A 55,756-nucleotide genomic window follows, 5' to 3' on the forward strand; every position below is an offset into this window, starting at 1 on the left:
GCCACTCTGGCTGGCGTGGGCGCCGATCGGCCCGCCGAGCCGGCGGGTGAGGTCAGCCCTGGCCGGTGCTGGTGCCGTCACCGGTGCCACCCTGTTCGGCATTGCCCCTGCCGTTGCCACCACCGCCATTGGCACCGCCACCGCCATTGGCACCGCCAGCATTGCCATTGCCACCGCCAGCATTGCCATTGCCACCGCCAGCATTGCCATTGCCACCGCCGGCATTCCCGCCGCCATTGCCATTGCCACCGGCCTGCTGGGTCACCTGCTGCGTCGGCTGGGTGGCGGGGCGGGTCTGCACGGGCTGCTGCGTGGCCGGTTGCTGCGCCTGGGTCTCCTGCTGCGTCGGCCCGCCGGTGGACTCCTGCGTCGGCTGCCCGGTGCCCTCGGCACTGGAACCGTCGCCCTGGCCGTCCTGGCTGCCACCGTCCTGGCTGCCACCGTCCTGGCTGCCATCGTCCTGGCTGGCACCGCCCTGCCGCTCGCCACCCTGGGTCGGCTGGGTGGCGGGCCGGGTGGTGCGCACCGGTGACGGCTGCTGCACCGGGCCCTGCTCCTGGCCATAGTTCACGTTGTCGCCCTCGGGGAAGGACTTGTACTCGCGGTCCTCCATCGCCACCTTCATGAAGTCGCGCCAGGCCATCGCCGGATAGCTGCCGCCGAAGAAGGCGAAGTCGCCGGGACGCTTGTACTCGTCGAGCGAACCATTGCCGTCGTCACCGGCCACGAACATCACCGACGTGGAGATCTGCGGGGTGGTGGCCACGAACCAGGCAGAGTTGATGATGTCCTCGCCGTCGCGGGTGATGCCATTGGTGCCGGTCTTGCCGGCCACCTGGAAGCCCATCCCCGCCACACGCGCGCCGGTGCCCTCGCTGACCACCGAGCGCAGGGCGGAGGTGACATCGCGGGCCACGCCCGGCTCGATCGCCTGCTCGCCCTTGGTGTCGGCCTCGTAGATGACCTTGCCATTGGCATCGGTCACCTTCTCCACCACGTGATTGTCCACCCGCATGCCCTCATTGGCGAAGGTCGCATAGCCGCCGGCATTCTCCACCGGGCTCACCTCGGCCATGCCCAGCGAGACGCGGCCATTGGGCTCCCAGCCGGCACCCTTGGGCAGGCCGGCATCATTGGCCGCCTTGATGACCTCCTCGGGACCGTTGTCGATACGATGGGTCATGTCCACGAAGGCCGTGTTGATCGACTTGGCCAGGGCGGTGCGCAGGCTCACCGGGCCGTACTGGTGCCGCTGCTCATTGCGCACCGGCACCGACTCGCCCTCGGGGGTGTAGGTGTTGCCGCGCAGGATCGTGCGCAGGCTCATCCCGTTGCGCAGGCCCGCCACCGTCGCATAGGCCTTGAAGGTGGAGGCCGACGGACGGTCGGTGGTGGCCCAGTTGCGGGTGTTCTTGATGTAGTCGGCGCCGCCGTAGACGGCCAGCACCTTGCCGGTGCCCACCTCCACCGAGGCGATCGCCGGGTGCACCGCGCCGATGCCGCCGGGGCCGTTGTCGCCGACGATGCGCCGGTAGTAGTTGCCCACCTCGACGGCGCGCTCCTGCAGGCGCTTGTCGAAGGTGGTGGTGATGTGCAGGCCCCCGCCCTCAATCTGGCCCTGCGACATGCCCTTGGCGACCAGCTCGTCCTGCACCATCTTGAGCAGGTAGCCATTGGTGCCTGCCCAGCGCTGGTTCAGCGGGATGTCGGGGAAGTCCGGCAGGCTCTTGGCCCACTGGTCGTGCTGCGCCTGGGTGATCTTGCCCCCCTCGAGCATCCCGCCCAGCACGTAGCGGTAGCGGTTCAGCAGCCGCTCGCTGTTGCCCTTGGCCGCCGACGGGTCGTAGATCGACGGGTTGTTCAGCACGCTGGCCAGCACCGCGGCCTGCGGCACCGTCAGGTCCTTCGCGTCGGTGTTGAAGTAGCTGCGCGAGGCGGCCTGGATGCCGTAGGCACCGCGGCCGTAGTAGACGGTGTTCAGGTAGCCCTGAAGGATCTCCTCCTTGGGCATCTCCTGGCCCATCTTGGCCGCCAGCACCAGCTCGCGCAGCTTGCGCGCCATGGTGCGGTCCTGGCTCAGGTAGAGCACCTTGATGTACTGCTGGGTGATCGTCGAACCGCCCTGCACCTCGCCGCCGCGCGCGATCGTCCACGCCGAGCGGACGATGCCCGAGGGCGAGATGCCGCTGTCGCTCCAGAAGTCGCGGTTCTCGGCCGCCACCACGGCGTCCTTGATGCTTGGGTTCATCTGGTCATAGGGCAGGCTCTGGCGGTTCTGCACCGCGAAGCTGCCCAGCTTGGTCTTCCCGTCGCCGTAGTACAGGAAGGTCGTGTTGGTGGTGAACTCCTCATTGGGGTCGGGCAGCGTCGTGCGGTTGTAGAAGACCAGGCCGGCCAGTCCAGCCAGCAGCGCCGCCAGCAGGAGGCCGAACAGGGCCAGCGAACCGACCCGCTTCCACGTCCAGCCGCGGCGCCCGGCCGCAGCCGCACCCTTGGTGCGGGGGCCCTTGGCGTGGGAGCCCTTGCCGGATGTCGAGCTGCCGGACGCGCCCTTGACGCCGGTACGGGCCGCGGAGGCCTTGGCCCGGCCCGACGGCTTCGGGCCCTGGGGAGTCTTGTCAGCCATAGATGTCCTCGACAGTCTCTTGGTGGCGCGGCGCCCGGCGCTTGCGGCCGTCGCCCAGCTTGTAGGTGGTGACCAGGTGGTTCCAGAAGCAGTCCGGGCAGACCTCGACCACGCGGACGGTGAACTCGCCGAACTGGTCCTGCATCTCGATCAGCTCCTCGGTGGACTTGATCCGTCCGCTGAACTGCCCCAGCTGGTCACCGAAGGTGTAGTTCAGGTTCGTGAGCCGGTCACCGCCGCAGACCGGGCAGTCTGCCTCGCTCGGCTCACCATGGTGCAGTGCGGCCCGCACCAGCATCGGGTCGGCATCGCATGGGCCGTTCTCGGCCAGGGCGCACTCGGGCCGCTGCAGCGACACCAGGGCACGACGACGCTGCAGCGCATGACTCATCACCTCGCGCTGCGACCACATGGGCACCAGAGTATGCGTTCGCGCTGTCAGCTCTCTGAGACGAGGCGTGGGCGGTGGGCCTAACCTTGGGGGATGAAGACCTCTGGCAAGAAGACCCGTCCGGCCCAGCTCGTCGCCGTCCACGGCCGGGGCGTCATCGCCGCCACCAAGGACGTCGTCACCGCCGACGACCTCGGCCTCACCCGAGGCGACGGGGTCTTCGACGCCACCCGCGTCGTGACCGGAAGCGACGGCGAGAGCCGCGTCGACAATCTCGACGAGCACCTGGCCCGCCTCGACCGCTCCCTGTTCGCGCTGGCCGGCGAGCACACCGACGCCAATGCCTGGCGCGAGCTGGTGGCCGAGGCCGTCAGCAGCTGGCGACGCCCCGGCGAGGCCGTGCTCAAGCTGGTGCACACCCGCGGCCCCGAGAGCGCGCCGGGCAATCCCGTGCTGCTGCTCACCATCACCGCCCTCAGCGAGGCCGCACTGGCCGCCCGCTCGGGCATCCGCGTGGTCACCCTGTGCCGCGGCACCGCCAGCGACGCCCACCGCGACGCCCCCTGGCTGCTGGGCGGGGTGAAGACACTCAGCTATGCCACCAACATGGCCGCCAGCCGGGAGGCCAGCCTGCGCGGCGCCGACGACGTGCTGTTCACCAGCACCGACGGCTACTGCCTGGAGGGGCCCACCTCCTCGCTGCTGGTGCTGCGCAAGGACGTGCTCAGCACCACCCCGATCCAGGGCACCGGCGTGCTGGCCTCGATCACCCAGGCCCAGGTCTTCCGCGAGGCTGCCACGGCCGGCTGGACCACCCGGGAGCGCCTCCTGCGGCCGGCCAAGCTGCTGGATGCGCAGGGTGTGTGGCTGGCCAGCTCGGCCCGGGGCGTCGTCCCGGTGCTGGAGCTCGACGGGCAGGCACTGCGCCATGACGCCGAGCTCACCCGCCAGGTCAACGAGTTCGCGGACTTTGGCCACTGAGGCCGCTGCCCCAGCCCTGGATCAGGGCTGTTCGACGCTGATGCCGGTGCCCTCGGCGGTGAGCGTCATGCCCTCGTCGGCGCTGGTCAGGCCGGTGTAGCGCAGCTCGGGGAGTTCGGGCAGCGCCACCTCGCCCAAGACCTCGGGCACCAGCCGGTCGACCAGTTCGGAGGGCAGGTCGATGCCCTCGACGCTGACCTTCTCGCGGGTCAGACGCACCGTGTGGCCGTCCTGCAGGCTGGGGGCCGCGGTCACTCGCACCGGAACGGTGCGGCCAGCCAGCGGAATCTCCACCTCGCGCGTGGCCAGCACCTTGCCGTCGGGGGCCGGGCCCAGCTGCGCATCCGCGAGGGTGCTGAGCTGCTTCCAGTCGAGCCGGCCACTGCCGTCCACCCGGCCGACGGTGACCGTCCGGCCCCGGGTCAGGCCGGTGACGTCGGCGGCGGTGGCGTCGATGCTCGCCGGGACGCTGCGTCCCTGCACCGGGATGACCGCGTCGGGGGCGATGACGTGGATGCTGGACCAGTCGTCGCGGGCCAGCTGCCACAGCGCGGAGGCGCCGCCCACCTCCACCTGCGGAGTGGTGCCGATCCTCGGGGCCAGGGTCGTGGCCACCCGGCGCTCCACCTCGTCGCGGGCCGCGGCCTCGGCGCGCACCAGCGCGAAGGCTCCCGCAACCAGCAGCAGGAGCAGCACGACCATTGTCACCAGGGCGCATCCGCCGCGTCGTCTCTGCATGGCTTCCTCCTGGTGGTGGCCCGGTCATTGAATGACGAGGGGGCCCGGCAGATGCCGGGCCCCCTCGCGGTGGTGGAGCGTACGGGGTTCGAACCCGTGACCTATTGCTTGCAAAGCAATCGCGCTACCAACTGCGCCAACGCCCCGTGCTTCAGCCCTTGCGGACTGTGGAGCATCCTACGGCAGCCGGGCATCGACCCGCAAAAGGTGCAGCCACGCGAGGCTTCGGTCCCTTGGCAGGATGGAAGCATGAACAGCGCCCACACCGAAGCCATCGCCCGTCGCGGCGAGGACCATGCCATCGTCTACTGGCGTCCGGGCTGCCCCTACTGCGCCGAGCTGCTGGGCGGGATCGACCCGGACGACGAGCGCATCAGCCTGGTCAACATCTGGGAGGACCAGGAGGCAGCCGCCTTCGTCCGCACCCTGCAGGACGGCAACGAGACCGTCCCCACCGTGGTCGTCGGCCAGAAGGTGATGACCGCACCCAGCGCCGGCGAGCTGCTGGACGCCCTGGCCTGAGTGCTCCGTCCCCGGTGGGCACCGGGCGGCGCCCACCGGGGTGCAGGATCAGAAGGGCAGCGGGGCGGGCGCGTCGATGGGCTGGTCGCCCGCGTCCTTGACGTCCACGCCCAGGTTCTTGGCGTAGACATTGCGCGTCTGGAACTCGCCGGGGCGGCGCTCGTCAAGGATGAAGACGCGGCAGCCGCGCAGCTCGTGCTTGGCGGCACCCTCGAGGCCGTAGGTGCCGTAGCCGGTGCCCGGTCCATAGCCCAGCCGAACCCCGAAGTAGTCGCCCTCGTAGGTGTTGACGTGGTCGTGGCCGAAGTAGATGCCCATCACGTCGCCCCGCTCGCGCACCGTGTTGTAGATGCCCGAGTTGAACTGGCTGACGTACTCGCGCTCGTTGCGCTGCGGGTCGGTGATGCGGTGCTTTTTGAGCGCCTTGGCGTGGCTCTCGTCGGTCCACTCGGTGGGCGAGCCGAACCACATGAAGCCGGTCTCCCAGACCGGGATGTGTATCCACATCAGGCCGGGAACCGGGCCGCCATTGGCCTTCTCCAGTTCGAGGCTGCGCTCGCGGTACCAGGCCACCTGGTCGGAGTGCAGGGTCTCGTAGGTGTACTCCTCCACCTCCTGGCCGTTGAGGGTCTCGTGCTCGTAGCGTCCCGAGTCGAGCAGCCACAGGGCCGCTGCGGTGCCCCGGCCCTGACGGGCACCGACCGGCAGCACCACATTGGAGTGTCCGCTGGTGGCGTCGTCGCGCTCGTTCATGTTGTGCTCGTAGCCGCGCAGGAAGTTGATGATCCGGGTCTCGGTCATGCCGCTCTTCTTGAGCGAGTCCTCGTCGTGGTTGCCGAAGGTGAGCGCCCACGGCACCTTGGCCGCCTCGATGGGGGCGATCACGTTGTTGTAGGCCTGCCGCACCTGCTCGGTGGTCTCGGGATCGCCGTTGATGATGTCGCCGTTGAGCACGACGAAGTCCGGGCGCTCCTGCTTGATGGCCCGGGTGATCAGCTCGATCGTGCGGCGATCGGTGAGGTGGCCGTCCTGGGTGTCGTTGAACTGCAGGACGGTGAAGCGACCGTCCGCGTCGAAGCGCAGGCGATGCTTGGGCCCCTTGCTCCTGCCCTTGCCCTTGCCCTTGCCCTTGCCAGGGGCTGCCTGGGCGTGGCTGCCGACTGCTGCGGCAGCGGTGACCCCGGCGCCGAGGCCGAGGACCCCGCGACGTCCGATGCTGGAAGTGGTCATCTTCTCTCCTGTGGGGGGATGCGACGGTTGGCCCGCCAAGCCTCCCGTCCATGGACGACGAGCAGCTGATCCCTGGATGACCACCAGACGAACGTCAGTGCTGGTCAGGTGACCATTGGAGGACCCGGAAACAGAGACCCGGGCCCCCCGACGGTCTGCCTCAGACGGCGGCAGGCACCTCGGTCCCAGGCGAGATCCGCGAACCGTGCGCGACGACGGCGCCGTCCCCGATCACCGATTGCATCCCCACCAGGGTGACCTCTTCCGGCTTGAGCCGCGAGTCCTCGTCCTGGGTCTCGTCCGAGCCGATGCTGCAACCGCGACCCACCTCCACCTCGGAGTCGACGATGCTCCAGCCGATGCGTGCGTCGGCCTTCACGTGGACCCCGCGCATCAGCACGGCGTCGTGCACGACGGCCCCGGCCTCGATGACCACGTCGGGCCCGATGGTGCAGCGCTCGACGCGTCCGTGCACCTCGGAACCATTGCCCAGCATGGAGTCCACCACGACGGCGCCCTCGTGGATGCGGGCGGCGGCGCGGGCGGGAGAGGCGGTGCGGATGGGCCAGTCGCGCTGGTGCAGCAGGTCGACGTCGCAGCTGAGCAGGTCCTGGTGGGCACGGAAGTAGGCCGACGGACGGCCCAGGTCGCGCCAGTAGCCGTCCAGCCCGTGGGCAATGACCTTGCCCCGATCCACCAGGCGCGGCAGCAGGTGGTGGCTGAAGTCGCCCAGGCCGGTGTCGCCGTCGGCGGCCTCGGCGGACAGCTCCTGCTCCAGCTCGGTGAGGGTGTCCAGCAGCACCTTCGCGTCGTAGAGGAAGACCTCGGAGGCGATGGTGGTGGTGTGCGGCTCGTCGGGCTTGTGGTGGACGGCGGTGACGCGGCCCTGGTCGTCGATGTCGACCAGGGTGTGGTGCTTGGCCTCGCCGATGCCGATGCCGGCCGTGACGACGGTGGCCTCGGCCCCGGCCTCGCGGTGGGCGCGCACCACCTCGCGGTGGTCGAGGGTGTAGACGTGGTCGGCCGAGAGCACCAGCACCAGGTCGGGGTCGTGCCGCTCGATCAGGGAGTGGATGCGGAACAGGGCGTCGGCATTGCCGGTGGCCATGCCCTCCTCGTCGGCGCCGATCCCTTCCTGGGGAGGGATCACCCGTAGCCCACCATGGTTGCGGTCGAGGTCCCAGGGGCGGCCGTGGGCCAGGACGGGATCGAAGCTGGAGGCCTGGTACTGCACCACCACCCAGACGTCGTCGATGTGGCTGTTGACCAGGTTCGACAGGCAGATGTCGAGCAGGGAGTAGATGCCGCCGAAGGGCAGGGTGGGCTTGGCCCGTCGCTCGGTGAGCACGTCCATCCGGCTCCCCTTGCCACCGGCGAGGACGATCGCGAGGATCTTGTCGTTCTGCATGGGGAAATCCTAGGGGCCGAGCAAAGGCGCCCCGCATCACCCGAACGGCTACTGCTGAATGGTCGGGGCACCCCAGCAGCGCCTCACTCGGAGCGCACCAGGCCCTGCGCCAGCACCTGCCGCAGGCTGGCGCGACTGGCCAGCAGCGCCAGCCGTACGGAGGCCAGGCCCGCCACCAGCACCGCCAGCACAGTGACCGGGGCCGACGGCTCCATGGCCGCCTCCACCAGCCCCAGCGGCAGCACCAGCGCCATCGCCGCCCCGCCCGAGAGCAGCACCACCGCCAGCACCGGGCGCAGCACGGCCCGTCGGCGGGCGGCGTCGATCATCTGCTCCGGCATGCCCAGCATGTCGAGCCCGACGAAGAGCTGGCGACGGTCCAGCACCGCCGCGGTCTGGTTGATTCCGACGCTGCAGGCCACCGTGACGAAGCTGATGGCCAGGGTGAGCAGCACGCCGGTGCGGATGTCGTGCATCACCACCAGGTCCTCCGGCCGCTGGGTGGGCGTGGCGGCCAGCCCCATGCCCACCCCCATCAGCACCCCGACGAAGGTGGTCGCCCCCAGCGCCCCCACCTGGCGCCAGGTCTGCTTGGAGTCTTCCAGCACCTGCCGGGCCGCGAGCAGCTGCACCGGTGTGCGGGCACGACGCAGGTCGGCCTTGGCGACCGTCGAGACCAGCCAGGGCCCGGCCAGGTTCACCGCCAGCAGCGGCATGGCGAACATCACCACCATGAAAGCCACCGCGACGGCGGCGCTGGCGGCGGCCCCCAGCAGCTTGGCCAGCAGGGAACTGGCGACGATCGCAGCCATGCCGAGGATGATCCGCCAGAGCGAGGCCACCGGTGCCTGCTGCCGGGTGCGCACCCCCAGCGGGGTCACCTCCACCCTGCGCAGCCCGACCACCGAGCTGAGCAGTGCCAGCACGACGATGGCGAGCACGGCGCCGAGCACCGGCAGCACCCCGATCCACAGGTTCCCGGCGCCGATCGGGGCGCCACCGAAGCGCAGCAGTCCGAGCAGGGGCATCAGGGCCGCATGGCCGAGCACTCCCACCAGGGCCCCTGCCAGGGCGGTGGCGCCGGTCTCCGCCAGGGTCAGCAGCCTCAGGGTCGACGCGCTGGCCCCCCGCAGCCGCAGCGAACTGAGCCGGGTGTCGCGGCGCCGGGCCGACAGCCGCGCCGCCGCCCCCGCCAGCGTCGCCAGCGGCACGACCAGCAGCACCAGCGCGACGGTGGACATGAAGCGGTAGAAGCCGGCCATCTCGCCGGGGACCGACCAGAAGTGGTGCACCCCGCCCGCCACGGACAGGCCCAAGGTGCTGGCGACGGCCATCGCCGTCACCGGCAGGCCCCAGCTGGAGCGGTCGGCCATCGTCGGGCGGGCCAGCAGCCACACCAGTTCCGTTGTGGCGCTCATGCCAGGCTCCCTGCGGGCAGGCTGGGCGCGGAGTCGCTGATGACCTGGCCGTCCTGCAGCCGCACGATGCGCGAGCAGCGGGCCGCGACGTGCTCGTCGTGGGTGACCATCACCAGGGTTCGGCCCCGCCCGACGGTGGCCTGCAGCAGCGCGTCGAGCACCTCGCTGGAGGTCTGCTGATCGAGGGCTCCGGTGGGCTCGTCGGCGAAGGTGACCACGGCATTGGTCGCCTGGCTACGGGCGATGGCGACGCGCTGGACCTGCCCGCCCGACAGCTGGCCGAGCCTACGGTCCTCCAGGCCGGCCAGGCCGAGCTGCGCCAGCCAGCCGGCGGCCTGGGCCTCGGCCTCGCGCCGAGCCAGGCCGGCGAGCATCAGCGGCAGCGCGGCATTCTCCAGGGCGGTGAGCTCGGGCAGCAGCAGCCCTGCTGGAAGACGAAGCCGAAACGTTCGCGTCGTAACCGGGAGCGCCGCTCGGCGCCGAGTGCATCGACGCGCACCGTATCGCCGTCCTGCAGCAGCACCTCGCCCCGGTCGGGGGTGAGGATGCCGGCCAGACAGTGCAACAGGGTGGTCTTGCCCGATCCAGACGGGCCCATGACGGCCACCGACTCGCGGGCACCGATGGCGATGCTGACCCCGCCGAGGGCGACGGTGGGGCCGTAGGTCTTGGTGAGGCCAGTGGCGGCCAGGACGTGGTGGTTCATGGCACCCAGACTTCCCGCAGGTGGCCTCATCGCGCGTCGGCCCGGCGAGTGGTCTGCCAACCACCCGCCTCCACCCGTGGGATGAGAGGCGCGCCATTCCGTGGGGGCACGTTCTCGTCGCTGCCGGATCCTAGGGTGGTTCCATGCCCTCACGCCCCGTCGCGGCCCGGCCCGTCGCGGCCGGGGTCGAGCCGTCCCGCAGCTGGCAGCAGCGCCTGCTGCGGCCGCGCCGCGGCGACGTGCTGCTGATGCTCTTCGTCTGGTTCAGCACCTACGGCGGCCTGTCGAGCCTGGGCTGGCAGCCGCCGCGGATGGGCGATCCGGCGCGGGTGGCGTGGAGCCTGGCCTTCACGCTGCCGCTGCTGTGGCGGCGCACCTTCCCGGCAGCAGCCGCGCTGGCCATCATCCCCGCGCACCTGGTGCAGCTGGTCACGATGGGCAACTTCATGCCGGCCAACATGACCGCCCCGATCATGGTCTACGCGGTCGCCCGCCATGCCGAGCCACGATGGGCGCGGCTGTGCCTGTGGCTGGCCTTGGCGGGCTGTGCGCTGGCGGGCCTCGACTGGGGGTGGGGCCCCGTCTACAACCCGAACGGGAGCCTGGCGGATGCCCTGGTGCCGGTCGTCGCCAATGCCGCCTTCTGCCTGGCCTTCGTGCTGAGCTGCTGGTTCGCCGGCCAGTGGGGCCGCCAGAAGGACCTCACCCACCAGTCCTGGCGGGAGCGCGCCGAGGCACTGGAACGCGAACGGGCACAGGGAATGGCCCTGGTGGCGCAGGAGGAGCGCAATCGGCTGGCGCGCGAGATGCACGACATCGTCGCCCACTCGCTGAGCGTGATCGTCGTCCAGTCCGACGGGGCGGGCTATCTGGCCAGCCACGACGAGATCGGCGATGCCGAGGCGCGGCTGGCGCAGGTCTCGCGGGCCATCGAGACGATCGGGCAGACGGCCCGCGAGGCGCTCGGGGAGACCCGGCGGCTGGTGGGGGTGTTGCGCCAGGAGGGCGACGAGCTGGAGCTGGCGCCGGCGGCCACGCTCGACCAGGTGGGCAGCCTGGTGGAGCAGCTGCGCGTCGCCGGGGTGCCCGCGAACTTCGTCGTCGAGGGTTCGGACCAGCTGCACGCCCCGCTCGGGGAGGGCGCCCAGATGGCCGTCTACCGGGTGGTGCAGGAGTCGCTCACCAATGTGATGAAGCATGCCGGGCCGGGGGCGACGGTGCGGGTGGTGCTCACCCACCTCGACGACGGCCTCCTGGTGCGGGTCAGCGACACCGGCACCGGTCCGGCCGTCGACGACGGCCGCGGCCACGGCCTGGTGGGTATGCGGGAACGGATGACCGCCTGGGGAGGGCAGCTCACTGCCGGCCCACGACGAGGCGGCGGCTTCGAGGTGCTGGCCCACCTGCCCGCCGAACCGCGCCCCGATGCCACGCCACGACAGGAGCCCGTCACGGGCAGTGGCCCGCCACCATCCACAGGGGGCCCCTCGTCCACAGGGCTGCTCCCAGCCCCCGGACCGTCGTCCAGCCCGGCCACCACCAGCTCAGCCCCGACCACCACCGAGGAGACCCGATGACCCCGATCCGACTGCTGCTCGTCGACGACCAGGCGATGGTGCGCGCCGGTTTCCGCATGGTGCTCGACGCCCAGCCCGACATGAGCGTCGTGGGCGAGGCGGGCACCGGCGCCGAGGCCGTCGAGCGGGTGGCGCAGCTGGGCCCCGACGTGGTGCTGATGGACGTGCGGATGCCCGTCATGGACGGGGTGGAGGCCACCCGCCGGATCATCGAGGCCCGCGACGCAGGCGCCCACGATCCTGCGGCCCAGCCCGCCCCGATGGTGCTGGTACTGACCACCTTCGACCTCGACGAGTACGTCTACGCCGCGCTCAAGGCCGGCGCCTCGGGCTTCCTGCTCAAGGACGCCGGGCCGGCCGAGCTGCTGGCCGCCATCCGGGCGGTGCACCGGGGCGAGTCGGTGGTGGCGCCGACGGCCACCCGCCGGCTGCTGGAACGCTTCCTGCCCTCCTTGCCGTCGGGGCCGCGCGAGCAGCTCGGGGCGCAGGAGCAGCTTGCCCCGCTGACCGAGCGGGAGCGCGAGGTGCTGGTGGAGGTGGGGCGGGGGCTGACCAATGCCGAGATCGCCGCGAAGCTCTTCCTGGCCGAGGCGACGGTGAAGACCCACATCGGCCACATCCTGGCCAAGATGCAGCTGCGTGACCGGATCCAGATGGTGGTGCTGGCCTATGACACGGGGCTGGTGCGGCCTCGGCCCTGACACCTTCCCGACGGCGGGTAGGGCAAACCTCAACCACAGCCTCAGGTTGGATGCACAATACAAGCAATCAGGCATAGATTCTTGGCCATGACCAACTCCCCCAAGAAGTCAGTCCTTGTCCTCGTCGCCGCCGCCAGTGCGATCCTCTGCCTCGGCGCCACCCCCGCCCAGGCCTCCCCCGCCCCGGCCGGACACCACAGCACCTCCCACACGCACGCAGTGCAGGCCACCTCCAGCCTGACGAGCTTCCAGATCGGCCAGCTCGGTCGAAGCCGCATCCTGTGGTGCCTGTGAGCTGAGGGGACTCCCACCCCCAGCCACGCTGATCCCCCGACGACCATCTCCCCGACAAGCACATCCCACGAACGCGACGCGGGGCGTCCGGCACCACGTGGTGCCGGACGCCCCGCGTCGCTGTCTCCGGTGCGGCCCACGGGCCGCGCATCGTCACTTGCCGGCGCGATGCTCCTGCACGGCCTGGTGGGCCAGGTCGGGCTGGTCGCTGAAGACGTGGTCCATGCCGGCGGCGAGGAAGGCCTTGACCTCCCCCTTCATGTCACCGGTTTCGGCGGGATCCCCAGAGCTGCGGAAGTCCTTCGGCAGGAAGGAGTTCTCGGCGCGGAAGGTCCAGCCGGTCACCTCGAGGCCCGCGGCGTGGGCATTGTCGATGGCGCCGGTGGGCTTGCCCAGCGAGCCGTCCTTCTCGCGCGCGATCATCAGGTTCTTGCACAGGCCGACACTGTCGGCATACTTCGCCACCTTCTTCATGCCGGCGGGGGTGAGCATGTCGGCGTAGGTGGTGGTGCTGCCCTTGGCGGCCAGATCGGCCGGGGCACCCGAGCAGTCCATCAGCTGCACCAGTTGCACCTTGGTCATCTGGTTGAGCTGCTGCAGGTTGCCCATCTCGAAGCTCTGGATCACCACCGGCGAGTTCTTCTTGCCCAGGCCATTGGCTTCCAGCGTGGCGACGGTGCCCTCCTCCTGGCTCAGGCCAATGGAATCGAAGTAGCTGCCGTGCTTGATCTCGGGGATCACGCCCACCGGCTTGCCGTCGCAGGTCTTCGAACGACGGGCCAGGTCGAGCACCTCGTCGAAGGTCGGCACCTGGTACAGGCCGTCGAACTTCGTGTTCTCCGGACGCAGCTCGGGCAGGCGCTCCTTGGCGCGCAGCATGCGCAGCTCGGCCAGGGTGAAGTCCTCGGTGAACCAGCCGGTCAGCTCGGCGCCGTCGATGGTCTTGGTGGCCTTGCGGTCGGCGAACTCGGGGCGGTCGGCCACGTCGGTGGTGCCGCTGATCTCGTTCTCGTGACGGTCGACCAGCACACCGTCCTTGGTGCTCACCAGGTCCGGCTCGATGTAGTCGGCGCACTGGTTGATCGCCTCCTGGTAGGCGGCCAGGGTGTGCTCGGGACGGTGGCCGGAGGCGCCGCGGTGGGCGAAGACGATGTGCTCCGGATCGCTGGCCGTCACCCGCTTCTTCGGCAGGCTGATGACAGCCATCTCGGTGTCGTCGGGGGTGCCGGGGACGCGCGCGTCATTGCCGGGGTAGTTGTTGTCATTGGCGACCAGCAGGCGACCGTCCTTGAGCCGCACGACGGTCTCGAAGCTCTGCACGGGCAGCTGGAAGGTCTCGCCGATGCCGTAGCCGGGGTGGGTGCTGGTGCCGATGCCGGCGGGATTGTCCACGCGCAGCAGGTCGACGACGAGCTTCTTGCGCAGGTGGCCGTCGGCCTCGGCCTTGGTCAGGTCCACCTCGTAGATGCGCTTGGTGACGCTCTTGGGACCCCAGAAGTCGTCGCGCTCCACCACCAGCATCTTCTTGCCGTCGGTCATGAAGGCGTCGCCGACCAGGTTGTCGTCGGTGTCGGCCTGGTAGTTCCAGGTGCGTCCGGTGTAGCGGTTGGTGCGGGTGTCGAACTGGCTGATGACGCGGGTGCGCTTGTCGGCACCGTCCAGATAGCCCTCGAGGATCGGGTACAGGTAGCGGCCATTCTTGCTGGCGGCCATCGCCTCGAAGCCCTTGGAATTGCGCAGGGTGGGCTTCTCGCCCTGGGCCAGGTGCGGGTTGCTGGGGCTCTTGACCTGCTCGACGCCGGCGCCGGAGGCCTTGCCGGGCGCGGGCATCGGCACCGGGGCCTGCAGCAGCACGCCGTCGGCGCTGAAGTGCAGCAGGTAGGGGCCGAACTCCTCGCCGATCCAGAAGGAGCCGTCACGGGCCACCACCAGCGACTCGATGTCGAAGTCGGCGCCGGTCAGGTGGCGCTTCTTGGTGTGCTCGTTGAGGATCTCGAAGCCGGCATTGTGGTTGGGGTCACGCAGCTGGATGTGCTTGACCACCTTGATCTGGCCCTTGCCGCCCTTGGCGGTCTCCCACTGCGGGTCCACCTGGTAGATGCGCAGCAGGAAGTCGTCGGAATTGGCCTTGGCGCCGAAGCCGTTGTCAGGCATCGCCCAGAAGGTGCCGTCGCCGATCTCTGCCATGGCAGAGAAACCGGGGATCACTTGGCCGGGGAAGGGGCCCTTGCGGCCATTGGCCTCCTTCACCTTGGCGCCCGAGGCGGGACCCTTGGCCATGAAGTCGGCGCTCAGCTGGGCGCGGGCGTCGAGGGTGGGGACGGTGGTGCGGGTGGTGGCTGCGGCCCGCTTCTGGGAGGGGGCGGGCTGCTCGGCCGGGGCCGCCTGGGCGGGCGCCAGGGGGAGCAGCAGGGCGGCGGAACCGATCGCAGCGACCGCGAGTCGGACGGTGTGAAGGATAGGCATGGGCGTCATCCCATCACATTCAGCCGACGTTCAGGTTTCGCACAGGTGTGGTGCAGGTGAACAGGCCCGCGCTCGGCTTCCTGGCCCCACGTAGCGCGTCAGCCCCCAGCCCCCAGCCCGTCACCTCCAGGCCACCAGACCCAATCCGGCATCACTGCCCCAACGGCACCGTGGGATGACTGTCCTCCACGTGCACCAGCGCATCCCAGGCCTCGGCGGGCACCAGTTGCACCTCGTGCAGGAAGGGGATCCAGGCCTGGTAGGCGGCGAAGGGGGAACCGGCCGAGGCCATCGGCTGGCGACGCCCCAGCACCCGACGGTTCACCGGCGTCGCCTCAGCCAGGTCCAGGAAGCCGATCCGGGTCCCGGTGAAGATCCTGCGTGACGGCGAGGAGACGTCGAAGGAGAAGTCGCTGCCGTCATCGTCGAGCCGGGTCCGGTGGGACTGCGTCCCGATCACCCGGTAGTCCTGGCCCCAGGTCTTGGCATTCCAGACACCCAGCTTCGATCCCGCAGCCATGCTGGCCAGCCCTGCCCGGTCGACGTGACCGTTGTGGGCCAGCAGCAGGGTGTGCTTGCCCCCAACCCGTGCTCGCTCCTCCACCAGGAAGCGCAGGTTCTGGTGCAGTGCCCGGTCCCGGTCATAGGAGCCGATGCCCTGCGCCCCGCGCTGCATGCCCTGCACCAGGGCCCGGGCCGACAGGCGGGCCCGCAGCGTCGCGTCGTCGGTGCGCCCCGCGGCCGCCCGCTCGACGGCCTCGGCCAGCTGCTTGGCCGCAGGCTCCGCCGCCGTGGCCCGGTCCTGTTCCCAGGCCGTGTCCCGGGTGATCCGGGCCAGGGCAGGGGCGAGCTTCGCCGCCGCGGCGGGATCGGTCGAGCGCAGCCAGGCCAGGGCCAGGTCGCGGTCCTCGCCGGCGCGCTGGATGTCGAGCCCGTAGAGCCGCACCGGATCCTTGGGATGCTTGGCATTCCACTCCCGCAGGCGGGTGAGCATGGCGGCGCTCTGCTCGGTGCGGTTGAGCGCGAAACCCATCCGCTGCGCGGCCTGTTCGGCGGTGCCGGGCCCGCCCTGCAGCCAGGCGTCCACCTGGCTCACCGAGCCGGCATTGTCCTCCAGCGCGATCGTCGTGAAGCCCTTGTCGGCGGACTTCAGGGCCACCAGCGTCCACGCCTCGCGGAACTCCGCGGTGCCATGGGTCGCCTCCCCCACGGCCAGCACGGTGGCATCGGTGAACCGGCTGGGCAGCTCGGCATCGGCCAGCTCGACGGCCTGCGCCTCGCCCGCCGGGGCGGTGTACCAGTGCCAGGCCCCGAAGCCCAGCAGCACCAGGGCCAACAGTCCCGACCCGAGTGCCAGCAGCACGGTCCTCGTCCGTCCCGTCACAGGTCCCCCTTGACGAGCCGCCAGGCACCCAGGCCGGCGGGAAGGACAATCCACACGAGCATCGAGCTTGCCAGCCTCGCCCACGCCCCGGGCGTCGGGTCGGCCAGCACCCAGACGGCATCCAGGTTCACCCAGCCGAGCACCGCCGCTACCTGCGACGAGACCGCAGAGAGCAACAGGGCGATCGTCGGCCACAGCAGCAGCACCATGATCGGGGCCGGGGCACTGCGCGAGACCAGGGCCCAGGCCAGTGCCGCGAGGCTCGTGAAGACCAGACTCCCAGCCGCCAGGGCCAGCTGGCCGGCATCCCAGCGCCAGAGAACCGGAGCTCCGGTCAGCAGCGGGGCCACCAGGGCAGCCCCCGCCCCCATCAGCACCGCCACCAGGAAGGCGACAGCGTCGGCGGCCAGCACCGCCAGCGCCTTGGCCAGCACCAGGCGCGAGCGGTCGGGGTCGGCCAGCAGCGACTGCTCGATCGTGCCGTGGCTGAACTCCTGGCTGACCAGCAGCACCGCCAGCACCAGCATCATCCAGCCCGCCGGGCCGCAGGCCATCGCCACCAGCTGGCTCGTGGTGGTCTCGGCCAGCGGCTGCAGGGCCCGGCCACCGGCGAAGGCCGCCATGGCGAACAGACCCCCCGCCGCCACGGCCCGCTGGCTGCGGGTGCCGGTCAGGGTGCGCGCCTCGACGAGCACGGCCCGTCCCAGGCTGGGGCCGGCCTGGTGGACGGCGGGATCGGTGTATGGGCGGGATTCCATGATGGTCATCGGACTGCTCCCATGGTCGGGGCGGGCTGCTGGGGGTTGTTGGGCGCACGATCTGCACCCGAGGTGAGGCGGAAGTACTGCTCCTCCAGGTCGGGCACGTCGGCGACGGCCGAGGTGGCCAGCACCTGCCCGTCGCCGATCATCACGACGGTCTGGGCCAGGCGGGAGACGTCGTGCAGCTGGTGGCTGCTCAGCAGCACCGCACAACCCCGCTGTGCCCGGGAGCGCAAGAGTTCGGCGAGCCAACGCTGGCCCTGCGGGTCGAGCCCATTGGTGGGCTCGTCGAGCACCAGGGCCGACGGGTCGGCCAGCAGCGCCCGGGCGATGCCGAGGCGCTGGCGCATGCCCAGCGAGTACTGCCCGACGCGGCGACGGGCCTCTGCCGTCGTCAGCCCCACCTCGTCGAGCACCTGCGCGACGCGATCCCCGGAAAGCCCCTGGGCCAGGGCGGACAGCCGCAGCGTCTCCAGGCCGGTGCGGCCGGGGTGGAAGGACTCGGTGCCCAGCAGCACGCCGAGCGTGGCTCCGGGGCAGGGCAGGTCACGGTAGGGGTGGCCGGTGACGGTGGCCGTCCCGGCATCGGCGTGCACCAGCCCGGCCAGGATGCGCAGGCAGGTGGACTTGCCGGCCCCGTTGGGGCCGAGGAAGCCGACGATGCGGCCCGCGGGGACGTCGAAGGACACCCCCTGCAGCGCCTGTACTGCGCCGAAGCGCTTGGTGAGGTTCTCGATCTCGATCATGGGTCCAGCCCACGCCAGCCGGCCGGGTCGCCGCCTCGGGCAGAAGGCCGCCGTCGCATAGTCCTTCGGGGACCGGCAGCTGGCCCATCGGCTGCCCGGCTGGCCCATCGGCCATCTGGGCAGTGCACCCGGTGGCTGTGAGACTGGAGGGGTGCCCGACGACTCCTCCCCCGCCACCGCACCCGCTCGACGACTGACCGGGCTGCAGTGGCTGGTGGCCCTGCTGGGTACCGCCTACTACCTGTCACCGCTGCTGGCCCCCCGGGCGCGCGGGCACCTGGATCCGTGGTTGGTCACCCCGCTGATGGGCGGGGCGCTGGCCTCGCTGCTGCTGGTGGCCCTCCCGATGCGCCGGCACCCACTCGTCCTGGCAGCGATGGCGGCGCTCTGGCCCGTCAGCGCCGCCGTCTTCGGCGCCGCGCTGGTGGCGCAGGAGGAGCTGGCCCGCACCCGCCGCCGCCCCGTCGGACTGGCCACCGCCGCCCTGCTGTGCGCTGCCAAGGTGCTGGGGGTGCCGCTGTGGGCGGCACTGGGCCAGCCACCCGGTCAGGCGGCCTGGGTGGAGGTGACCATCTCGTGCATCGGCATCGGGGTGGCGACCTTGGTCGGCTGGCTGCGCCAGGCCACCCGCCAGGCCGAGGCCGCCCGGGCCGTCGCCAGCACCGCCCGGCAGGAGAGCTTCGAGGCACGCCTGGAGCAGGCACGCCTGGCCGAGCGGGAACGCATCGCCCGCGAGATGCACGACGTGGTGGCCCACCGCATCTCGCTCGTCGCCCTGCACTCCGGCGCGCTCTCCCACCGGCTGCGCGAGTCCGACGCCGAGAGCGCCGAACTCGCCGGCCTGATCCAGACCAATGCCAAGGCCTCGCTGGTGGAGCTGCGCAGCATGCTCGCCACCCTGCGGGGCAGCCAGGACTCCCCCGAACCGCCCCAGCCCACCCTCACCGGGCTCCGGTGCCTCGTCGCCGAGGCCGCCGAGGCCGGGCAGCAGGTGCACCTCGAGGTGGACGCTCCCCTCGTGGAGATCCCCGAACCCGTTTCCCGCAACGCCTTTCGCATCATCCAGGAGGGCATCACCAATGCCCGACGTCATGCCCCCGGCGCCCCCACCGTCGTGCAGGTGCAACAGCGTGACGGCTGGCTGCGGCTGCGCGTGGCCAACCCGCTGGCCGACCTCGCCGCCCCCGACCGCTCAGGTTCCGGCCTCGGCCTGGTGGGGGTGGCCGAACGCGTCGAACAGCTCGGTGGTGAGCTGGTCCACGGCAGCGACGGGGCACAATTCGTGCTGGAAGCCAGGGTGCCACTGGCCACACCCCACCAGGAGACCGCATGAGACAGCAGGAGCAGCGCCTGAGGATCGCACTGGTCGACGACGACCCGATGGTCCGCACCGGGTTGGGCTACATCTTGCGCGGCGAGCCCGACATGGAGGTGGCCTGGCAGGCGGGCGACGGCGGCGAGGCCCTGCGCCTGCTGGCCGACGAGCCGGTCGACGTCATCCTGCTCGACATCCGGATGGCCGGGACCGACGGCCTGGCGACCATGGAGGCGCTGGCCCACCTGCCCGGGCGCCCGCGGGTGCTGATGCTGACCACTTTCAACACCGACGACTACGTGGTGCGGGCCCTGCGGCTGGGGGCCGACGGCTTCCTGCTCAAGGACGCCGACCCTGCCGAGCTGCTCGAGGCCATCCGTCGCGTCCAGCAGGGCCAGACGGTGCTCTCGCCCGAGGTCACCCGCACCCTGGTCACGGTGGCCACTGAGTCCAGCGGTCCGGGTGCCGCGACGGTGGCCGCCCAGCAGGCGATGGCCCGGCTCACCAGCCGTGAGCGCGAGGTGGCGGCGCTGGTGGCCGAGGGCCTGACCAACAGCCAGATCTCGACGCGGATGAACCTCAGCCTGGCCTCCGTGAAGGCCCACCTGACCAGCACCTTCACCAAGCTGGGAGTTGACAACCGGGTCTCGGTGGCGATGATCGTGCGCGACGCCGGGTGAGGTTCAGACCAACGGCTGGCACCTGGGGCACCACCAGCTCAGGCGTTCCTGGGTGAGCGGACCGTATTCCTCGCACTGGATCCGGCTGCGGCAGCGGGGGCAGGGCTTGCCGGCGCGGTTGTAGACCCAGCGGCCGTCCCGGTTCGAGGCGGTGGGGACGCGAGTGACCTTGCTGGCCTCCAGCAGCCGCTGCGCGGTGCGCACCACACCCAGCAGGTCGCCCACCTGACCGACCGGGGTGCGTGGGTTCACCCGCTGGTGGAAGAGGCTCTCGGCCCGGTAGATGGTGCCGATGCCGGCCAGGTTGCGCTGGTCGAGCAATGCCTCGCCGATGGTGCGGCCGGGCTCGCGCAGCAGGTTGGCGACGGCCAGCTCCTCGTCCCAGTCGGGGCCGAGCAGGTCTGGGCCCAGGTGGCCAATCACCTCGTGCTCGTGGTCGGTGCGCACCAGTTCCACCAGCCCGAGCCGCAGGCCCGCCGCTTGGTGGGTCTCGGTGACCAGCAGGGCCCGCACCTGGTGGGCGGGGCCGGGGGTGCGGTCATCGGCCCCCACGATGCGCCAGGTGCCGTCCATCCTGAGGTGGGTGTGGATGGTCCAGCCACCCTCGATGCGGGTGAGCTGGTGCTTGCCGCGGGGCACCACCTCGAGCACGCTCCGGCCGGCGAGGTCTGCGGTGGCCGCGGCGGGGACCCGCAGCTCGGCACGCGTCAGGACCTGGCCGGCCAGCGCGGTGTGCAACTTGGCGCAGGAGCGGGCGACGGAATCACCTTCGGGCATGGTCCCATCCTGCCCTGCGCCGCGCTCCCGCTGCTGAGAATGCGGCTGTCACGGCGCACGACACGTTCAAATGTCATCCGTGGCCGTATGTGCTGCAATCTCTGCACGCCGTGGCCTATCTCAGTGCGCCGCGGCGCCGAAGAAGGCCAGCATCCGATCCTGGGCCGCCTCCAGCGCCGGGTCCACGGCCACACCCTCGGCGAGCGTGAACTCCACGGTCACCCGACGGCTCCCGGCGCGGGTCACCACCCGCCGACGGAAGCTGCCGATGTCCAGCCCGTCACGGATCAGCAGGCCCCAGCCGGCCTCTGCCGCGCTCAGGTGCAGCTCACCCAACCGGTGCCCCGGAAGCCGGGGGAAGCGAGGGTGGTCATGGCAGAGCCACGCCTCGTCGAAGGTGGGCAGCAGGTGAACCCCGTCCAGCCCTGGCATCGGGGCATCCGGCTGCCGCCACAGCTCCACGCCGTCCACGGTGCCGGTCTCGAAGCCGCCGCTGGCCAGGCCGCGCGCGCCTCGGTGCGGGTGATGTTGCTCCAGCGCTGCAGGTCGCGCAGGCTCGTGGGGCCGTGGCCAGCGACGAAGCGGTGCACCAGGCGGGTGGCGGCCTCCTGGCGGGGCAGGGGCGGTGAGGGAGGAACCACGTCATCGAGCAGCACATAGGTGTGCTCGTCACCGGCCAGCGGGCCCGAGCAGACCAGGGCGCTGGCCTCGGCCATCATCAGCTGGTGGGCGACGGTCTGGTTCGGCTGCGGTGACGAGGCGGGCACCGGCAGCACGGGCTGCACCTGGCGCCGGGTCAGGGGTCCGTCGGCCAGCGCTCGGCGCAGCACCTCCTGGGTCTGGGCCCAGAGCTCCTCGTCGATGCCCAGCTGCCGCTGGCGTGCCCGGTTGCCGGTGATGATCCTGGGACCGGTGAGCTCGAGCAGCCAGCGGATGTCCTCGCGGTGCACGTAATGCCAGGTGGGGCGCAGCACATGGGTGCGCAGCACCTGGCCGGAGTCGATCGCTGCCCGCACCGCAGACTCGTCCGCCCCGGCACGCACCCCCAGCGACCAGCGCGACAGCGGCGGGTCCTGCGCCTGGACGGCGAGCGAGTCGCGCACCACGGTGGCGACGTCAGGGGCGGGACGGTCGAGGTGCTGGGCGGCCAGGCGGAGCCCCAGGACGGCACACAGGTCCTCGGGGATGGCCGGGATGGGAGTCATGGTCTGCCAGAATCCCATCGCCGGCGCGCGTGGCGTCAGGTTTCACGTGCAACGGTGCCTACTGGGCGCGCCCGGCCCCTCGGCGGTAGCGGGCGGGGGTGAGGCGGCGGCGGCGCACGACGGCCAGCAGGCCCACGCACACGGCCACCATCCACAGCAGCAGCAGGCTTCCGACGGGTCCGACGCCGACCGGGGCGTCGGCCACCACGGCCCGCACCCCGTCGAGGGCCGGGGCCAGGGGGCTGGCGCCGTGCACCGCCGAGAACCAGCCCGGCACGGCGGAGACCATGCCGACGGCGCCGGTGACGGTGGCCAGGACGATCGCGATGCCGCGGCCGATCCCGCCGAGCCAGGCGGCCAGCGCATGGTTCACGGCGGTGAAGGTCAGGCCGATCAGTACCAGGAAGCCGGTCAGGGCCAGGCCCCGGCCGAGCCCGAGGTCGAGCACCACGGCGCCGAGCACGCCGAGCAGCACGCCCTGGGCCAGGGCGACGATCGCGCCGGGCAGCATGGTGGCGGCGGCGAGCTGCCAGCTGGGCCGCGAGCTGGTCAGCACGCGGGAGGCGACGGGCCGCACGAGCAGCCAGGTGGCGATCGAGCCGAGCCAGGCGGCGAGCACCAGCAGCAGGCTGGTGAGCTGGCTGAGCGGGGTGGCGACGATCCCTGAATCGCTGGCCACCGGGGTGGCGACGACCTTCGACAGCGTCTCGCGCTGCTTCTGGGAGTAGCTGGGCACCTGGCTGGCACCGTCGCTCACCTTCTGCGCGAAGGTGCGGGTGCCGGTGGCGAGCTGGTCGGTGCCGGCGGCGAGCTGTCCGAGCCCTCCGGCGAGGCTCTGCACGCCTTGGTTGGCCTGGCTGACGCCGTCGGTGTACTTGGCGACTCCGGAGGTGTACTCGTCGAGTCCGCTGGCGAGCGTCCAGGCGCCCGACGACAGTTCGGCACCGCCGCTCTTGAGTTGCTGTGACTGGCTGGCCAAGGTGTCGGCGCCGTCGGACAGCTTCGTGACGCCGGCCTTCAGCTGCGCGGTCTGGGCGGCGATCTGCTTGGGCAGTTCGTCGACCAGGGTGGTGATCCCGCCGGAGAGCTGGCCGGCACCCGCGGCCAGCGCGGCGGCGCCGGAGCGCAGGCTCTGGCCGGTCTTGGCGTCCTTGGTGTCGAGGGCTGCGGCGGCGGTGCCGGCCCCAGCCCGGAAGCCGCCGGTGAAGACGGGCTGGGCGGCCTCCTGCACGCGGGGGCAGACGGTCTGGGCGATCTCGCGGGTCAGTTCCGGGTCGTTGACGAGCTGGTCGAGCTGCTCGGCGACGGGGGTCTGGGCGGCCTCCAGCACGGCCTTCTTCTGTTCCGGGGTCAGCTGCACCTCGGCGGGCATCTGGTCGAGGGCCCGGCCGAGCTGGGCGACGAGCTCGGTCTGCTGGGCGTCGACGGCGCCGGTGTCGATGCCGCGCATGGCCTGGGCCACCTGGGCGGCGCACTGGCCTCCGAACTGCTGGCTGTAGGCCTGCAGCACCTGCGGCGGGACGGCGGCGGTTCCGTCGCGCCAGGCGACGAGCTGGCGGTGGTAGGTGTCGAGGCCCGTGGAGAGCCCGGTGGCCCCGCCGGCCACCTGGGCGGCGCCGGTCTTGAGCTGACCCAGCTGGGCGAGGTCGCCGCTGGCGCCGGCCCGGGCGAGGCCGGACTCGAGCTGGTTGATGCCGCCGGCGAGCTGGCCGATCCCGTCGACGACCTTGCCGGTGCCGTCGGTGTACTGGGTGATGCCGCCGGCGAGTTCGGAGGCACCGCTGGCGAGCTTGTCGCCGCCGGTGACCAGTGCGGTGCCGTTGCGGTCGAGTTCGCCCATGCCGCGGCCGAGCTCCCCGACGCCTGTGGCGGCCTTGTCGGCTCCGTCTGCCAGCTCCTCGGCGCCGTCGGCGAGCTGTCCGGCGCCCTTGCCGATGGTGGTGACCTGCTGGCCCATCTGGTTGAAGCCGACGTAGATCTTGTCGAGGTAGCCGCTGGTCAGCATGGCATTGGTGGACTGGGCGGCGAGCTGGGCCACCTGCCGGGCGATCTGGGCGTCCTCGACGGGCGAGGCCGGGGAGGTCTGGACGTCGATGGTGGCCTGCTGGGCGTTGTCGGCGTCGCTGACGCTGGTGGCCGCCCTGGAGAAGCCTTCGGGGATGGTGACGACGGCCGCGTACTCGCCGCTGGCCAGGCCGGCCGCGGCGTCGGCGGGGTCGCTGAGCTTCCAGGTGATGTTCTTGGCGGGCTTGGCGACGATCTCGGCGGCGAGCTGGCGGCCGAGCGGCACCGGCTGGCCGTTGACCTCGACGGCCTTGTCGCTGTTGACGACGGCGGCGGTGACCTGGCCGAGCCGGTCGTCGCGGCCGTGGGCGGCGCCGAGCAGCAGGCCGGCGAGCAGGACGGGAACGAGCACCAGGGCCAGCAGTTTCCAGCCGGCCAGTGGGCGGCGCGATCCGGTGTGCTCCACGTGGAAGAGGGAGGGGGTCATGGCGGTTCTCACAGGCTCTCGTGGATGGTGGTCACGTCGGTGCTGGTGCCGGCCAGGGCATGGCGCGGGACGGGGTCCGGGGATCCGGTGCGGCCGTCGCGCAGCAGGATCGTGCGGTCGGGTTGCCAGCTGGCGATGGCCTCCCGGTCGTGGACGCCGAGCACGAAGGCGGGGGCGTCGCCGGCGGCGATGGTGCGACGCAGGGCCTCCAGGTCGGGGCCGGCGAGCCGGTCGGCGTCGTCGACGAGCACCAGGCGCGGGTGACGGGCCAGTGCTGCGGGCAGGTCGTGGGACAGTCCGGAGCGGTTGGTGGCGTCCAGCACGGCGGTGGCCTGGCGCACGTCGGCGGCGCGTTCGGGCAGCAGCCAGCCGGCGACGCGGGCCCGTCCGGAGCTGGCCTCCAGCCGTCCGGCCAGCGCCAGCAGCAGGGCCCGCCGGGGGTAGTCGTCGCCCTGGACGACGGCCACCTGGCCGGGCTCCAGGTGCAGGCTGACCGGCCCGAAGATCCCGTCGACGGCGAGCTGTTCGGTGTGCAGGGCCTCGGGGTGGGTGCCGCCGGGGCCGGGGGGCGTGGGCCAGTCGGCGAGTTCGAGTTCGCGGTGCAGGCCCTCGCCCTCGACGTCGAGCACGGGCAGCAGCCGGTCGAGCCAGCCGGGCAGCCACCAGGCGCGAGAGCCGAGCAGCTGCAGCACGGCGGGCACCAGGGTCATCCGCACGATGAAGGCGTCGACGGCCACGCCGACGGCCAGGCCGAAGGCGATCTGCTTGATCGGTCCCATTCCTTCGGGGACGAAGAAGGCGAAGACGCTGAACATGATGACGGCGGCGGCGGTGACCACGACGGCGGAGTTGGCGAAGCCGGTGTGCACGGCCTGGCGGGCCAGGCGGTCGCGCAGGGCACGGTTCTCGGCGGCCTCGGGGTGCGCGCGCAGCGAGTGGACGTAGTCCTCGCGCATCCGGCTGACCAGGAAGACCTCATAGTCCATGGCCAGGCCGAACAGGATGCCCATGATGATGATCGGCATGAAGCTGATGATCGGGGCGGGGCGCTCCAGGTTGATGATGGCGGCGCCGATGCCCTCGTTGAAGACCAGCTGGGTGGCGCCGAAGGCCGCACCGACGCTCAGGGCGTAGCCGAGCGTCGCCTTGAGCGGCACCCAGACGGAGCGGAAGACCATCATCAGCAGCACCGTGGACAGGCCGACGACGAAGATGCCGAAGGGCAGCAGGGCGCGGGCCAGGCGCTGGGAGACGTCGATCTGGATGGCGGTGGAGCCGGTGACGGCGGTCTCGGTGTCGAGTTCGTCGGCCCAGGCGTCGTGCTGGTCGACCAGGCGCTGCACGAGGTCTGCGGTGGCGGGGTCCTCGGGGGCGGTGGTGGGCACCACCTGCACGAAGCCGGTGTCGGCATTGCGGTTGGGGGTGGCGATCAGGACGCTGGCGACGCCGGGGGTGTCCTCGATGTCGGCCTGGAGCCGTTTCATCACGCCCATCGGGTCGTTGCTGCCCAGGATGTCGGCGGTGACGATCAGTGGGCCGTTGTAGCCGACGCCGAAGTGTTCGCCGATCAGGTCATAGGTGGTGCGGGCGGGTTTGTGCTCCTCTTGCTGGCCGGCATTGGGCAGGCTCATCTGCAGGTTGGCGGCGGGCAGGCTGAGGGCTCCCAGCAGCAGGACGATGACGGCGACGGTCAGGGCCGGCAGCCTGGTCGCGGCAGCCACCCAGCGCTGGTAGATGCTGCGGCGCACGGTCGGGCGGGCCTTGCGGGGGCGGGGCCGCAGCCGCTCCCCCATCAGTCCCATGAGCGCGGGCAGCAGGGTGAGGGCGATGACCACGGCCAGGGCGACGGCGATGGCGGCGAAGACGCCCATCACCGTGAGGAAGGGGATGTTGGCCAGCGCCAGCCCGACCAGGGCGATGCAGACGGTCAGCCCGGCGAAGACGACGGCCGAGCCGCTGGTGGCCACGGCGCGGGCGGTGGACTCCTCGACGTCCATCGGGGCGGCGCCGTCCTGGGGGCGCAGCTGTTCGCGGTGGCGGCTGAGGATGAACAGGGCGTAGTCGATGCCGACGGCCAGGCCGAGCATGACGGCGAGCATCGGGGTGGTGGAGCTGACCTTGGCCAGTCCGGCGCTGATGGTGAGCAGGAAGAGCGAGAGGGCGACGCCGATGACGGCGGTGACCAGGGGCAGGCCGGCGGCCAGCAGCGAGCCGAGGGTGACGAAGAGCACCACGAGGGCGATCAGGACGCCGAGCACCTCGGTGATGCTCATGCCGGGCACCTCGATGCTGAAGGCCTGGCCGCCCATGGAGACCTGGCTTCCCTGCGGGAGTTCGGATTCGGCCTTCTCGGCGAGGGCGACGAGCCGGCCGCGGTCGGCGTCGGTGAGGTCCTGCATCTCGCCGCGGAGCTGGAGCTGGATGAGGGCGGCGCGGCGGTCCTTGCTGATCATGCCGGTGGGGATCTCGGCATAGGGGTCGGCGACGCTGGTGACCAGCGGGTCCTTGGCCATCTCGTCGACGACCTGCTGGATCTCGCGCCTGGTCTCGGTCTGGTCGACCGATCCTCCGGGGGGCATGACGACGATCGCCTCGGCGGTGAGGGCGGCGGCTTCGGGGAAGGTGAGGCGCAGCTGGTCGAGGGCCACCTGGGAGGGGGCGCCGGGGATGGTGAACTCGTCGCTGTACTGGGCTCCCGAGAGCCCGGCCAGTGCGCTGCACAGTGCCAGCACCGCCAGCCAGATGGCGATCACGCGCCGGGCGTGGCGGTGGCAGGCGCGGCCGAGCCGGTACAGGAAGGAGGACATCTTGCTCCCGGGATGGTGCACGGATGGATACACATCCGTATCCGATACGGCACTGTACTCGATACGGTACTGTATCCAAAGTCCGATCCCGGACCCGCACCCGAAGGGGGACCTCGTGACCACCCACAGCCCGGAGGGCCCTCGATCGGCCCGCCGAGAGGCCACCCGCAGTCGCCTGATCGAGGCCGCCGTCGGCGTCATCGCGCGCAAGGGGGTGCTCGGCGCCAGCGTCGAGGAGATCTGCGAGGCGGCTGGCTTCACCCGCGGGGCCTTCTACTCCAACTTCGAGAGCAAGGATGCGCTGTGCATCGCCCTGCTCGACGCCCAGTGCCAGCGCCACCTGGCCGCCGCGCGCGAGGCAGTGGCGCGGATGGACCACGACCACGAGCTCGAGCGCCGCATCAATGACGCGCTCGAGGTTTTCGTCGCCGTCAGCGGTCAGGGCGCCGACGACGTGCTGGTCACCAGCGAGCTGCGCCTCTATGCCGCCCGCGAGCCCGCCCTGCGGGAGGCCTTCACCGCCTACCAGGCCCGGATCACCCCGCTCTTCGCCACCTTGATCGAGGACGGACTGGCGGCGGCCGGGCTGCGCCTGACCGTCGGGATCGACGAGGCACTGAGCCTGCTGCACGCCGTCCACGACCAGACCAGCCTCGACCAGCTGGTCGCCGGCGCCGAGCCCGGTTCGGGACGCACCGCGCAGCTGCTCGGCCAGGTGCTGCGCGCCTTCATCACCCCAGCCTGAGTGCCACCGCAGGGGTGCACGAGAAGATCTCGGAAGATCCGGTCCCCCCAGGGGACCGGATCTTCCGAGATCATTCCCTGGTGGCCGCCCGGCGCCTCGACAGGCTCGGCACCCGTGTCCTCATGACGCCCGAGCCCGTCGAGGGGATGCTCAGTACCCGATCCCCTCCAGGTACTTCCGCGAGTCGGCCAGGCAGTCGAAGGGATCGCGGCCGTAGGTGAGGTCCTGCTCGATGAAGAAGTACTCAGCACCGGCCTCCAGGCTGGCGGGCAGCAGCTCGGGCCAGTTCATGTTGCCCTGGCCCACCTCGGCGAACTCGATGATGTTGACGAACATGTCATAGCCCTTCTTCATCTCGCCGGCCGTCATCAGGTCGAGGGCCTCCTGGGGCAGGGCACCGACCCGGTAGTCCTTGACATGGATCAGCTTGCACACGCCCGAGTAGGCCTTGAGCATGTCGAGCGGGGCCATGCCGCCGCGCTGCACCCAGTGCAGGTCCACCTCGAAGCCCAGGTCGGGGGCGACGCGACGCACGATGTCGAACATGCGCTCCCCGTCGAACTTGGCCAGGTCGACGTGGTGGTTGTGGTAGCACAGCGCGATCCCCTCGGCCTTCAGCCGGGCCGCGTAGGGCTGCACCTCCGCCGCCCACTGCTCACAGGCCTGCTTGGAGACCATCGCGGTGAAGGGCATCATGCCGATACGCAGGAAGCGGCAGTCGAGACGCCGGCAGTCGGCAACGATCTTGTCGAAGTCCTCGGCCAGGGTGTCCATCGGCATCGGGCCGGGGTGCAGGCCCACCGAGAGGGCACCCACCTCGATGCCGAGCTCCTTGACGCCCCGCTCCAGCGCGGCGGTGTTGGCCTCGTCCATCGGGATCTGCGAGACCTCCACGGCCTTCAGGTCCAGCTCCGCGATCTTCTCGAGCACGGGCCACATGCCCATCTCGGAGACCTTGTCCTTCAGCATCATCATCTGCACGCCGAGCGTTGCCATCGTCAGTTCCTCTCCTCGAACTTGCCCTCTTCGCGGATCCGCTTGTTCAGCTCCTCCAGGTAGCGGGCCTCGTCGAAGTCGACCAGGCTGACCTCCTCGCCGGTCCAGGCCGACAGGTGGATGCCATTGGCCAGGCGCACGCCGTGGATGCCGTCGCCACCGGGGGCCAGCAGCTCTTCGCCGTCGAGCACGGCGGCGGCGAAGTTGCGCAGCACCTCGCGGTGCTGCTCGCCCCAGACCGAGCCGTAGTCCTTGGTCTCGGTGGTCATCACGTCGGACAGGTCGAGCTGGCCCTTGAAGAGCTTTCCGACCTCCTCCATGCTCATGGCCTTGCTGTACTCCTGTTCGGGCTGCGAGAGACGGGTGATGGTGACCTTCTTCGAGTCCTCGACGACGACCTTGCCCTTGTCGCACAGGATCTCGAGGCGGTCGGTGCCGATCATGTCGTGGGTGCAGGTGGTGAAGGTGCCGGTGGCACCCTCGCCGAAGTCCACCAGGGCGGTCACCTCGTCCTCGACGACGATGTCGCGGCGGAAGCCGAAGCTGGCCTTGGCGACCACGCTCTTCGGCACGCCGCAGATCCACTGCCACAGGTCGAGCTGGTGGGGTGCCTGGTTCACCAGGACGCCACCGCCCTCGCCGCCCCAGGTGGCGCGCCAGTCGGACTGCTCGTAGTAGCCCTGGGGACGCCACCAGGTGGTGATGATCCACGAGCTGTGGCGCAGCGCGCCGAGCTCACCGGAGTCCAGCAGCGCCTTGAGGTCCTTGTAGAGCGGGTTGGTGCGCTGGTTGAAGAAGACGCCGAAGACCAACTCGGGCTTGCCGGCGGCGTAGTCGATCAGTTCACGGGCCTGCTTGGTGTAGACGCCGACGGGCTTCTCGACCAGGGCGTGGATGCCCTTCTCCAGCGCCTTGATGCCCATCTCGGGGTGCAGGTAGTGCGGCACGGTGGTGACCACGGCGTCGACCAGGCCGGAGTCGAGCATCTCGACGTAGTCGGTGAAGAAGGGCACGCCCAGCTCGTCGGCGCGGGCCTTCTTCGACTCGTCGATGTCGGCGATGGCGCCGATGGTCATGTTGGGCACCTGGCCGTCGTGGATGAAGGTGGCGTACATGCCGCCCTCGGCACCGAGGCCGATGATGCCCAGGCGAAGCTGCTTGTCAGTCATGTTCTCTCCTTGCGCGGGATTGGGAAGATCGGGAGTGCGGAATCACTGGTGGCCGACGGACTCGTCGAAGCTCTGCCGGTAGACCTCCTTGAGCATCCGCAGGGATGCCATCGCCTCGCCGGGCCCGATCCAGAAGGGTTCGGGGTCGTCGAGGCGGGAGTGGAAGTCGGCGATGAAGGCCTGGTGCGAGAGCCCCCAGTAGCTGCGTCCGGTGGTGGTGACGACGCGCTCGGCGACGTCGCGGGTGCTGCCGTCGAGCAGGCGCACGTGCAGTCCGCCGGCGACGGTGGCGACGCCCTTGGAGCCGTAGACCTCGAGCTCCACATTGCGGTGCACCGCATTGGTCAGGCTGCCGACGAAGGTGGAGGTGATGCCGCCGGGGTGGGTGAACCAGGCGGTGGCGACGTCCTCGACCTCGCTCACCTCGCCATAGCGCAGGCTGGCGGCCTGGCCCCGGACCTCGACGGGTTCGCCGAAGAGCCACTGCAGCAGGTCGAGGGTGTGGATGGCCTGGTTGATGAGCAGGCCGCCGCCGGCGGTGCTCCATCGGCCGCGCCAGGGCCGTGCCTGGTAGTAGTCGGGCGTGCGGCTCCACACCACCGAGGCATAGGCGCCCTGCACCTCGCCCAGTTCCCCGTCGTCGAGGACTTGTTTGAGGGCCTGGGCGGTGAGGTTGTAGCGGTTCTGGAAGCAGATGCCGAGCTTTGCCGTGCTCGCCTGGGCGGCCTGGACGAGCTGCTGGCCGGCGGCCAGGGTGTTGGCCAGCGGTTTCTCCTGCACGACGTGGATGCCGGCGGCGAGCACGTCGCTGGTCACCTGGGCGTGCTGGTGGTGCGGGGTGGTGACGTGCACGACGTCGGGCCGCAGCTGCTCCAGCAGCTGCTGGTGGTTCTCGAAGACGGGCACGCCGGGGGCGAGGGCTTCGGCCCGGGCGCGTCCGTCGGCTTCGGTGTCGGCGATGCCGAGCAGGTCGATGCCCAGTTCCTGGAAGGCCTCCAGGTGGACGACGCTGACGTCGCCGCAGCCGACCAGTGCCGCGGTGGTCACTGGAAGTCGACTCCCTCGGCGCGCAGCAGGCCGACCAGGGCGCCGTGTGCCCTGGTCCACAGCTCGGGTCCGCTCATGGCGCCGAACTCGGTGTAGTCGCCCAGGTGGGGTTCGATCGACAGGAAGCCGTCGTAGCCGGACTCGTGCAGGGCGTGCAGGATCTCGGGCACCTGCCCGTCGCCTTCGCCGACGGGGACCACGTCGGGGGTGTTGGCGACGGCATCCTTGAGGTGGATGTAGGCCAGGTGGGGGCGGACCAGCGGGTAGGCCTCGTCGAAGGGCTTGACGCCGCACTGGACGTAGTTGGCGGGGTCGAGGATGGCCTTGAGGTGCTCGGAGCCGACGGACTCGATGATGTCGACGCAGCGGCGCGGGATGTCGCCGTAGATGTCCTTCTCGTTCTCGTGCAGCAGCGTGACGCCGCCGGCCTCGGCCACCTCGGTGATGGCCTTCATGCGGCGGATCACCTCGTCGCGGTGGCTGTCGGGGTCGTCGCCCTCGGGGATGAAGAAGCTGAAGACGCGAATGTTGGTGGTCTCGAAGAAGTGGGCCACCTGGACGGCATGCTTCATGGCCCCCAGGTGCGGTTCGAAGTCGTCGGTGACCTTGATCTTGCCGATCGGGGAGCCGATGGAGCTGACCTTGATGCCGGCTTCGTCGAGCATGGCCTTGGCCTTCTCGCGCTGGGCCTGGTCGAGCAGCAGGATGTTCTGCCCCCAGGCGCTGCGGAACTCGAGGTGGGTGACGCCGAGCTGCTTGAGCAGCTGGAGCTGTTCGCCGAAGTCATCGGCGATCTCGTCGGCAAATCCGGTCAGGGTCCACATGGTGCTCTCCTGTCGTCGCGTCCTGGGCAATGGCCCTGCCGATGCCGCGCTGGCGACGGCTGCGACGGGCCCCCTCACCCTTCGCCGCCACGCTAGGCAGGGGCCGGGTGGCTGGGAACCGGTTGCCATCCTTTGCCCGCCGCGGTCCACCGATCGGCCTGCCGCGTGCACACTGGCCCGGCAGGTGTGAGTCTTGTCACAACGATTGATGGGAGGAGGGGATGGATGCCGCGACGCGATGTGGGCCTGGCGGTGCTGGTGATCCTGGTCTGGGGCGTCAACTTCGTCGCCGCCAAGATGGCCATGGAGAGCTTGCCGCCCCTGTTGATGGCCGCGCTGCGCTTCGTGCTGGTGGCCCTTCCGGCGGTCTTCGTCATTGCCCGGCCCCGCATGGGTTTCTGGCCGGTGCTGGCCTCGGGCCTGACGATGGGCGCGCTGCAGTTCGGACTGCTCTATGTCGGCATGATGCTGGGCATGCCCGCGGGCCTGGCCTCGCTGGTGCTGCAGGTGCAGACCCTGTTCACCGTGGTGATCGCGGCGACGGTGCTGAGCGAGCGGCCCAACCGAATGCAGGTGGCGGGCATCGTGATCGGCCTGGTGGGCATGGCGGTGGTGGGGGCGCAGTACCTGGCCGCCGCCCCGGTGCTGCCCTTCCTGCTCACCGTCGGCGCCGCGCTGAGCTGGGCGTGCGGCAATGTGATCACGCGACGCCACCCGCCGCGTACGGGCTTCTCGCTTGTGGTCTGGTCGGCGCTGGTGCCGCCGGTCCCGCTGTTGCTGGCCTCCTTCTGGCTGGAGGGCGGCCCTGCCAGTGCACTGGCCGCGATCCAGCACGTGAGCCTGCGCTCGCTGGGCGGCTTGGCCTTCATCGCCTATGGCGCCTCGATGTTCGGCTATGGCATCTGGAATCTGTTGTTGAGCAGGCACTCGGCGGCGAGCGTCGCCCCATGGTCGATGTTCGTCCCGGTGATCGGGGCCGGGGCGGCCTGGCTCTACGACGGTGAGCTCCCCACGCCGCTGGGTATCCTCGGGGCTGCGATCACGGTGACTGGCGTGCTGCTGGCGCTGGGGGTGGGCAACCGGGTGCTGCGGCGCCGCGCCAACCCTCCCGTGCCGACGCCCCACAGCGAACCGCCCGGTCTGTGAGGAGCTGACGACCCGAACTCTTGGTCTGACCACATGGCCCCTCATCCGCCACTTCAGCCAGCACTCGCCGTGCGGGGCCTGCGGCGACTACCGTGGCGCGGGTGAACATGGAGAAAGTGGTCTTCGGCTTTTTCGTCCTGATGTCCGCCACGTTGAACTTCGGCTTCTTCATCGGCGACATGGGCAATCCGCAGCTGCACAATGTCTACGAGCTGTATGCCGCCGTGGTGGTGAACCTGATCGCCACCGTGCTCAAGTTCGGTGACCGCACCCAGATCGGCGCGGTCCACCTGGCCACCTCGCTGGTGGCAGTGATCCAGCTGGTCCTGGCGGCGGGCGTCTACATCTGGGTGACCCAGGCCTCCGAGGCCGGGCTGACGGTGGCACACACCTCGTCAGTGGTCTCGCTGTCGGGAGGAGCGCTGCTGGCCAACATGGTCTCGTTGATCCTGCTGGTCATCGAGACCGCCTCCTACCGTCGCCGCTGACCATGGCCCCGATGGTCTCTCGGCCCTGGCACTCCACCCGTCGCCTGCGGCGGGTGGAGGTGGACGTGCCCACCGATGTGCCGTCCACGGAGGCGATCTTCCTGGTGCTGCGCCGGATGCGCTTCCCCCTGATCGTGCTGATCGTGATCTTCTCGATCAGTTCGCTGGGCCTGAGCCTCATCCCTGGCGTCGACTCCGAGGGCAATGCCTGGCACATGAGCCTGTTCGATGCCTTCTACTTCATCAGCTACACGGCGATGACGATCGGCTACGGCGAGCTGAACTACACCTTCACCAGCGCCCAGCGCATGTGGGTGACCCTGACGATCTATGCCTCGGTGGTGGCCTGGGCCTATGTCTTCGGCTCGCTCTTCGCGCTGCTGCAGGAACCGGCCTTCCGCAATGCGGTGAACCTGCAACGCTTCCGCAGCAAGGTCAAGGGCATCCACGAACCCTTCCTGCTGCTGGCCGGTTACGGTCAGGCCGGCCGCACCCTGGCCATGGCGCTGGACACGGCCGGACGGCGGCTGGTGGTGGTCGACGAGGATCCCGAGCGGATCGACGTGCTCACCACCGACCAGTTGACCGGTGACGTGCCTGCCATCCAGGGTGACCCGCGCAATCCTGCCCTGCTGGGCCTGGCGGGGCTGGGCCATCCGATGTGCGAGGGGGTGATCGCGATGACCGACAAGGACGAGATGAACCTGGCGGTGGTGATGTCGGCCGATCTGCTGCGCCCCGAGGTGCCGGTGATCACCCGCTGTTCCGAACGGTCCAACATGGCGCGGATGCTCGACTTCTCCCCCCAGGCGGTAATCAATCCCTTCGACCGCTACGGCGCCTATCTGGTGATGGCACTGAACCGGCCGGCCACCCACCAGCTGAGCTCCTGGCTGATGAGCGAGCCGGGCACCGAGATGCCGCCATTGCACGAGGAACTGGCCAATGGCCGGTGGATGGTCAGCGCCGACGGCCGTTTTGGCCGCGAGGTGGCACTGGACCTGCGCTCGGCCGGGCTCGAGGTGGAGGAGGTCTCCCCCGAGGACGGCATGCCCGACTTCACGGGCATCGTCGGCTTCGTGGCAGGCGTGGAGAGCGACACCACCAACCTGTCGATGGCCGCCCATGCCCGTCTGGTGAACCCCGAGATGTACCTCTCGGTGCGGCAGAAGTCGATCCACACCACCAGCCTGCTGCGCGCCTTCGAACCCGACAGCGTCTTCATCGCCACCGACCTGGTGGCCCTGGAGACCCTGGCCCGGCTGGAGTCCCCGCTCTACTGGGGTTTCGTCGAGGACCTGCAGCTGCTGGACAACGAGGAGGCGCTCGAGGTGCGACAGCGCATCACCGACCGGGTGGGCGAGAGCTGCCCGATCCCGCGACTGATGACGGTGCTGCCGCACGAAGCGCCGGCGGTCTGCCGCTGGCTGGACCGCGGTCACGAGGTGAGCATCGCCGACCTGCTGCGCGATCCGGACGACCGGGACCACCCCATCAGCGTCTTTCCCTACATGCACAAGCGTGGCGACGAGATCACCTACCTGCCCGACCCGCAGACCCCGCTGCGCAAGGGCGACCAGGTCGGCCTGCTGGGACGCGATCGCGGCCTGAGCCAGCTGGACGCCATCGCCTACTCCGATGCCTCGGTGGAGTACCTGTGCACCGCGCGCGCGGTGCCCGACACCTGGTTCTGGCGGGTCATCACCGGACGCAACAACGACTGAGCGATCTCCTGCGCGCCCGTCCTGTGGGCGGCGATGATGCGTCCACAGCCGGCTCATGGCACAGTGCCTACTCTGTGCATTCCGGCTTCGTCTTCGACTCGCGGTGGAAGCCGAGCGCCATGGATGCCCGCTTCAACCGCGCACCAACAATGCCAGCGACGCCAGCCTGGTCCTGACCACCACCACCGACGGCCGGGCCGGGGCGGTGGTCAGTGCCGGCTGCAGCCTGGGCCCCGTTGCTCCGGTTCGTCCCGTTTTCCACGGAAAACGCCGGGGCAACAGGCGTAGTGTGGGTGCCATGTGCGAGTACTGCGGATGCCGTTCCATCGAGCTCATCGGTCGTTTCACCGAGGAGCACTACAGCGTCATCGACCGGCTGGGGGACCTCGGCCGCGCCGTCGCGACCGGAGACCTCGACACGGTGGGCCATGCCGGGGTCGAGCTGGCCAACCTGCTGTGGCCCCACACGAAGGCCGAGGAGGCCGGGCTCTTCCACGAGATGCGCAAGGACGAGGACTTCACCGAGACCATCGACTCGCTGTGCGGCGAGCACGCCAGCCTCGACGACCAGCTGGAGCGCGTGCTCGACGGGAACCTCGAGGAGTACCCTGCCTTCGAGAAGGCGCTGCGCAACCACATCGACCACGAGGAGAACGGCCTGTTTCCCGCGGCGGCGGTGAGCATCGACGGTGACACCTGGGAGACCATCAACCAGCTCACCCACGACTACGACTATGCTGCCGGCATCGAGCACGCCCACGGCGAGCACGGCCAGGGGTTGGGAGAGCGAGCCCACGCCCACTGAGCCCCCGCCAGCCGGCCACTCCCCTCGACGCAGGCGGAAACACACCCGAAACATCGGCTCGCTATGCTCTGCAGGTGGTTCGGGGCCGAGCGCCGCGGCCACATTTCTTTTGCGGACAGGGGAAGACATGCACAAGATCGGTTTCGACCGCGACAAGTACCTAGCAATGCAGTCCGAGCACATCGAGGAGCGGCGCCAGCAGTTCGGCGGCAAGCTCTACCTCGAGTTCGGCGGCAAGCTCTTCGACGACATGCACGCCTCGCGGGTCCTGCCGGGATTCACCCCCGACAACAAGATCGAGATGCTCAGGACCTTGGCCGACGAGTCCGAGGTGGTCATCGCCGTCAGCGCCGCAGACCTGGCCCGCAACAAGGTGCGGGCCGATCTGGGCATCACCTACGAGGACGACGTGCTGCGCCTGGTCGACGCCTTCCGCAGCTACGGGCTGCTGGTCTGCAGCATCGTGATCACCCAGATGAGCGAGGACAACCGCCAGGCCAAGGCCTTCAAGCGCAAGCTGGAGAAGCTGGGCCTCAAGGTCTACCGCCACTACCCGATCAAGGGCTACCCCAATGACGTCGCCCACGTGGTCAGCGATGCCGGCTACGGGAAGAACGAGTACGTCGAGACCACCCGCGACCTGGTCGTCGTGACCGCTCCCGGCCCCGGCAGCGGCAAGATGGCCACCTGCCTGAGCCAGCTCTTCCACGACCACAAGCGCGGGATCAGCTCCGGCTATGCCAAGTTCGAAACCTTCCCGATCTGGAACCTGCCGCTGGACCACCCGGTCAACATCGCCTACGAGGCCGCCACCGCCGACCTCGACGACGTGAACATGATCGATCCCTACCACCTGGCCGCCTATGGCGAGCAGTGCGTCAACTACAACCGCGACGTGGAGGTCTTCCCGGTCCTCACCCGCCTGTTCGAGACGATCCTGGGCAGCTCGCCATACAAGTCGCCCACCGACATGGGCGTCAACATGGCCGGGCACTGCATCAGCGACGACGAGGTCTGCCGCGAGGCATCCAGGCAGGAGGTGATCCGTCGCTGGTACAAGGCACTGGCCCAGGAGCGCCGCGAGGAGCTGGAACCGGCCCAGTCGGACCGGGTGGCCCTGCTGATGAGTTCGCTGGGGATCGAGGGCACCGACCGCCGAGTAGTGAAGCCGGCCCTGGACCTGGCGAAGAAGACCAAGGCGCCGGCCGCCGCGATCGAGCTGGCCGACGGCACCATCATCACGGGCAAGACCAGCCCGCTGCTGGGCGCCTGCTCGGCGATGCTGCTCAATGCGCTCAAGCACCTGGCCGGGATCGACCCGAAGGTGAACCTGTTGGCGCCGGAGAGCATCGAGCCCATCCAGACGCTCAAGACGCAGCACCTGGGCAGCAAGAACCCACGCCTGCACACCGACGAGGTGCTGATCGCCCTGAGCGTCAGCGCCAATTCCGACGACGATGCCCGCCGGGCGCTGGCCGAGGTGGCCCAGTTGCGCGACTGCGACGTGCACACCTCGACCATCCTCGGCTCGGTGGACGAGGGCATCTTCCGCAACCTGGGGGTGCGCGTCACCAGCGAGCCCGTCTTCCAGAGCAAGAGCCTCTACCGCAAGCGCTGACCCGCTCGCCCAGGGTCGACGCCCAGGGTCGACGCCCAGGGTCGACGTGCAGGCCGGCTGGCGGGCTCCCCGCCAGCCGGCCTCAGTCCTCCTCGTCCTTGCTCGGCCGGCCGGGCCCGCGCGGGGCGGGCATGTCGGACGGCAGGCGTCCTGCGCGACGCAGTGCGTCGCGCAGGAGCATCTCCACCTGCCCGTTGACCGAGCGCATGTCCTCGGCCGCCCACCGGGCGAGGGCCTCGTGCAGCTGCGGGCTCATCCGCAGCAGCACCTGTTTGCGCTTCTCGGGCACGGGTCAGTAGAGGCTTCCCGTGTTGAGCACCGGCTGGGTGTTCTGTTCGGAGCACAGCACCACCAGCAGGTTGGTGATCATGGCGGCCTTGCGCTCGGGGTCCAGCTCGATGTCGCTCTCGGCGTCGAGCTCCCGCACCGCGGCCTTGGCCATCTCGGTGGCGCCCTGGACGATCACCTGGCGGGCGCTGAGCACCGCGCTGGCCTGCTGCCGGCGCAGCATCGCCGAGGCGATCTCCTGGGCATAGGCCAGGTGGGCCAGGCGCACCTCGATGATCTCGACGCCGCTGACGGCCACCCGCTCGGCCACCTCGTGGGCCAGCTCGGCGCTGACCTCGTCGGTGGACTCACGCAGGGTGATGACGCCCCGGTGCCCGTCGGTGCCGTAGCCCACCGAGTGGTCGTCGTAGGGATGGCTCATGGCGACGTGGCGCAGCGCCGACTCGGCCTGCTTGCGCACGAAGTCGTCGTGGTCCTCGACGGCGAAGGCGGCCTTGGCGGTGTCGGCCACCTGGTAGACGACGATGGCGCCGATCTCGATCGGGTTGCCGTTGGAGTCGTTGACCTTCATCGGCTCCACCTCGAAGTTGACCGCCTTCACCGAGACCTTGCGCCCGGTGGTCAGCGGGGCGGTGAGGTTGAGTCCGGTGGTGCGCACGGTGCCCAGGTAGTGGCCGAGGAACTGCACGACGGCCGCCTCGCCGGGATTCACGATCCGCAGGCCGGTGGACAGCACCAGGGCGGCGAGCACGAGCAGCACGCCGAGGACCATCTTCCAGACGGCCCCGCCGAGGAAGCCCGTCGCGACGAGGGCGCAGCCGCCCAGGAAGCCGAGCAGGGCGAGGAGCAGGAAGAGGATGCCCGACATGCTCCACGCCTTGCGCTCGGCGATGTCGATGCGGATGCCGTCGTGGCCCACGGGCTGGGTCTGCAGCGGCTGTTCGTCGGGGGTGGGGGTGAGGTCGGGGTCGTCGTCCATGGCTGTGTCCTTCGCTGGTGCGCCGAGAAGAAGTGGATATCAAAATGATATCACTTTTTTGGTCGGGCGGGAACCCTTCGACAAGACCAAAGGAGGGAAGCCACCACAGCCGTGGCATCCCGTGGAGGGGGGTGCTAGGGCGCGCCCGGGACGCCCGGCCCCTGGGAGCGCGTCCCCAACTTCCAGTCCAGCACCAGGGTGCCGGTGCGGCCGGTCACCTCGATCACGGTGGGACGGCGGGCAATCCTCGTCCAGTCGCTGCGCTGGCGCGGGTAGTCGGTGTCGACCGGGGCGCCGTCGACGCAGAAGTCACCACACCACTCCAGCGAGTAGTGGTGTTCGGGAGTCTTCCAGGTGAGCGTGGAGCGGGTGTGCACCAGCGGGCAGCGCTTGAGGTAGTCGACGAAGCGGGACAGGGAGCCGAAGTCGGAGCGGTCGGCCAGCATCACGGCCCAGCCGGTCACCGTGCCACGCTGCAGCAGCTCGCTCTCATTGGGCATCTCGATGGTGTCCAGCGAGACCATCCCGAAGTAGGAGTCCTCGCGCCGTCCGGCCACCACCCGTTCGGCCACGTACAGCTCGTCGAAGTTGGCGGCGGGGAAGAAGACGTGGCTCAGCTCGTGGCGCTGCCCCTCCAGGTAGCCGCGCCGCATCCGGGTGTCGTAGAGCGCCAGCAGCACATTGCGCATCTGGGCGACGTCGGGACGGATACCGTTGCCGACCCAGCCCGAGGGCGTCGCCGGCCGGGCCGACTCGTCGAGCAGGGTGGAGCCGGGATGGGTGGAGAAGATGTGGATCTGGCCGGGAAGTGCCGCCTGCCAGATGTTCTCCTGGTCGCCGAAGGTGCCTGGCTGGTAGTGCTGGGCGCTGCTGAGCAGGTAGTGCGGGGTGCGGTAGGTCTGCACATTGGCCCGCTGCAGCGCCGCCCCCTGCGTCACCGGGTTGAGCGAGCGCAGCAGGGCCGTCTGCACCATGCGCGAGGGTACCCTGCGGAAGGGCATCAACGGCTTGAGGATGCGGTTCTGGTCCAGGTGGAGCCGCTCAATGGCCTCCAGGGTGGGGCCGATCGCCTCGGACGTGGTGAAGGCCTCCATGCCCCAGTAGAGCGCCACCTCCTCGGCGCTGCGCTCGGTGGCGGTGCGGGGATTGTTGCGGCGCACCTCGGCGGGCACCTCCAGTAGGTCGAGCCCGTGGGAGCTGGTCACCAGGTGGTCGGCCTGGGCGAAGGCGATCTCGCGCACCACCTGCGGGATGCGGTACCGGCGCCGGGCCAGGAAGATCGACGTCGGCAGTGCGGGCTCGAAGGGCGGCGGGGTGCGACCAAAGGCGCTGTCGACGACGCACTGGATCTCGTTGCGCTCAGGGAAGGCCTTGGGCAGCGCCTCGGAGCGTCCCGAGGAGGAGACGAAGCTGCCGTCGAAGCGGTGCAGGGCCAGGTCCAGCATCAGCAGGTCGAGCACCATCGAGGCGCGCGCCACCAACTCGCCATCCTCGTGCACGTGCTCCACCAGAAGGGTCAGCGCGGAGACCTCGATGGCGTGGAAGGTGCCCGAGAGCCATTCGCTGAAGCCGTGGCGGAAGCGGTGACCGAGCCAGCGCATGATCCGCACCCGTGCACGTTTGGCCTTGTCCCGGCCCAGTCGGCCGTCATTGCGGAAGACGGTCTCGGGCCAGGTGAGGCCGGCCAGGTGTTCGGCCACCGCAAAGCAGATCTGGTGGCTCTCGCTCCAGTGGCACATCGAGTCGTCGCCCGGCTCGTCCATCCAGTAGCGGAAGCCCTGCACGGCCCGCTCCAGCCCCTCGCGCAACGGGGTGGGCAGCTCGTGCCCGCCGTCCAGCAACAGCGCCAGGACGGTGAGCAGGCGGTGGTCGGCCAGGTCGACGCGCTCCTCGATTGCGTTGACCGCGTCCTCCACCCAGCTCGCGTCCTGGCTGCCCTCGGTGATCTGACGGGCGACGGCCCGGTAGTCGCGCACCTCGGCGGGGGCGGCTGCCCCGCGTTGGGTGGGCGGCTGCGTCATGACGCTCCTCGAGGTGGACGGGGCCCTGGGCACTGTTCGGCTGGCCATACCGGGGGTGGCCGGCGACCTTGTGGTGGGTCGTTGCCGGGGTAGGGCAATTGTGCACCACGCACATGTCACCCGGCATGTCCGCGACCACTTGGCGGACCTCCCCTGAATCGTCGGATGTTCTTTCCAACAAGGACTTCAAGCCCTGAGGCACCCCCTCCTCAAGGAGGGGGTGCGTCTCGGCGGCCGGACGGTGTGTCTCAGCGGCGCACACCTGCCGCAGTCCTGCCCAGCCTTTCGGCCAGCAGCTCGAGGACGTGGCGGTACTCCTGCCCGGTCGCCCTGGACATCCCCATCTCACAGGTGCGGTTGGCACTGGCGAAGGCCTCCACCGGGCGGCCGTGGCGTCGGTGCTCGGCCTCCAGGTCGGCCACCTCGCGGGCCTCCGCCCTGGTGGCCGAGGCGGTCAGCTCCGGGTGCAGCATGCCGCGGTCGCCGGCGAAGGCGCAGCAACCGGCATCGATGGGCACCTCCACCTCGGCGAAGGCGGCCCGAGCACAGGCCACGGCGTCGTCGACGCAGCCCAGGTGCACCATCGAGCAGGTGGGGTGCAGCACCATCGTCCCCGAGGGCGTGGTCTCCAGCTGCGGCAGGCACTCGCGCGCGACGAAGGTGACAGCATCCTCCACCCGCACACTGCGCCACTGCTCGGCCTTGTCGTCACCCAGGTGCAGAGCCAGCTCGGCCAGGCCGTGCGAACAGGAGGCGGCATCGCAGACGATCGGGAGCGCTCCCTGGCCGCTGGCCTGCCAGAGCACGTCGAAGGTCCGCTCGGCCATCGCCTCGGCGCCGGCGGTGAAGCCCTTGCTCACCCAGGGCGTGCCGCAGCACAGGCCCTCCAGCTCGGGCACCGCCAGCTCGACGCCGGCCCGCTCGCAGATGTCCAGCAGCGCATCGGTGACGCCCCGTCCACAGCCTGACTCCGAGGGCCCGAAGATCTCGCCCAGACAGGAGGCGAAGAGGACGCCGCGGGCTCCGGGCGGGCCACTCCTGCGGCCCTGGCCGATGGTGGCCGCCGGACGCGCCATGCCCGGGTGCGGCAGGTCGGCCCCGACGGCGGGCAGCAGGTCCTTGCTCACCACGGTGCGTCCCAGGCCGGTCAGGCCCTGCAGCAGTGGCGCGGGCAGCCGGTCCGCCAGGTGCATGCCGGCCCGCAGGCCGGTGGTCAGCGGTCCCCACTGGCGGGCGACGGCGGCAGAGGCCTTCATCGCCGTCTCGCTGTGCCGCTCGGCCCGGAAGTGGTTCTTCATGAACACACCGGTGTCGATGTGCACCGGGCAGGCCTTGGCACACAGCGAGTCGACCGCGCAGGTGTCGACGGCCTCGTAGTCATAGGCGCGACGCAGCTCCTCGGCCTCGTCCTTCGGCCGCACCGCGATCTCGCGCAGCAGGACGATGCGGCGTCGGGGCGTGGTGGTGAGGTCCTTGGACGGGCAGGTGGGCTCGCAGTAGCCGCACTCGACGCAGCGGTCCACGAAGTCGTCGACCGGCGGCATCGTCTTGAGGTGGTTGAGGTGGGCCTCGGGGTCGTCGTCGAGCAGGGTGCCCGGGTTGAGCACCCCGTGCGGATCGGCCAGCCGCTTCACCTGGCGCATCACCTCGTAGAGCTCGTCGCCGAACTGGCGACGGACATAGGGCGCCATGATCCGTCCGGTGCCGTGCTCGGCCTTCAGGGTGCCGCTGCGCCCCAGAACTGCCTCCACCATCTCCTCGGTGAAGACCGCATAGGTCTCCAGCTCGCGGGCATCCGAGAGCGTCGGGTTGATCATGAAGTGGATGTTGCCGTCCTTGGCGTGGCCGAAGATCACCGCATCGTCATAGCCGTGGCGGGCGAAGAGCCCCGAGAGCTCGTCGACAGTGGCGGTCAGCGAGCCCAGCGGCACGGCGACGTCCTCCAGCAGGTTGGTGGTGCCCGAGGGCCGGGCCCCCGCCACCGAGGTGTAGAGCCCCTTGCGCAGGTGCCACAGGTTGGCGCGCTCGCGCGGGTCGCTGGTAAAGGTCGGCGGGCTCTTGATCGGCAGGCCGGCCATCACGTCGTTGAGCGCAGACATCGCGGAGGCCAGCTCGTCGGGATCGTCGCTGGTGGTCTCCACCAGCAGGCCGGCGTGGCGCTCGACCTGCAGCGCGGCGAGCTCCGGGGAGGCCTCGGCATAGCCCTGGACGACGCGCAGCGAGGCGGCGTCCATCAGCTCCAGCGCCCGGGCGCCGCCGGCGACCAGGTCGGGCAGGGCGTCGGTGGCCACCGAGAGGTCGTCGACCACCAGCAGGGCGGTGGCGGCGTGGGCCTCGACGGGCACCGTGTTGAAGGTGGCCTCGGCGACGAATCCCAGCGTGCCCTCCGAGCCGACCACCAGGTGCTCCAGGATGCGCACTGGCTCGTCGTGGTCGACCAGGGAGTTGAGGCCGTAGCCCATGGTGTTCTTCATCGCGTACTGCTGCGCGATGGTGGCCATCGAGTCGGGATTGGAGCGCACCCGGTCGCGCAGGGCCGCCAGCCCCTCCCACAGCGCGGGCTCGTCGCGGCGCAGGCGCTGGTCGGCGTCGGGCCGGGAGGTGTCGACGATGGTGCCCGAGGCGAGCACCAGCACCATCGAGTCGAGGGTGCGGTAGGTGTTGCGCTCGGTGCCGCAGCTCATGCCCGAGGAGTTGTTGGCCACCACGCCGCCGACGGTGCAGGCGATCTCGCTGGCCGGGTCGGGGCCCAGGCGACGACCGAAGCGCGCCAGGTGGGCGTTGACATTGCGGATGGTGGCACCGGGCTGGCAGCGCACCCGCAGGCCGCCGTCGAGGACGGTGACCTCGCGGAAGTTCTGGCGCACGTCGAGCAGGATGTCGTCGCTGATCGCCTGCCCGCTCAGCGAGGTGCCGCCCGAGCGCAGCGTGACGTGGCGCCGCTGCTCGACGGCCTGGCGCATCACCGCCGCGACCTCGGCGGCATCGGCTGCGGTGACCACGGTGCGCGGGGTCAGCAGGTAGTGGGAGGCGTCGTGCGCCATCGAGATGCGGTCCACCAGGCGTTCGCTGATGCCGCGGGGGTCGACTCCGGGGACGGTCCAAGCTTCTTTGCTCACCATGACTCGACACTAGGACGCCGGACGGTTTTTGCCAAGGTTTGGTCAGTCCACATGTGTGGAGTGGCGCGCCCTCGACGCGGGCACGCAGCGTGACCGCATTGCCCTCGCGCGAGGCACGGATCGTCACCGTCCGCTCGGCCCAGTCCGGCACCGGCGCCACCGACCAGTCGGAATGGCCACTGGTCACCACCGCACCCAGCTGCGGCACCCCGTCGGCGAACTCGACGCCGGCCTTCACCCAGTGCTCGTCGTCGATGCACAGGAAGAGGCCTGCCTGGTCGAACTGGGCCTCGAAGGCGGCCACGAAGTCCACCTCGACGGCACCCGTGGCGGGCATCGGCGCCAGCAGCGCGTGCTCGTCGGCGTGCACGAAGCCGTAGGAGGTCAGACACCACGCGTCGGAGCCCTCGACGGCCTCCACGTGCAGGCCGTCGGCCGCCTGCTCCACCCGCACCGGCTCGTGCGTCCACTGGCCCTCGGACCAGTCGATCATCGTCATCTCCATTCCCATCACGCTAGCCAAGTGGGCGACCACAGTCCCACCCCGATGCGACCCCGGGCCGACGACGCCGGAGCCCCGCACTCCTAGGCTGGCAGGGTGAGGACCTCCCGCCCCGACGAGCTGGCGCACGCCACGTGGTCCCTGGACTGTGCCGTCGCGGGCCTGCTGGCGGTCCTCACCGTCATCCCGACGGCCATGCTCGGCCTGCCCGGTGAGCAGACCCGCAGCGAATGGCTGGCCGCCGTCGTGGTGGGACTGGCGCTGTGCTGCGTCACCGTGCTGCGGCGGCGCCGCCCGCTGCTCACCTTCAGCCTCGCGCTGGCCTGCTGCCTGGCCCACCTGGCGCTGCTGCCGCTGCCCACCCCGAGCCTGCTGGCGGTGCTGCTGGTGGTCTACTCGGTGCCGCGCTGGGTGCCCGGCCCGCGCGCCCGCGTGGTGCTGCTGGCCGGAGCGCTCGGATCGGTGCTCGGACCGCTGCGCTGGAGCCGCCAGATCACCCACTACGCCCCCGACCCCGACCTGCCGGTGATGCTGGTGCTGATCACCATGGTGGGCTGCGGTGGGCTGGTGCTCACCTGCTACGTCATCGGCCGGCGCGTGCGCGAGTCGGTGGAGGCCGAGCACTCCCGCACCCTGGCCGAGGCCGAGCGTCGGGCCTTGGCCCTGGCCGAGCACCAGCAGCGCGCCCTGAGCACCGAGGCCACGGTGCGGGCCCAGATCGCCCGGGAACTGCACGACATCGTCGCCCACTCGCTGTCGGTGATGATCGTCCAGGCCGAGGGCGGCAGGGCACTTGCCGCCAAGAAGCCCGAACGGGCCCCCGAGGTGCTCGACACCATCGCCCAGACCGGCCGCGAGGCCCTCACCGAGATGCGACGCATCGTCGGCGTCCTGCGCGGCAGCCCCGACGAGGTGGCCCATCAGGAGGCAGCCCTGTATGCGCCCACCCCTGGCCTGGCGGACATCCCCGAGATGGTGCAGCGCAGCAGCAACCGGGTGCACCTGCACGTCGAGGGCACGCCGCCGCCGGTCCCCTCCACCCTGGGCCTGACCGTCTTCCGCGTCGTGCAGGAGGCACTCACCAATGTGCTCAAGCACGCCGGCGCCGAAGCCACCGCCCAGGTGACGCTCACCTACACCCCCACCCTGGTGATCGCCGAGATCAGCGACGACGGGGTGGGGGCGGCGGCCACCGCCTCACCCGACGGGCACGGCCTGCAAGGCATGCACGAGCGCGTCACGTCGATGCGCGGGCAGCTGCTGGCCCAGCCCAAACCCACCGGCGGCTTCCTGGTGCGCGCCATCGTGCCAGTGCCGCTGACCAGCCCCGACGACCCGTCCACCAAGGAGTTGCCATGACCCCCACCCCGCCCGGCCCGCTGCGCGTGCTGCTGGCCGACGACCAGGCGCTGGTGCGCTCCGGCTTCCGGATGCTGATCGAGGCCGAGGACGACATGGAGGTGGTCGCCGAGGCCGCCGACGGCTCCCAGGTGCTGCAGGTGCTCGACGCGCACACCGTCGACGTGGTGCTGATGGACATCCGGATGCCCATGATGGACGGCGTCGAGGCCACCCGTCTGCTCACCGCCCGCGGCCACGACGCGAAGGTGCTGGTGCTGACCACCTTCGACCTGGACGAGTACGTCTTCGCCGCCCTCAAGGCCGGCGCCTCCGGCTTCCTGCTCAAGGACGCCCGCCCCGACGACCTGCTCGCCGCCATCCGCACCGTGGCCGGCGGTGGCGCGGTGATGGCGCCGACGGCCACCCGCCGGCTGCTGGAACACGTGGTGCCGATGCTGCCCAGCGGCGGCAGCGGCCCCGACCCGCGGCTGGAGCAGCTCACCGACCGGGAGCGCGAGGTGCTGGTGGAGGTGGCCCACGGCGCCACCAATTCCGAGATCGCCGCCGGGCTGTTCATGGCCGAGGGCACCGTCAAGACCCACATCGGACGGCTGCTGTCAAAGCTGCAGGCCCGCGACCGGGTTGGGCTGGTGCTCTTCGCGCACGAGGTGGGACTGACCCGCTGAGGGGGTTGGTCCGTGCGCGGCGAGGCTCAACAGCAGACGCACAACGCGCACACAGCGGGTCCACCACCACCGGGGCCATGCTGGCTGCGTAGGCTGGTCACGATCCCTCCCGAAAGGTTCACCCATGCGCGTCCTGGTCACCGGCGGTGCCGGCTACATCGGCTCCCACACAACTCTTGCCCTGTTGGAGAAGGGCCACGAGGTCCTGGTGGTGGACGACCTGTCGAACTCCTCGCCCGAGTCGCTGCGGCGCGTCGGCGAGCTGGCGGGGCGTGAGCCGGGCTTCGTCGAAGCCAATGTGCGCGACGAGCAGGCGCTGGATGCCGCCTTCGCGGACTTCAAGCCCGAGGCCGTGATCCACTTCGCCGGGTGGAAGGCGGTGGGCGAGTCCACCCAGATCCCGCTCACCTACTACCGGGAGAACCTGGGTTCCACCTTCACCCTGCTGGAGGCGATGGGCCGCCACGACTGCCACACGATCGTCTTCAGCTCCTCGGCGACGGTCTACGGCGAGCTGTCCGAGCCGCCCTTCCGCGAGGACGCCCCCACCGGCGCCACCAATCCCTATGGCCGCACCAAGCACATGGTGGAGCAGGTGCTGGCCGATGTCTCCGCCTCCGATCCCGAGCTGCGGGTGGGCGTGCTGCGCTACTTCAACCCGATCGGGGCCCACGCCTCGGGCCGCATCGGCGAGGACCCCAAGGGCATCCCGAACAACCTGCTGCCCTTCGTCGCACAGGTGGCGACGGGCCGTCGCGAGAAGCTGATGGTCTTCGGCGACGACTACCCCACCCCCGACGGTACCGGAACCCGCGACTACATCCACGTGGTGGACCTGGCCGCCGGCCACCTGGCGGCCCTCGACTACTTGGGCTCCCACGATGGACACCACGTGTGGAACCTGGGCACCGGCCGTCCGGCCTCGGTGCTGGAGATCGTCAAGGCCTACCAGGAGGCCTCCGGCGTCGCGATCCCCTACGAGGTGGTGGCCCGACGTCCCGGTGACGTCGCCTCCTCCTTCGCCGACCCGTCGCTGGCCGAGCAGGAGCTGGGCTGGCGCGCCGAGCGCAGCATCGCCGACGCCTGCGCCGACACCTTCCGCTGGCAGAGCGAGAACCCGAACGGTTTCGCGGGGGCTTAGGCCGCAATCCGCTTGTGGGCCTCACCTGCTGGCCTGCCCCGGGCTCTGGCCCCGGACTGCCCGTCCGTGGATCCGGCACCCCGCCCGAGCACATCTTGGGTGCCCCGAGCACACCCAGAGCACCTCCGGCACACGGTGGGTTCCTCGAGCACACGGTTGGTGCCCCAAGCACACACTGCAACATGTGCCCGGGCACCTCTGCGTGTGCTTGACGGTGCGCTCCTGTGCTCGCTTTCCCAGAAACCACCCCATTTCCCCGGAAGCACGCTCGTCACCTACCCACGCCAACCACCATTCCCAGCTCCCACCCCGGCACCCGGGAATACCGCGATCACCCCGAGCACACGGTAGGTTCCCCGAGCACACCGTGAGCACCCCCCGCACACGTTCCACCGTGGGCCCGGGCACCCTTTCGTGTGCTCGGTGAGCCCTCGATGGGCCCGATGATCCCTCGATGTGCCCGGACACCCCTGCAGAGGCGCGGCAGCCACGCTGGCACATGCACCAGGGATCCTGCGCGCACTGGCTGTGGCTTCAGCGCCACAGGGCGGCCGCGACCTGACGGCAGACCGCCTCAGGGGCGCTGAAGATCTCGTCCCACGTGACACGGATGACCTGCCAGCCCAGCGCCCGCAGCCGGTCCTCGCGGCGCTTCTCACGCCAGACCACCTCTGACGGTGTCTCCCCCGGCCGTACCAGCGAGGAGTACTTCACCTTCCCGTCGAACTCCACCAGCACCTTGTGCTCCGGCCAGGCCATGTCGACCCTGCCCACCAGGCCCCGACTGTCGTTCACTTCGTGCTGCAGGACGGGTGCAGGCAGACCCCACTGGTGGAAGGCCACCCGACACAGTGACTCACCCACGCTCTCGCACCGGGCATCGGCCAAGGGGATGGCGGCGCGCAGCCCGTGGATCCCGGGCAGTCCGCGAGCCCGCTCCACCGCGACGGCCAGATCGGACGGGCCGGTGAGATTGCGCCGCAGCGCATCATCCAGGCCGGCCACCGCCCATCGGAGCTCCTCGGTACGTCCCAGGTCGGCCAAGGTCCGGGCGATGGTGGTGACCGGGATGCCGCGCACGCTGGTGCACTCCTGGTCGAGCAGCGGTGCGGGATGCACGTGGACGGTCTGGTTTCGTCGCCCGCGACCATGGCGGGTGAGGTGCACTCGCTGCAGCGCGCCCTGGCGCACGACGAGCCCGTGCAGGACGGCGGCCGAGGCATGACTGACCACCGTTCCCGGTTGGAGTTCGCCGATGGTCGCCTCCACGAGGCGTCGGTGCTCGTCGCGCAGCCCGATCTCACCCGCCGGACGGTAGGCGCCTCGTCGTACCCGTTTCACGCTGCCCTCACCCACGGCTCGCCGAAGGGCACGGGCGTCCATCCCGTCGGCCCGCAACTGGCGGGTGCTGCGTACATCGGCCATCATCCTCGTCTCCATGCACCGGATCGTCCCCCGGGCCTCGTGGGTGACGGAAGGAGCACAGGTGCACGGACAACACCCCGACAACACCACGTTCGCCGAGCACCAGAAGGGCACGCCGGGCACACGCTCCTACGTGCGCTCGACGACTCGACCGTGTGCTCGGCGGCTGCCACTTGTGCCAGACAGGACCGCGACGACCAGTGCGGCTACTCCTTCACCGCACCGGCCGAGGTGTTCATGATCCGCCGCTGGAAGACGAAGAAGAGCACCGCGACGGGAATCGTCATGACGGCGGCTGCCGCGAGCTTCAGCGGGAACTGGTTGGCCTTGCCGCCCAGGCCGCCCGAGGCCAGCGTGCCGACGCCCTTGGTGCGGGTGAACAACGCCGGGTCCTGCGAGGTGATGATGAAGTGGCTGTACTCATTCCACGAGCCCTGGAAGCTGAGGATTGTGATGGTGACCAGCGCGGGCACCGCCATCGGCAGCACGATCGACCAGAAGGTGCGGAAGGTGCCGGCGCCGTCGATGCGGGCCGCCTCCTCCACCGAGGCCGGGATGGACTCGAAGAAGTTCTTCATGATGAACACCCCGGCGGCATCCACCAGCAGCGGCAGCACCAGCGCCGGGTAGGAGTCATAGATGCCCAGGGTGTTGATCACCAGGAACCTGGGGATCAGCAGCACTACGCCGGGCACGCTCATCACGGCCACCAGCAGCAGGAAGACCAGCCGGCGTCCGGGGAAGCGCAGCCGCGCCAGGGCATAGCCGGCCAGCGAGTTGAAGAAGACGCGGCCCGCAGTCACGAAGAGCGTCACCACCACGGAGTTGGCGAACCACAACGGGAAGTCGGAGTTCTGGAAGAGCCGCTGGTAGGCGGCGGTGGTCCACACCTGCGGCACCAGGCCCATCGGGTTGGCGGTGGCCTCGGTGTCGCTCTTGAAGGAGCTGGCCACCTGCAGCACGAAGGGGAAGACGTAGCCGAGGGCCAGGAAGCACAGCACGGCCAGCGTGATCCAGGTGCCGACCCGCGGCGGGCGCCCGCCGGGCACCAGGGAGGTCTCGGTGCTCATGCGACACCTCCATTGTTCGTGTTCGCGTGGGTGAGGGCGCGCGTCCGGGCGGCCTCACGGGCATCGGCGGCCTGCCGGGCGGCCCGGTCAGCCCGACGCTGTCTGCGGGTCATCGCGGAGAAGTCCGAGCTGCCCAGCACCAGGCGCTGCAGGATCGTCATCACGATGATGATGGCGAACAGCACGAAGGCGATCGCGGCGCCGCGGCCCCACTCGCCGTCGTTGAAGGCCTTGGTGAAGCTCAGGTAGGCCGGGGTGAGGGTGGTCTTGGCGGGGGCGCCCTGCGAGCCGATGGCGATCTGGTCGAAGACCTGCCAGGCATTGGCGCCGTCCATCATGCCGGCCTCCTCGGTCTCTTCGCCGATGTTCTGCAGCGCGGCGATGAACAGCAGCATGAAGGTGCCCGAGGTGGTGAAGATGGCCATCAGGATGAACACGCACATCGCCACCGAGAGGGGCCCTGCAGCCACTTGTAGGCACTGACGCCCAGGAAGCCGGGCCTGGCCAGTGCGCCGGTCTCGTGCACGCCGAGGGGTTCGAGCAGCAGGCCGAGCACACCGCGCGGGTCGGCGAACCAGTTGGGGCCGTGCACGCCGAGCCAGCCCAGGGCCTTGTTCACCGAGCCGGAGGCGTTGAACAGGAAGAGCCACAGTGTGGTGATCGCCACCGAGCTGGTGACGCTCGGGAAGTAGAAGGCGGTGCGGAAGAATCCCTTGCCGCGCAGCACCGCCCGATAGTTCTCGGCGCCGACGAAGCCAACCGAGGGGTCGAAGGGGCTGCCATTGCCCGACCAGTCCGAGACGCTGACCCACAGCGCCATCAGGATCGGGATGAACAGGAAGAGCCCCAGGATCACCAGCACGGGCGAGACGAAGAGCCATCCGGCGACGCCCTGTCGATTGGCGGGGCGGCGCCGGCGGTGCGGGGCCGTGGGGCCCGCGGGATGTGACATCAGACGTTCTTCCTTGCCCGGATCACTTGGCCGAGTCGTCGACGACCGGCTCCAGGTTGGCCTGGACGCTGTCCAGGATGGCCTTCGGTTCCTTGGTCTTGAGCTGGGCCAGCTGGGCGTTCATGTCCTTGATGACGTCGGCGGCACCCACCTGGGCGGGCAGGTTCTGGGCGTACTCGGCGCCGTCGACGAAGGGGACCATGGTGGGGTTGGCCTTGCTCCACTCCTGCTTGGCCGACTGCAGCGAGGGCATGACGCCGAAGGCCTTGGCGAAGGCAAGCTGCTGCTCGGTGGTGGTGAGCGCCTTGACCAGGTCGACGGCGCCGCCGATGTTGTCGCCCTTGGCGGTGACGCCCCAGCAGTTGGTCTACTGCAGGGTGCCCTTGGCCTTGCCAGCAGGCAGTTCGGCGACGGTGTACTTCACGTCGGAGTAGTCGCCCTGCATCGCGCCGGTGATCCAGTTGCCCTCGATCACCATGGCGGCCTGGCCCTTGCCGAAGGCTTCGCCGCCCCAACCGGCGCCCGGGTCGCTGGAGTAGGCCATCCAGCCGTCGGCCATGCCCTCCTTGACGAAGTCGAGGCCCTCGACATTGGCCTCGGAGTTGGCGGTGGCCTTGCCGTCGGTCACCAGGCCGCCACCGGCCTGGGCCATGAAGACGCCCAGGCGCTGCATCTCGGGGCCGAAGGTGAGGCCCTTCACCTTGCCCTGGGTGAGCTTCTTGCCGACCTTCTCCAGGTCCTCCCAGGTCTTGGGGATGTCGGCATCGGTCAGGCCGGCCTTCTTCCACAGGTCCTGGTTGATCACCAGGGCGAGGGTGGAGAAGTCCTTGGGGGCGCAGTAGAACTGGCCGTCGGCGGTGAAGGCCTCCTTCAGCGCGGGGTAGTAGTCGTCCTTGTTCTGCAGGGCGTCGCCGTAGGGCTGCAGGTTGCCGGCCTTGGTCCAGGCACCGAAGACGTCGGTGGCCGTGTAGACGATGTCGGCGGGCTTGCCGGAGGCGAAGCCCTGGGCTGCCTGCTGGGGCAGGTCGGCGGCCACCTGCACCGTGGCGGGAATGCCGCTCTTGGCGCTCCAGGCCTTGACGGCGTCGGTGACGGCCTTGGTCTCGGCGTCGGTGGAGGATCCGATCAGCACCGAGACCTCGTTCTTGGTGGGGCTGCGGATGGCGACGGCCGAGGCGGAGACGTCGCCGCTGGCCGGGCTGCCGGACTCGAATCCGGAGCCGCCGCCACAGGCGGTCAGGGCCAGGGGCAGGGCGAGGGCTGCGACAAGGGCGCCGAGGCGGGTGGTGGTCATTGGGTTCTTCCTTCGTTCGAGGGGGGCGGGGTCGGGCATGGCCCGGCGCTGCGGGTTCACGTCTTCGCGCCGGCCAGGACCATGGCACGAAGCCCGCGCACGGCCAGGGAGGGGGTCACGAGACGCTCGGTGACCGGGACGGGGTTGTGGTCCCCGTCGAGGCGTCGGAGCAGTTGCTGGCAGAGCAGGCGGGCGGCCTGCTCCACGTTCTGGTCGATGCTCGGCAGGCCCATCGCCCGGGCGACGGGGGTGTCGTCGAAGCCGATCACGGGGGCGCTGCCCTCGTCGAGCCGTCCGCTGCGACGGAGGGCCTCGACGGCTCCTAGGGCCAGGGAGTCCGAGCTGCACACGGCGGCCTCCACCCCTGCGGCGAGCAGCTGCTCCATGCCGGCCAGGCCGCTGTCCATGGTGTCGATGCCCTCGGTGGTCCACTGTTCGAAGCCCTCGACGCCGGCGGCGCGCATCGCCTGCGCCCAGCCCTTGCGACGGTCGTCGCCCGCCCCGCTGCCGACGGGCCAGCCGATGAAGCCGATGCGGTGGTGCCCTTGGTCCAGCAGGTGCCGGGTGGCCACCAGGGTGCCGGCGCCTCCGTCGACGTCGACCCAGGCGTGGGTGCTGGTCTCCTCCGCTCCCCAGGGGCGGCCGAAGCAGGCGATTTCGACGCCGGCCTCGGCGAGCTGGGCGGGGCGCGGGTCGTCGGCATGGCTGTGGGTGAGGATGCAGCCGTCGATGCGTCCGCGCAGGTGCATGGCGGTGATGGTCTCGAGCTCGTCGTCGACGTCGTCGGCGGTCACCAGCAGCAGGTGGTAACCGGCGGTGCGCAGTTCGTCGACCATGCAGTGCAGGAAGCGGTCCATGACGGCGCCGTTGATGCCCTCCTCGAGGGTGGGGTAGATGCGCATCGCGATGGTGCGTGACTTCTGGTTGCGCAGGCTCTGGGCGGCCTGGTTGGGCTGGTAGCCGGATGCCTCGATGGCGGCGGCGACGCGCTCGCGGGTCTCCTCGCGCACCAGGTGCGGGGCGTTGATGACGTTCGAGACGGTCTGGCGCGAGACGCCGAGCTCCTTGGCCAGGCTGACCAGCGTGGGGCGTGCCATCGGCCTCACCTCCTGTGGATCATGACCGCCCGAGAGCGCCATTGCCCTCTTTTGAACGATCAAGATCGCTGATAGCCTCGCCGGTCGAAGGCACTCACGTCAAGAACCTCCGGCGAAAAAGAACCAGCGCAACGAAGCTCTCGTCCCCAGCCAGATTGGTCACCATGCAACAGCCCTATCTCACCAACCTCTCGGTGGTGCTCAGCGCACCGGTCCAGGTATGGTCCGCGTTCGACGGCCAGGTGGACGGACTGGCCCCGCAACGGGTGGCCGAGGGTGTCTACTGCGGCGATTCGCGCGTCCTGTCGCAGCTGCTGCTCAGCTCGCCCAGCCACGAGCTGGAGCACGTCGCCAGCCACGAGCCGGGCGGCTCCTCCGCCCGCTTCCAGTACGTGGTGCGCACCCACGACCTGGGCGTCGACCCGGCCGTCGTCCTCGACCGCCATCGCGAGGTGGACAGGGACGGGCTGCGCGAGCGCCTGGTGCTGTCCACCGCCTCGATGCGCGAGGTGGAGGTGAGGCTGCAGCTCTTCCTGCAGCCCGATGCCACCACCATGCCGTCCATCAAGTCGGGCCAGCAGGCCGCGCCGGTGACCCCGGAACAGGGCGAGGACGGAACCCGCCGGTTCCACTGGCGCGACGGGTCCACCACCGCCACCCTGCACACTGCGGCCGAGGTGGAGGCCTTCGACGCGGGCTGGCTGCTCACCTGGACGCTGCTGCTGCCCGCCCGCGGACGGGTCGAGGCCGGGCTGGAGCTGGAGCTCGCCGACCAGGCGGCGCCCTTCTGCGCCACCACCGCTCCCCTGCTTCGCCCCCCGCACACCGACGGCACCAATCCCGCCCTTGACCGGCTGCTGCAGACCAGCTTCGCCGACATCAACGGGCTGCGGATGGCGCCTCGCAACAACCCGTCTCGCGCCTTCCTGGCCGCCGGCTCGCCCTGGTACTTCACCCTGTTCGGCCGCGACTCACTGATCAGCGCCCGCAACCTGGTGCAGCACGATGTCACCACGGCGGTGGGGACCCTGCGGGTGCTCGCCGAGCTGCAGGGCAGCACCATCGATGTCGAACAGGCGCAACAGCCGGGCAAGATCCTGCACGAGGTGCGCCAGGAACCGCTGGAGATGGCACTGACCCACGGCCCGGTCACCGGCGTCGACGGGGAGGTCGAGGCGCCACCGGAGCACCAGATGCGCCTGCCACCGCTGTACTACGGCACCGTCGACGCCACCCCGCTGTGGATCATGCTCTTCGACGAGGCTGACCAGGCCGGCATGTACGCCGAGGAGGTGCGCGCCCTGCTGCCACACCTTCGCCGCGCCCTGGATTGGATGCGTGACTTCGGTGACTCCGACGGCGACGGCTTCCTGGAGTATCGCGACGAGTCGGGCCACGGCCTGGCCAACCAGGGCTGGAAGGATTCCGGCGACTCCATCCGCTTCCGCGACGGGCACCTGGCGGCCGGTTCGGTGGCCCTGGCCGAGGTGCAGGGCTATGCCCACGCCGCCGCCCTGGGCGGTGCGCGCCTGCTGGAATCCTATGAGGGCGACACCGAGACCGCGAACTTCTGGCGCGACTGGGCCGCGCAGCTGGCCGAGCGCTTCCGTCGCCACTTCTGGGCCAGCGACGAGCTGGGCCCCTATCCCGTGCTGGCGCTGGACGGCGCCACCGACGAACAGGGCAACAAGCTGCAGGTGGACGGCGTCGCCTCGAACATGGGCCACCTGCTGGGCACCGGCATCCTCGACGAGACCGAGACCGAGATCGTCGTCAACCGCCTGATGCACCCCTCGATGTTCTCCGGCTACGGCATCCGCACCATGAGCAGCACCAATGGAGGCTACTGGCCACTGGGCTACCACGTCGGTTCGGTGTGGGCGCACGACACTGCCTTCATCCTGGACGCGATGCTGCGCACCGGGCACCAGGAGCAGGCCGCCCGGCTGGCCCGGGGCCTGCTGCAGGCCGCCGAGGGCTACGGCTTCCGGTTGCCCGAGCTCTTCGGCGGGCTCGGCTCCGACGAGGTCTTCCCGCCCCAGCCCTACCCGG

48 protein-coding genes, 1 tRNA gene and 2 pseudogenes (2 of these 51 only partly in view) are annotated in these 55,756 nt (G+C 70.3%); 17 read left to right on the forward strand and 34 right to left on the reverse strand.

What is annotated here, in order from left to right; all coding sequences use genetic code 11:
* The 3 genes in view from ACYVKA_RS05275 to ACYVKA_RS05285 are tightly spaced (each overlapping or abutting the next) and all read right to left on the reverse strand, a layout consistent with a single transcriptional unit that may run on beyond the window.
* On the reverse strand, nt 1–81 hold the 5' end (the start) of the coding sequence (locus tag ACYVKA_RS05275) for a hypothetical protein (protein ID WP_460703580.1). The gene continues 1,386 nt to the left of window position 1, outside the view; the window shows 81 of its 1,467 coding nt (coding positions 1–81); the start codon lies at nt 79–81; the stop codon falls past the left edge of the window.
* A complete protein-coding gene (locus tag ACYVKA_RS05280; RefSeq protein WP_460703582.1) occupies nt 53–2,626 on the reverse strand; it encodes a transglycosylase domain-containing protein in 2,574 nt (857 codons plus the stop codon). The genes ACYVKA_RS05275 and ACYVKA_RS05280 overlap by 29 nt, the downstream gene beginning before the upstream one ends.
* Nucleotides 2,619–3,038 (reverse strand): DUF5318 family protein, encoded by a 420-nt coding sequence (locus ACYVKA_RS05285; RefSeq protein WP_460703584.1) that lies wholly within the window; start codon nt 3,036–3,038, stop codon nt 2,619–2,621. The genes ACYVKA_RS05280 and ACYVKA_RS05285 overlap by 8 nt, the downstream gene beginning before the upstream one ends.
* Before the next feature lie 72 nt (nt 3,039–3,110).
* Here ACYVKA_RS05285 and ACYVKA_RS05290 point away from each other — a divergent pair, with 72 nt between their 5' ends.
* Nucleotides 3,111–3,998, forward strand: coding sequence for an aminodeoxychorismate lyase (locus ACYVKA_RS05290; RefSeq protein ID WP_460703586.1), 888 nt, complete (start codon nt 3,111–3,113; stop codon nt 3,996–3,998).
* A gap of 21 nt (nt 3,999–4,019) precedes the next feature.
* Here ACYVKA_RS05290 and ACYVKA_RS05295 read toward each other — a convergent pair whose 3' ends face one another.
* Both ACYVKA_RS05295 and ACYVKA_RS05300 read right to left on the reverse strand, forming a co-directional pair.
* Nucleotides 4,020–4,736, reverse strand: a complete 717-nt coding sequence (locus ACYVKA_RS05295; RefSeq protein WP_460703588.1) for an LmeA family phospholipid-binding protein — start codon at nt 4,734–4,736, stop codon at nt 4,020–4,022.
* 70 nt (nt 4,737–4,806) lie between these two features.
* Nucleotides 4,807–4,882, reverse strand: a tRNA-Ala gene (locus ACYVKA_RS05300).
* Between the two features lie 103 nt (nt 4,883–4,985).
* Between ACYVKA_RS05300 and ACYVKA_RS05305 the strand changes: the two genes are divergently transcribed.
* Nucleotides 4,986–5,258: a glutaredoxin domain-containing protein gene (locus ACYVKA_RS05305; protein ID WP_460703590.1), complete on the forward strand. Its 273-nt coding sequence runs from the start codon at nt 4,986–4,988 to the stop codon at nt 5,256–5,258.
* A 48-nt stretch (nt 5,259–5,306) separates the two neighbouring features.
* Here the strand turns inward: ACYVKA_RS05305 and ACYVKA_RS05310 are convergent, their stop codons facing one another.
* The 4 genes and pseudogenes from ACYVKA_RS05310 to ACYVKA_RS05325 all read right to left on the reverse strand — a co-directional run bounded on the left by ACYVKA_RS05310 (nt 5,307) and on the right by ACYVKA_RS05325 (nt 10,050).
* Nucleotides 5,307–6,488 carry a metallophosphoesterase family protein gene (locus tag ACYVKA_RS05310; RefSeq protein WP_460703592.1) on the reverse strand — a complete coding sequence of 394 codons (1,182 nt, stop codon included), beginning with the start codon at nt 6,486–6,488 and terminating at the stop codon, nt 5,307–5,309.
* 160 nt (nt 6,489–6,648) lie between these two features.
* Nucleotides 6,649–7,896 carry a glucose-1-phosphate adenylyltransferase family protein gene (locus ACYVKA_RS05315; RefSeq protein WP_460703594.1) on the reverse strand — a complete coding sequence of 416 codons (1,248 nt, stop codon included), beginning with the start codon at nt 7,894–7,896 and terminating at the stop codon, nt 6,649–6,651.
* 83 nt (nt 7,897–7,979) lie between these two features.
* The gene (locus ACYVKA_RS05320; protein ID WP_460703596.1) at nt 7,980–9,314 is read right to left on the reverse strand and encodes an ABC transporter permease; all 1,335 of its coding nucleotides are present in this window, start codon (nt 9,312–9,314) and stop codon (nt 7,980–7,982) included.
* Nucleotides 9,311–10,050 (reverse strand): annotated as a pseudogene (locus ACYVKA_RS05325) (ABC transporter ATP-binding protein). The gene ACYVKA_RS05320 and the pseudogene ACYVKA_RS05325 overlap by 4 nt, the downstream one beginning before the upstream one ends.
* Before the next feature lie 113 nt (nt 10,051–10,163).
* Between ACYVKA_RS05325 and ACYVKA_RS05330 the strand changes: the two are divergent.
* The 3 genes from ACYVKA_RS05330 to ACYVKA_RS05340 all read left to right on the forward strand — a co-directional run bounded on the left by ACYVKA_RS05330 (nt 10,164) and on the right by ACYVKA_RS05340 (nt 12,592).
* Nucleotides 10,164–11,597 (forward strand): sensor histidine kinase, encoded by a 1,434-nt coding sequence (locus ACYVKA_RS05330; RefSeq protein ID WP_460703598.1) that lies wholly within the window; start codon nt 10,164–10,166, stop codon nt 11,595–11,597.
* On the forward strand, nt 11,594–12,298 hold the full coding sequence (locus ACYVKA_RS05335; protein ID WP_460703600.1) for a response regulator: 705 nt from the start codon (nt 11,594–11,596) through the stop codon (nt 12,296–12,298). Before ACYVKA_RS05330 ends, ACYVKA_RS05335 begins: the two co-directional genes overlap by 4 nt.
* Before the next feature lie 87 nt (nt 12,299–12,385).
* Entirely contained in the window at nt 12,386–12,592 is a 207-nt protein-coding gene (locus tag ACYVKA_RS05340; protein WP_460703602.1) for a hypothetical protein, read from the forward strand.
* A 153-nt stretch (nt 12,593–12,745) separates the two neighbouring features.
* On the opposite strand, the gene ACYVKA_RS05345 is transcribed toward ACYVKA_RS05340, so the two are convergent.
* The 4 genes from ACYVKA_RS05345 to ACYVKA_RS05360 form a co-directional block, all read right to left on the reverse strand.
* On the reverse strand, nt 12,746–15,058 hold the full coding sequence (locus tag ACYVKA_RS05345) for an esterase-like activity of phytase family protein (protein ID WP_460703604.1): 2,313 nt from the start codon (nt 15,056–15,058) through the stop codon (nt 12,746–12,748).
* A gap of 151 nt (nt 15,059–15,209) precedes the next feature.
* Nucleotides 15,210–16,421, reverse strand: a complete 1,212-nt coding sequence (locus ACYVKA_RS05350) for an erythromycin esterase family protein (protein WP_460703606.1) — start codon at nt 16,419–16,421, stop codon at nt 15,210–15,212.
* 17 nt (nt 16,422–16,438) lie between these two features.
* Nucleotides 16,439–17,209, reverse strand: coding sequence for a hypothetical protein (locus ACYVKA_RS05355; RefSeq protein ID WP_460703608.1), 771 nt, complete (start codon nt 17,207–17,209; stop codon nt 16,439–16,441).
* Nucleotides 17,206–17,949 (reverse strand): ABC transporter ATP-binding protein, encoded by a 744-nt coding sequence (locus tag ACYVKA_RS05360; protein WP_460703610.1) that lies wholly within the window; start codon nt 17,947–17,949, stop codon nt 17,206–17,208. The genes ACYVKA_RS05355 and ACYVKA_RS05360 overlap by 4 nt, the downstream gene beginning before the upstream one ends.
* 151 nt (nt 17,950–18,100) lie before the next feature.
* Here ACYVKA_RS05360 and ACYVKA_RS05365 point away from each other — a divergent pair, with 151 nt between their 5' ends.
* Together ACYVKA_RS05365 and ACYVKA_RS05370 are read left to right on the forward strand one after the other, a co-directional pair.
* Nucleotides 18,101–19,282, forward strand: coding sequence for a sensor histidine kinase (locus ACYVKA_RS05365; RefSeq protein WP_460703612.1), 1,182 nt, complete (start codon nt 18,101–18,103; stop codon nt 19,280–19,282).
* Entirely contained in the window at nt 19,279–19,944 is a 666-nt protein-coding gene (locus ACYVKA_RS05370; protein ID WP_460703614.1) for a response regulator, read from the forward strand. The genes ACYVKA_RS05365 and ACYVKA_RS05370 overlap by 4 nt, the downstream gene beginning before the upstream one ends.
* Nucleotides 19,945–19,947: 3 nt before the next feature.
* Here the strand turns inward: ACYVKA_RS05370 and ACYVKA_RS05375 are convergent, their stop codons facing one another.
* The 5 genes from ACYVKA_RS05375 to ACYVKA_RS05395 all read right to left on the reverse strand — a co-directional run bounded on the left by ACYVKA_RS05375 (nt 19,948) and on the right by ACYVKA_RS05395 (nt 27,224).
* Nucleotides 19,948–20,721, reverse strand: a complete 774-nt coding sequence (locus ACYVKA_RS05375; protein WP_460703616.1) for a DNA-formamidopyrimidine glycosylase family protein — start codon at nt 20,719–20,721, stop codon at nt 19,948–19,950.
* 120 nt (nt 20,722–20,841) lie between these two features.
* On the reverse strand, nt 20,842–21,057 hold the full coding sequence (locus tag ACYVKA_RS05380; RefSeq protein ID WP_460703618.1) for a hypothetical protein: 216 nt from the start codon (nt 21,055–21,057) through the stop codon (nt 20,842–20,844).
* Nucleotides 21,039–21,926, reverse strand: coding sequence for a winged helix DNA-binding domain-containing protein (locus ACYVKA_RS05385; protein WP_460703620.1), 888 nt, complete (start codon nt 21,924–21,926; stop codon nt 21,039–21,041). The genes ACYVKA_RS05380 and ACYVKA_RS05385 overlap by 19 nt, the downstream gene beginning before the upstream one ends.
* Nucleotides 21,927–21,984: 58 nt before the next feature.
* Nucleotides 21,985–24,417: a YhgE/Pip domain-containing protein gene (locus ACYVKA_RS05390; protein WP_460703622.1), complete on the reverse strand. Its 2,433-nt coding sequence runs from the start codon at nt 24,415–24,417 to the stop codon at nt 21,985–21,987.
* Nucleotides 24,418–24,425: 8 nt separating this feature from the next.
* Nucleotides 24,426–27,224, reverse strand: a complete 2,799-nt coding sequence (locus ACYVKA_RS05395) for an MMPL family transporter (RefSeq protein ID WP_460703624.1) — start codon at nt 27,222–27,224, stop codon at nt 24,426–24,428.
* A gap of 115 nt (nt 27,225–27,339) precedes the next feature.
* On the opposite strand from ACYVKA_RS05395, the gene ACYVKA_RS05400 reads away from it, so the two are divergent.
* Entirely contained in the window at nt 27,340–27,969 is a 630-nt protein-coding gene (locus tag ACYVKA_RS05400; RefSeq protein WP_460703626.1) for a TetR/AcrR family transcriptional regulator, read from the forward strand.
* A gap of 150 nt (nt 27,970–28,119) precedes the next feature.
* On the opposite strand, the gene ACYVKA_RS05405 is transcribed toward ACYVKA_RS05400, so the two are convergent.
* Genes ACYVKA_RS05405 through ACYVKA_RS05420 form a run of 4 tightly spaced genes read right to left on the reverse strand, consistent with a single transcriptional unit; the run spans nt 28,120 to nt 32,005 of the window.
* Complete coding sequence (locus ACYVKA_RS05405; protein WP_460703628.1) at nt 28,120–28,965, reverse strand: sugar phosphate isomerase/epimerase family protein; 846 nt, start codon at nt 28,963–28,965, stop codon at nt 28,120–28,122.
* 2 nt (nt 28,966–28,967) lie between these two features.
* On the reverse strand, nt 28,968–30,134 hold the full coding sequence (locus ACYVKA_RS05410) for a Gfo/Idh/MocA family protein (RefSeq protein ID WP_460703630.1): 1,167 nt from the start codon (nt 30,132–30,134) through the stop codon (nt 28,968–28,970).
* A gap of 42 nt (nt 30,135–30,176) precedes the next feature.
* Nucleotides 30,177–31,181 (reverse strand): Gfo/Idh/MocA family protein, encoded by a 1,005-nt coding sequence (locus ACYVKA_RS05415; protein ID WP_460703632.1) that lies wholly within the window; start codon nt 31,179–31,181, stop codon nt 30,177–30,179.
* Nucleotides 31,178–32,005, reverse strand: a complete 828-nt coding sequence (locus ACYVKA_RS05420) for a sugar phosphate isomerase/epimerase family protein (protein ID WP_460703634.1) — start codon at nt 32,003–32,005, stop codon at nt 31,178–31,180. The genes ACYVKA_RS05415 and ACYVKA_RS05420 overlap by 4 nt, the downstream gene beginning before the upstream one ends.
* Before the next feature lie 225 nt (nt 32,006–32,230).
* Between ACYVKA_RS05420 and ACYVKA_RS05425 the strand changes: the two genes are divergently transcribed.
* The 5 genes from ACYVKA_RS05425 (at nt 32,231) to ACYVKA_RS05445 (ending at nt 37,786) form a co-directional block, all read left to right on the forward strand.
* A complete protein-coding gene (locus ACYVKA_RS05425; protein ID WP_460703636.1) occupies nt 32,231–33,151 on the forward strand; it encodes an EamA family transporter in 921 nt (306 codons plus the stop codon).
* A gap of 107 nt (nt 33,152–33,258) precedes the next feature.
* Nucleotides 33,259–33,639 carry a DUF6394 family protein gene (locus ACYVKA_RS05430; RefSeq protein ID WP_460703739.1) on the forward strand — a complete coding sequence of 127 codons (381 nt, stop codon included), beginning with the start codon at nt 33,259–33,261 and terminating at the stop codon, nt 33,637–33,639.
* An 11-nt stretch (nt 33,640–33,650) separates the two neighbouring features.
* Nucleotides 33,651–35,363, forward strand: a complete 1,713-nt coding sequence (locus ACYVKA_RS05435) for an NAD-binding protein (RefSeq protein WP_394275246.1) — start codon at nt 33,651–33,653, stop codon at nt 35,361–35,363.
* A 298-nt stretch (nt 35,364–35,661) separates the two neighbouring features.
* Nucleotides 35,662–36,168, forward strand: a complete 507-nt coding sequence (locus ACYVKA_RS05440) for a hemerythrin domain-containing protein (RefSeq protein WP_460703638.1) — start codon at nt 35,662–35,664, stop codon at nt 36,166–36,168.
* Nucleotides 36,169–36,295: 127 nt separating this feature from the next.
* Nucleotides 36,296–37,786 (forward strand): DUF1846 domain-containing protein, encoded by a 1,491-nt coding sequence (locus tag ACYVKA_RS05445; RefSeq protein WP_460703640.1) that lies wholly within the window; start codon nt 36,296–36,298, stop codon nt 37,784–37,786.
* 82 nt (nt 37,787–37,868) lie between these two features.
* On the opposite strand, the gene ACYVKA_RS05450 is transcribed toward ACYVKA_RS05445, so the two are convergent.
* The 5 genes and pseudogenes from ACYVKA_RS05450 to ACYVKA_RS05470 form a co-directional block, all read right to left on the reverse strand.
* A complete protein-coding gene (locus ACYVKA_RS05450) occupies nt 37,869–38,075 on the reverse strand; it encodes a type II toxin-antitoxin system antitoxin (protein ID WP_460703642.1) in 207 nt (68 codons plus the stop codon).
* A gap of 3 nt (nt 38,076–38,078) precedes the next feature.
* Nucleotides 38,079–39,053 (reverse strand): SPFH domain-containing protein, encoded by a 975-nt coding sequence (locus ACYVKA_RS05455; RefSeq protein ID WP_460703644.1) that lies wholly within the window; start codon nt 39,051–39,053, stop codon nt 38,079–38,081.
* Nucleotides 39,054–39,187: 134 nt separating this feature from the next.
* Nucleotides 39,188–41,074 carry a hypothetical protein gene (locus tag ACYVKA_RS05460; RefSeq protein WP_460703646.1) on the reverse strand — a complete coding sequence of 629 codons (1,887 nt, stop codon included), beginning with the start codon at nt 41,072–41,074 and terminating at the stop codon, nt 39,188–39,190.
* Between the two features lie 248 nt (nt 41,075–41,322).
* On the reverse strand, nt 41,323–44,196 hold the full coding sequence (locus ACYVKA_RS05465; protein WP_460703648.1) for an FAD-binding and (Fe-S)-binding domain-containing protein: 2,874 nt from the start codon (nt 44,194–44,196) through the stop codon (nt 41,323–41,325).
* A 115-nt stretch (nt 44,197–44,311) separates the two neighbouring features.
* A pseudogene (locus ACYVKA_RS05470) lies at nt 44,312–44,707 on the reverse strand (DUF1349 domain-containing protein); the annotation flags it as partial.
* Nucleotides 44,708–44,794: 87 nt separating this feature from the next.
* On the opposite strand from ACYVKA_RS05470, the gene ACYVKA_RS05475 reads away from it, so the two are divergent.
* From ACYVKA_RS05475 to galE, 3 genes are all read left to right on the forward strand, one after another.
* Complete coding sequence (locus tag ACYVKA_RS05475) at nt 44,795–46,057, forward strand: sensor histidine kinase (protein ID WP_460703650.1); 1,263 nt, start codon at nt 44,795–44,797, stop codon at nt 46,055–46,057.
* The gene (locus tag ACYVKA_RS05480) at nt 46,054–46,725 is read left to right on the forward strand and encodes a response regulator transcription factor (RefSeq protein WP_460703652.1); all 672 of its coding nucleotides are present in this window, start codon (nt 46,054–46,056) and stop codon (nt 46,723–46,725) included. The genes ACYVKA_RS05475 and ACYVKA_RS05480 overlap by 4 nt, the downstream gene beginning before the upstream one ends.
* Before the next feature lie 124 nt (nt 46,726–46,849).
* Nucleotides 46,850–47,866, forward strand: coding sequence for a UDP-glucose 4-epimerase GalE (galE, locus tag ACYVKA_RS05485; RefSeq protein ID WP_460703654.1), 1,017 nt, complete (start codon nt 46,850–46,852; stop codon nt 47,864–47,866).
* Nucleotides 47,867–48,400: 534 nt separating this feature from the next.
* Here the strand turns inward: galE and ACYVKA_RS05490 are convergent.
* The 7 genes from ACYVKA_RS05490 to ACYVKA_RS05520 all read right to left on the reverse strand — a co-directional run bounded on the left by ACYVKA_RS05490 (nt 48,401) and on the right by ACYVKA_RS05520 (nt 53,704).
* The gene (locus tag ACYVKA_RS05490; RefSeq protein WP_460703656.1) at nt 48,401–49,294 is read right to left on the reverse strand and encodes a type IV toxin-antitoxin system AbiEi family antitoxin domain-containing protein; all 894 of its coding nucleotides are present in this window, start codon (nt 49,292–49,294) and stop codon (nt 48,401–48,403) included.
* A gap of 203 nt (nt 49,295–49,497) precedes the next feature.
* Nucleotides 49,498–50,361: a carbohydrate ABC transporter permease gene (locus tag ACYVKA_RS05495; RefSeq protein WP_460703658.1), complete on the reverse strand. Its 864-nt coding sequence runs from the start codon at nt 50,359–50,361 to the stop codon at nt 49,498–49,500.
* Nucleotides 50,358–50,798 carry a carbohydrate ABC transporter permease gene (locus ACYVKA_RS05500; RefSeq protein WP_460703660.1) on the reverse strand — a complete coding sequence of 147 codons (441 nt, stop codon included), beginning with the start codon at nt 50,796–50,798 and terminating at the stop codon, nt 50,358–50,360. Before ACYVKA_RS05500 ends, ACYVKA_RS05495 begins: the two co-directional genes overlap by 4 nt.
* The gene (locus ACYVKA_RS05505) at nt 50,786–51,313 is read right to left on the reverse strand and encodes a carbohydrate ABC transporter permease (RefSeq protein WP_460703662.1); all 528 of its coding nucleotides are present in this window, start codon (nt 51,311–51,313) and stop codon (nt 50,786–50,788) included. Before ACYVKA_RS05505 ends, ACYVKA_RS05500 begins: the two co-directional genes overlap by 13 nt.
* A gap of 22 nt (nt 51,314–51,335) precedes the next feature.
* Nucleotides 51,336–51,566, reverse strand: coding sequence for a hypothetical protein (locus ACYVKA_RS05510; RefSeq protein ID WP_460703664.1), 231 nt, complete (start codon nt 51,564–51,566; stop codon nt 51,336–51,338).
* Between the two features lie 114 nt (nt 51,567–51,680).
* The gene (locus ACYVKA_RS05515) at nt 51,681–52,607 is read right to left on the reverse strand and encodes a sugar ABC transporter substrate-binding protein (protein ID WP_460703666.1); all 927 of its coding nucleotides are present in this window, start codon (nt 52,605–52,607) and stop codon (nt 51,681–51,683) included.
* A gap of 56 nt (nt 52,608–52,663) precedes the next feature.
* Nucleotides 52,664–53,704, reverse strand: a complete 1,041-nt coding sequence (locus tag ACYVKA_RS05520) for a LacI family DNA-binding transcriptional regulator (RefSeq protein ID WP_460703668.1) — start codon at nt 53,702–53,704, stop codon at nt 52,664–52,666.
* 164 nt (nt 53,705–53,868) lie between these two features.
* Here ACYVKA_RS05520 and ACYVKA_RS05525 point away from each other — a divergent pair, with 164 nt between their 5' ends.
* Nucleotides 53,869–55,756, forward strand: the 5' portion of a protein-coding gene (locus tag ACYVKA_RS05525) for a glycogen debranching N-terminal domain-containing protein (RefSeq protein ID WP_460703670.1). It continues 77 nt past the right edge of the window; 1,888 of the gene's 1,965 nt are visible here — the first part of the coding sequence; its start codon is at nt 53,869–53,871; its stop codon lies beyond the right edge, outside the window.

The organism is Luteococcus sediminum (assembly GCF_054783495.1).

Bases quoted from the DNA above. Each gene is read 5' to 3' on its own strand.
- ACYVKA_RS05465 (WP_460703648.1), bottom strand. From the start codon at position 44,196: ATGGTGAGCAAAGAAGCTTGGACCGTCCCCGGAGTCGACCCCCGCGGC.
- ACYVKA_RS05385 (WP_460703620.1), bottom strand. From the start codon at position 21,926: ATGACTCCCATCCCGGCCATCCCCGAGGACCTGTGTGCCGTCCTGGGG.
- ACYVKA_RS05515 (WP_460703666.1), bottom strand. From the start codon at position 52,607: ATGACCACCACCCGCCTCGGCGCCCTTGTCGCAGCCCTCGCCCTGCCC.
- ACYVKA_RS05340 (WP_460703602.1), top strand. From the start codon at position 12,386: ATGACCAACTCCCCCAAGAAGTCAGTCCTTGTCCTCGTCGCCGCCGCC.
- ACYVKA_RS05310 (WP_460703592.1), bottom strand. From the start codon at position 6,488: ATGACCACTTCCAGCATCGGACGTCGCGGGGTCCTCGGCCTCGGCGCC.
- ACYVKA_RS05290 (WP_460703586.1), top strand. From the start codon at position 3,111: ATGAAGACCTCTGGCAAGAAGACCCGTCCGGCCCAGCTCGTCGCCGTC.
- ACYVKA_RS05375 (WP_460703616.1), bottom strand. From the start codon at position 20,721: ATGCCCGAAGGTGATTCCGTCGCCCGCTCCTGCGCCAAGTTGCACACC.
- ACYVKA_RS05445 (WP_460703640.1), top strand. From the start codon at position 36,296: ATGCACAAGATCGGTTTCGACCGCGACAAGTACCTAGCAATGCAGTCC.
- ACYVKA_RS05455 (WP_460703644.1), bottom strand. From the start codon at position 39,053: ATGGACGACGACCCCGACCTCACCCCCACCCCCGACGAACAGCCGCTG.
- ACYVKA_RS05320 (WP_460703596.1), bottom strand. From the start codon at position 9,314: ATGAGCGCCACAACGGAACTGGTGTGGCTGCTGGCCCGCCCGACGATG.
- ACYVKA_RS05480 (WP_460703652.1), top strand. From the start codon at position 46,054: ATGACCCCCACCCCGCCCGGCCCGCTGCGCGTGCTGCTGGCCGACGAC.
- ACYVKA_RS05285 (WP_460703584.1), bottom strand. From the start codon at position 3,038: ATGTGGTCGCAGCGCGAGGTGATGAGTCATGCGCTGCAGCGTCGTCGT.
- ACYVKA_RS05315 (WP_460703594.1), bottom strand. From the start codon at position 7,896: ATGCAGAACGACAAGATCCTCGCGATCGTCCTCGCCGGTGGCAAGGGG.
- ACYVKA_RS05410 (WP_460703630.1), bottom strand. From the start codon at position 30,134: ATGACTGACAAGCAGCTTCGCCTGGGCATCATCGGCCTCGGTGCCGAG.
- ACYVKA_RS05295 (WP_460703588.1), bottom strand. From the start codon at position 4,736: ATGCAGAGACGACGCGGCGGATGCGCCCTGGTGACAATGGTCGTGCTG.
- ACYVKA_RS05420 (WP_460703634.1), bottom strand. From the start codon at position 32,005: ATGTGGACCCTGACCGGATTTGCCGACGAGATCGCCGATGACTTCGGC.
- ACYVKA_RS05360 (WP_460703610.1), bottom strand. From the start codon at position 17,949: ATGATCGAGATCGAGAACCTCACCAAGCGCTTCGGCGCAGTACAGGCG.
- ACYVKA_RS05460 (WP_460703646.1), bottom strand. From the start codon at position 41,074: ATGACGCAGCCGCCCACCCAACGCGGGGCAGCCGCCCCCGCCGAGGTG.
- ACYVKA_RS05425 (WP_460703636.1), top strand. From the start codon at position 32,231: ATGCCGCGACGCGATGTGGGCCTGGCGGTGCTGGTGATCCTGGTCTGG.
- ACYVKA_RS05345 (WP_460703604.1), bottom strand. From the start codon at position 15,058: ATGCCTATCCTTCACACCGTCCGACTCGCGGTCGCTGCGATCGGTTCC.
- ACYVKA_RS05520 (WP_460703668.1), bottom strand. From the start codon at position 53,704: ATGGCACGCCCCACGCTGGTCAGCCTGGCCAAGGAGCTCGGCGTCTCG.
- ACYVKA_RS05395 (WP_460703624.1), bottom strand. From the start codon at position 27,224: ATGTCCTCCTTCCTGTACCGGCTCGGCCGCGCCTGCCACCGCCACGCC.
- ACYVKA_RS05510 (WP_460703664.1), bottom strand. From the start codon at position 51,566: ATGCCCTCGCTGCAGTCGGCCAAGCAGGAGTGGAGCAAGGCCAACCCC.
- ACYVKA_RS05305 (WP_460703590.1), top strand. From the start codon at position 4,986: ATGAACAGCGCCCACACCGAAGCCATCGCCCGTCGCGGCGAGGACCAT.
- ACYVKA_RS05330 (WP_460703598.1), top strand. From the start codon at position 10,164: ATGCCCTCACGCCCCGTCGCGGCCCGGCCCGTCGCGGCCGGGGTCGAG.
- ACYVKA_RS05505 (WP_460703662.1), bottom strand. From the start codon at position 51,313: ATGTCACATCCCGCGGGCCCCACGGCCCCGCACCGCCGGCGCCGCCCC.
- ACYVKA_RS05370 (WP_460703614.1), top strand. From the start codon at position 19,279: ATGAGACAGCAGGAGCAGCGCCTGAGGATCGCACTGGTCGACGACGAC.
- ACYVKA_RS05435 (WP_394275246.1), top strand. From the start codon at position 33,651: ATGGTCTCTCGGCCCTGGCACTCCACCCGTCGCCTGCGGCGGGTGGAG.
- ACYVKA_RS05335 (WP_460703600.1), top strand. From the start codon at position 11,594: ATGACCCCGATCCGACTGCTGCTCGTCGACGACCAGGCGATGGTGCGC.
- ACYVKA_RS05280 (WP_460703582.1), bottom strand. From the start codon at position 2,626: ATGGCTGACAAGACTCCCCAGGGCCCGAAGCCGTCGGGCCGGGCCAAG.
- ACYVKA_RS05355 (WP_460703608.1), bottom strand. From the start codon at position 17,209: ATGACCATCATGGAATCCCGCCCATACACCGATCCCGCCGTCCACCAG.
- ACYVKA_RS05440 (WP_460703638.1), top strand. From the start codon at position 35,662: ATGTGCGAGTACTGCGGATGCCGTTCCATCGAGCTCATCGGTCGTTTC.
- ACYVKA_RS05430 (WP_460703739.1), top strand. From the start codon at position 33,259: ATGGAGAAAGTGGTCTTCGGCTTTTTCGTCCTGATGTCCGCCACGTTG.
- ACYVKA_RS05495 (WP_460703658.1), bottom strand. From the start codon at position 50,361: ATGAGCACCGAGACCTCCCTGGTGCCCGGCGGGCGCCCGCCGCGGGTC.
- galE (WP_460703654.1), top strand. From the start codon at position 46,850: ATGCGCGTCCTGGTCACCGGCGGTGCCGGCTACATCGGCTCCCACACA.
- ACYVKA_RS05490 (WP_460703656.1), bottom strand. From the start codon at position 49,294: ATGATGGCCGATGTACGCAGCACCCGCCAGTTGCGGGCCGACGGGATG.
- ACYVKA_RS05405 (WP_460703628.1), bottom strand. From the start codon at position 28,965: ATGGCAACGCTCGGCGTGCAGATGATGATGCTGAAGGACAAGGTCTCC.
- ACYVKA_RS05390 (WP_460703622.1), bottom strand. From the start codon at position 24,417: ATGACCCCCTCCCTCTTCCACGTGGAGCACACCGGATCGCGCCGCCCA.